This window comes from Rhizobacter sp. (genome assembly GCF_046595475.1).
Taxonomy (GTDB): domain Bacteria; phylum Pseudomonadota; class Gammaproteobacteria; order Burkholderiales; family Burkholderiaceae_C; genus Rhizobacter.
Genome location: NZ_JBKJOQ010000081.1, coordinates 1 through 50,795 on the forward strand (window position 1 = coordinate 1; position 50,795 = coordinate 50,795).

The 50,795-nt window shown below is 65.2% G+C and carries 49 protein-coding genes; 22 read left to right on the top strand and 27 right to left on the bottom strand.

The window, feature by feature from the left end; translation table 11 throughout:
* Positions 1-675, top strand: a 675-nt coding sequence (locus AC30QB_RS13785; protein ID WP_489546800.1) for a type II toxin-antitoxin system HipA family toxin, incomplete at its 5' end; no start/stop codon positions are given.
* Between the two features lie 368 nt (positions 676-1,043).
* Here the strand turns inward: AC30QB_RS13785 and azu are convergent.
* From azu to AC30QB_RS13820, 7 genes are all read right to left on the bottom strand, one after another.
* Entirely contained in the window at positions 1,044-1,484 is a 441-nt protein-coding gene (gene azu / locus AC30QB_RS13790; protein WP_489546801.1) for an azurin, read from the bottom strand.
* A 99-nt stretch (positions 1,485-1,583) separates the two neighbouring features.
* Positions 1,584-2,189, bottom strand: a complete 606-nt coding sequence (locus AC30QB_RS13795; RefSeq protein ID WP_489546802.1) for an SCO family protein — start codon at positions 2,187-2,189, stop codon at positions 1,584-1,586.
* Positions 2,186-3,031 carry a formylglycine-generating enzyme family protein gene (locus AC30QB_RS13800; RefSeq protein WP_489546803.1) on the bottom strand — a complete coding sequence of 282 codons (846 nt, stop codon included), beginning with the start codon at positions 3,029-3,031 and terminating at the stop codon, positions 2,186-2,188. Before AC30QB_RS13800 ends, AC30QB_RS13795 begins: the two co-directional genes overlap by 4 nt.
* The gene (nirK, locus tag AC30QB_RS13805) at positions 2,976-4,520 is read right to left on the bottom strand and encodes a copper-containing nitrite reductase (RefSeq protein ID WP_489546804.1); all 1,545 of its coding nucleotides are present in this window, start codon (positions 4,518-4,520) and stop codon (positions 2,976-2,978) included. The genes AC30QB_RS13800 and nirK overlap by 56 nt, the downstream gene beginning before the upstream one ends.
* A 319-nt stretch (positions 4,521-4,839) precedes the next feature.
* Complete coding sequence (locus AC30QB_RS13810) at positions 4,840-5,328, bottom strand: hypothetical protein (protein WP_489546805.1); 489 nt, start codon at positions 5,326-5,328, stop codon at positions 4,840-4,842.
* A 187-nt stretch (positions 5,329-5,515) separates the two neighbouring features.
* The gene (locus AC30QB_RS13815; protein ID WP_489546806.1) at positions 5,516-8,386 is read right to left on the bottom strand and encodes an adenosylcobalamin-dependent ribonucleoside-diphosphate reductase; all 2,871 of its coding nucleotides are present in this window, start codon (positions 8,384-8,386) and stop codon (positions 5,516-5,518) included.
* A 24-nt stretch (positions 8,387-8,410) separates the two neighbouring features.
* Positions 8,411-9,607 carry an NAD(P)H-dependent flavin oxidoreductase gene (locus AC30QB_RS13820; RefSeq protein WP_489546807.1) on the bottom strand — a complete coding sequence of 399 codons (1,197 nt, stop codon included), beginning with the start codon at positions 9,605-9,607 and terminating at the stop codon, positions 8,411-8,413.
* Between the two features lie 194 nt (positions 9,608-9,801).
* Here AC30QB_RS13820 and AC30QB_RS13825 point away from each other — a divergent pair, with 194 nt between their 5' ends.
* Genes AC30QB_RS13825 through AC30QB_RS13865 form a run of 9 tightly spaced genes read left to right on the top strand, consistent with a single transcriptional unit; the run spans position 9,802 to position 17,363 of the window.
* Positions 9,802-11,949 (top strand): heavy metal translocating P-type ATPase, encoded by a 2,148-nt coding sequence (locus AC30QB_RS13825; protein ID WP_489546808.1) that lies wholly within the window; start codon positions 9,802-9,804, stop codon positions 11,947-11,949.
* A gap of 15 nt (positions 11,950-11,964) precedes the next feature.
* Complete coding sequence (gene ccoS, locus AC30QB_RS13830) at positions 11,965-12,147, top strand: cbb3-type cytochrome oxidase assembly protein CcoS (protein ID WP_489546809.1); 183 nt, start codon at positions 11,965-11,967, stop codon at positions 12,145-12,147.
* A gap of 54 nt (positions 12,148-12,201) precedes the next feature.
* Positions 12,202-13,638: a cytochrome-c oxidase, cbb3-type subunit I gene (gene ccoN / locus AC30QB_RS13835; RefSeq protein WP_489546810.1), complete on the top strand. Its 1,437-nt coding sequence runs from the start codon at positions 12,202-12,204 to the stop codon at positions 13,636-13,638.
* A gap of 17 nt (positions 13,639-13,655) precedes the next feature.
* Positions 13,656-14,285 (top strand): cytochrome-c oxidase, cbb3-type subunit II, encoded by a 630-nt coding sequence (gene ccoO, locus AC30QB_RS13840; protein WP_489546811.1) that lies wholly within the window; start codon positions 13,656-13,658, stop codon positions 14,283-14,285.
* A 17-nt stretch (positions 14,286-14,302) separates the two neighbouring features.
* Positions 14,303-14,476, top strand: a complete 174-nt coding sequence (locus AC30QB_RS13845) for a cbb3-type cytochrome oxidase subunit 3 (protein WP_489546812.1) — start codon at positions 14,303-14,305, stop codon at positions 14,474-14,476.
* Complete coding sequence (gene ccoP / locus AC30QB_RS13850; protein WP_489546813.1) at positions 14,473-15,387, top strand: cytochrome-c oxidase, cbb3-type subunit III; 915 nt, start codon at positions 14,473-14,475, stop codon at positions 15,385-15,387. The genes AC30QB_RS13845 and ccoP overlap by 4 nt, the downstream gene beginning before the upstream one ends.
* Before the next feature lie 9 nt (positions 15,388-15,396).
* Entirely contained in the window at positions 15,397-16,848 is a 1,452-nt protein-coding gene (ccoG, locus tag AC30QB_RS13855) for a cytochrome c oxidase accessory protein CcoG (RefSeq protein ID WP_489546814.1), read from the top strand.
* A gap of 24 nt (positions 16,849-16,872) precedes the next feature.
* Entirely contained in the window at positions 16,873-17,118 is a 246-nt protein-coding gene (locus AC30QB_RS13860) for a nitrogen fixation protein FixH (protein WP_489546815.1), read from the top strand.
* On the top strand, positions 17,115-17,363 hold the full coding sequence (locus tag AC30QB_RS13865; RefSeq protein WP_489546816.1) for a hypothetical protein: 249 nt from the start codon (positions 17,115-17,117) through the stop codon (positions 17,361-17,363). The genes AC30QB_RS13860 and AC30QB_RS13865 overlap by 4 nt, the downstream gene beginning before the upstream one ends.
* A 12-nt stretch (positions 17,364-17,375) precedes the next feature.
* Here the strand turns inward: AC30QB_RS13865 and fnr are convergent, their stop codons facing one another.
* Positions 17,376-18,125, bottom strand: coding sequence for a fumarate/nitrate reduction transcriptional regulator Fnr (gene fnr / locus AC30QB_RS13870; protein ID WP_489546817.1), 750 nt, complete (start codon positions 18,123-18,125; stop codon positions 17,376-17,378).
* Between the two features lie 100 nt (positions 18,126-18,225).
* On the opposite strand from fnr, the gene hemN reads away from it, so the two are divergent.
* Together hemN and AC30QB_RS13880 are read left to right on the top strand one after the other, a co-directional pair.
* Positions 18,226-19,644 (top strand): oxygen-independent coproporphyrinogen III oxidase, encoded by a 1,419-nt coding sequence (hemN, locus tag AC30QB_RS13875; RefSeq protein ID WP_489546818.1) that lies wholly within the window; start codon positions 18,226-18,228, stop codon positions 19,642-19,644.
* Positions 19,644-20,348, top strand: coding sequence for a sulfite exporter TauE/SafE family protein (locus tag AC30QB_RS13880; RefSeq protein WP_489546819.1), 705 nt, complete (start codon positions 19,644-19,646; stop codon positions 20,346-20,348). The genes hemN and AC30QB_RS13880 overlap by 1 nt, the downstream gene beginning before the upstream one ends.
* Before the next feature lie 16 nt (positions 20,349-20,364).
* Here AC30QB_RS13880 and AC30QB_RS13885 read toward each other — a convergent pair whose 3' ends face one another.
* On the bottom strand, positions 20,365-20,757 hold the full coding sequence (locus tag AC30QB_RS13885; RefSeq protein ID WP_489546820.1) for a hypothetical protein: 393 nt from the start codon (positions 20,755-20,757) through the stop codon (positions 20,365-20,367).
* Between the two features lie 234 nt (positions 20,758-20,991).
* On the opposite strand from AC30QB_RS13885, the gene AC30QB_RS13890 reads away from it, so the two are divergent.
* Complete coding sequence (locus AC30QB_RS13890; RefSeq protein WP_489546821.1) at positions 20,992-21,765, top strand: Crp/Fnr family transcriptional regulator; 774 nt, start codon at positions 20,992-20,994, stop codon at positions 21,763-21,765.
* Here AC30QB_RS13890 and AC30QB_RS13895 read toward each other — a convergent pair.
* The 4 genes from AC30QB_RS13895 to AC30QB_RS13910 are packed head-to-tail and all read right to left on the bottom strand — an operon-like array spanning position 21,722 to position 26,018.
* Positions 21,722-23,884, bottom strand: coding sequence for a PAS domain S-box protein (locus AC30QB_RS13895; protein ID WP_489546822.1), 2,163 nt, complete (start codon positions 23,882-23,884; stop codon positions 21,722-21,724). The genes AC30QB_RS13890 and AC30QB_RS13895 overlap by 44 nt on opposite strands.
* Before the next feature lie 10 nt (positions 23,885-23,894).
* On the bottom strand, positions 23,895-24,638 hold the full coding sequence (locus AC30QB_RS13900; protein ID WP_489546846.1) for a winged helix-turn-helix domain-containing protein: 744 nt from the start codon (positions 24,636-24,638) through the stop codon (positions 23,895-23,897).
* Positions 24,639-24,694: 56 nt separating this feature from the next.
* Entirely contained in the window at positions 24,695-25,537 is an 843-nt protein-coding gene (locus AC30QB_RS13905; protein WP_489546823.1) for a universal stress protein, read from the bottom strand.
* Positions 25,538-25,583: 46 nt separating this feature from the next.
* Positions 25,584-26,018, bottom strand: a complete 435-nt coding sequence (locus tag AC30QB_RS13910) for a universal stress protein (protein ID WP_489546824.1) — start codon at positions 26,016-26,018, stop codon at positions 25,584-25,586.
* Between the two features lie 178 nt (positions 26,019-26,196).
* On the opposite strand from AC30QB_RS13910, the gene AC30QB_RS13915 reads away from it, so the two are divergent.
* The 4 genes from AC30QB_RS13915 (at position 26,197) to AC30QB_RS13930 (ending at position 28,097) form a co-directional block, all read left to right on the top strand.
* Entirely contained in the window at positions 26,197-26,646 is a 450-nt protein-coding gene (locus tag AC30QB_RS13915) for a universal stress protein (protein WP_489546825.1), read from the top strand.
* 147 nt (positions 26,647-26,793) lie between these two features.
* The gene (locus AC30QB_RS13920) at positions 26,794-27,126 is read left to right on the top strand and encodes a hypothetical protein (protein ID WP_489546826.1); all 333 of its coding nucleotides are present in this window, start codon (positions 26,794-26,796) and stop codon (positions 27,124-27,126) included.
* Positions 27,127-27,140: 14 nt separating this feature from the next.
* A complete protein-coding gene (locus tag AC30QB_RS13925) occupies positions 27,141-27,359 on the top strand; it encodes a hypothetical protein (protein ID WP_489546827.1) in 219 nt (72 codons plus the stop codon).
* 165 nt (positions 27,360-27,524) lie between these two features.
* A complete protein-coding gene (locus tag AC30QB_RS13930; RefSeq protein WP_489546828.1) occupies positions 27,525-28,097 on the top strand; it encodes a hypothetical protein in 573 nt (190 codons plus the stop codon).
* Positions 28,098-28,429: 332 nt separating this feature from the next.
* Here AC30QB_RS13930 and AC30QB_RS13935 read toward each other — a convergent pair whose 3' ends face one another.
* The 3 genes from AC30QB_RS13935 to AC30QB_RS13945 all read right to left on the bottom strand — a co-directional run bounded on the left by AC30QB_RS13935 (position 28,430) and on the right by AC30QB_RS13945 (position 31,338).
* Positions 28,430-29,224, bottom strand: a complete 795-nt coding sequence (locus tag AC30QB_RS13935; protein WP_489546847.1) for a 1-acyl-sn-glycerol-3-phosphate acyltransferase — start codon at positions 29,222-29,224, stop codon at positions 28,430-28,432.
* Positions 29,225-29,325: 101 nt separating this feature from the next.
* Complete coding sequence (locus AC30QB_RS13940; protein ID WP_489546829.1) at positions 29,326-30,111, bottom strand: sterol desaturase family protein; 786 nt, start codon at positions 30,109-30,111, stop codon at positions 29,326-29,328.
* 99 nt (positions 30,112-30,210) lie between these two features.
* Positions 30,211-31,338 (bottom strand): helix-turn-helix transcriptional regulator, encoded by a 1,128-nt coding sequence (locus tag AC30QB_RS13945; RefSeq protein ID WP_489546830.1) that lies wholly within the window; start codon positions 31,336-31,338, stop codon positions 30,211-30,213.
* A gap of 615 nt (positions 31,339-31,953) precedes the next feature.
* Between AC30QB_RS13945 and AC30QB_RS13950 the strand changes: the two genes are divergently transcribed.
* Positions 31,954-33,249, top strand: a complete 1,296-nt coding sequence (locus AC30QB_RS13950; protein ID WP_489546831.1) for an acetyl-CoA hydrolase/transferase family protein — start codon at positions 31,954-31,956, stop codon at positions 33,247-33,249.
* A gap of 122 nt (positions 33,250-33,371) precedes the next feature.
* On the opposite strand, the gene AC30QB_RS13955 is transcribed toward AC30QB_RS13950, so the two are convergent.
* A complete protein-coding gene (locus tag AC30QB_RS13955; RefSeq protein WP_489546832.1) occupies positions 33,372-34,205 on the bottom strand; it encodes a hypothetical protein in 834 nt (277 codons plus the stop codon).
* A 288-nt stretch (positions 34,206-34,493) separates the two neighbouring features.
* On the opposite strand from AC30QB_RS13955, the gene AC30QB_RS13960 reads away from it, so the two are divergent.
* Positions 34,494-35,306, top strand: a complete 813-nt coding sequence (locus AC30QB_RS13960) for an enoyl-CoA hydratase/isomerase family protein (protein WP_489546833.1) — start codon at positions 34,494-34,496, stop codon at positions 35,304-35,306.
* 26 nt (positions 35,307-35,332) lie between these two features.
* On the opposite strand, the gene AC30QB_RS13965 is transcribed toward AC30QB_RS13960, so the two are convergent.
* The 8 genes from AC30QB_RS13965 to AC30QB_RS14000 form a co-directional block, all read right to left on the bottom strand.
* A complete protein-coding gene (locus AC30QB_RS13965) occupies positions 35,333-36,319 on the bottom strand; it encodes a LysR substrate-binding domain-containing protein (RefSeq protein WP_489546834.1) in 987 nt (328 codons plus the stop codon).
* 20 nt (positions 36,320-36,339) lie between these two features.
* A complete protein-coding gene (locus tag AC30QB_RS13970; RefSeq protein ID WP_489546848.1) occupies positions 36,340-37,176 on the bottom strand; it encodes an isocitrate lyase/PEP mutase family protein in 837 nt (278 codons plus the stop codon).
* 22 nt (positions 37,177-37,198) lie between these two features.
* On the bottom strand, positions 37,199-37,744 hold the full coding sequence (locus AC30QB_RS13975) for a carboxymuconolactone decarboxylase family protein (RefSeq protein ID WP_489546835.1): 546 nt from the start codon (positions 37,742-37,744) through the stop codon (positions 37,199-37,201).
* A 21-nt stretch (positions 37,745-37,765) separates the two neighbouring features.
* Positions 37,766-38,719, bottom strand: coding sequence for a DMT family transporter (locus AC30QB_RS13980; protein ID WP_489546836.1), 954 nt, complete (start codon positions 38,717-38,719; stop codon positions 37,766-37,768).
* Between the two features lie 12 nt (positions 38,720-38,731).
* Positions 38,732-39,568, bottom strand: coding sequence for a 3-methyl-2-oxobutanoate hydroxymethyltransferase (panB, locus tag AC30QB_RS13985; protein WP_489546837.1), 837 nt, complete (start codon positions 39,566-39,568; stop codon positions 38,732-38,734).
* Positions 39,569-39,600: 32 nt separating this feature from the next.
* Entirely contained in the window at positions 39,601-39,912 is a 312-nt protein-coding gene (locus tag AC30QB_RS13990; RefSeq protein WP_489546838.1) for a cupin domain-containing protein, read from the bottom strand.
* Between the two features lie 161 nt (positions 39,913-40,073).
* On the bottom strand, positions 40,074-40,481 hold the full coding sequence (locus AC30QB_RS13995; RefSeq protein WP_489546839.1) for a RidA family protein: 408 nt from the start codon (positions 40,479-40,481) through the stop codon (positions 40,074-40,076).
* Positions 40,478-41,152 (bottom strand): DJ-1/PfpI family protein, encoded by a 675-nt coding sequence (locus AC30QB_RS14000; protein ID WP_489546840.1) that lies wholly within the window; start codon positions 41,150-41,152, stop codon positions 40,478-40,480. The genes AC30QB_RS13995 and AC30QB_RS14000 overlap by 4 nt, the downstream gene beginning before the upstream one ends.
* A gap of 101 nt (positions 41,153-41,253) precedes the next feature.
* Here AC30QB_RS14000 and AC30QB_RS14005 point away from each other — a divergent pair, with 101 nt between their 5' ends.
* The 3 genes from AC30QB_RS14005 to AC30QB_RS14015 all read left to right on the top strand — a co-directional run bounded on the left by AC30QB_RS14005 (position 41,254) and on the right by AC30QB_RS14015 (position 45,151).
* A complete protein-coding gene (locus tag AC30QB_RS14005; protein WP_489546841.1) occupies positions 41,254-42,213 on the top strand; it encodes a GlxA family transcriptional regulator in 960 nt (319 codons plus the stop codon).
* A 236-nt stretch (positions 42,214-42,449) separates the two neighbouring features.
* The gene (locus AC30QB_RS14010; RefSeq protein ID WP_489546842.1) at positions 42,450-42,890 is read left to right on the top strand and encodes a hypothetical protein; all 441 of its coding nucleotides are present in this window, start codon (positions 42,450-42,452) and stop codon (positions 42,888-42,890) included.
* Between the two features lie 149 nt (positions 42,891-43,039).
* Positions 43,040-45,151, top strand: coding sequence for a TonB-dependent receptor (locus tag AC30QB_RS14015; RefSeq protein WP_489546843.1), 2,112 nt, complete (start codon positions 43,040-43,042; stop codon positions 45,149-45,151).
* Positions 45,152-45,191: 40 nt separating this feature from the next.
* Here AC30QB_RS14015 and AC30QB_RS14020 read toward each other — a convergent pair whose 3' ends face one another.
* Both AC30QB_RS14020 and AC30QB_RS14025 read right to left on the bottom strand, forming a co-directional pair.
* The gene (locus AC30QB_RS14020; RefSeq protein WP_489546844.1) at positions 45,192-47,966 is read right to left on the bottom strand and encodes a C1 family peptidase; all 2,775 of its coding nucleotides are present in this window, start codon (positions 47,964-47,966) and stop codon (positions 45,192-45,194) included.
* A gap of 65 nt (positions 47,967-48,031) precedes the next feature.
* On the bottom strand, positions 48,032-50,629 hold the full coding sequence (locus AC30QB_RS14025) for a hypothetical protein (RefSeq protein ID WP_489546845.1): 2,598 nt from the start codon (positions 50,627-50,629) through the stop codon (positions 48,032-48,034).
* Between the last annotated feature and the right edge of the window lie 166 nt (positions 50,630-50,795).

The following is a 50,795-nucleotide window of genomic DNA, read 5'->3' on the forward strand; positions in this document are numbered from 1 at the left end:
CTCAAGTTCGATGGCGTAGGCAAAGACCTTGAGCTCGGCACGGGTGCCAATTACGGACGGATCGAGTTTGCCTATCATCGGATGGCGCAGGCGGCCGGCATCGACATGCATTCTTGCCGACTACTGGAGGAAAACGGCCGCGCGCATTTCATGACCAAGCGTTTCGATCGCGATGGCACCAAGAAGCACCACGTGCAATCGCTGTGCGCAATGCAGCATCTCGACTACAAGCAGCGCGGCACGCACGCCTACGAAACCCTGTTCCTGGTCGCCGAGCGGCTGGGTCTGGACGATCGATCGCGCGCGCAGCTATTCCTGCGAATGGCATTCAATGTCATGGCACGCAATTGCGACGATCACACCAAGAACTTTGCGTTCCTGTTGCGGGAGGGTCATTCCTGGGAGCTGACACCGGCATTCGATGTCACGCATGCGTACAACCCTGACGGCGAGTGGACCTACCAACATCTGATGAGTGTCAACGGCAAGTTCGACGACATCCGTCGTGCCGACCTGACGGCAGTTGGCGACAGATTCAGCGTTCCCCGAATGCCCACGTTGCTTGATCAGGTAATGCAAGCCGTTGCGCGCTGGGCTGAATTTGCCACCGAGGCCGCGCTGCCCGCACCGGAGGCAGACAAAGTGGCCGCCGACCACCGGCTATTGATCGCGTAAGCCGAGCTCTCGTCCCGCACGGACAAAGGCGTGACACGATTGGACGGTTAACAAAAAAGCCCATGAAACAGGGGATTTTTTGAACTCTGGCGGAGTGGTAGGGGCAAGCACAGACGCTTGCGAACCACAGGTTCGCGTCCGTGCGAGCGACCTTGCACCAACGGCGCGAGGGCCGGGAATCCGAGCCAACGCGATCAATCCACAAGGGTGACACCGGACTTACAACTGGCGGAGTGGGAGGCGAATAGGCCGTTTCGCCGGCTTTCGCTGGCACTCGGCGCCGAAGTAGCGGTGCCAATCGGTCGCGATGCGCGGCAGGCGCAATAAAGCACCTGTTGCGCGGCATTGACGGGCGAGTGCCAGTCCGGCTATTCGACGACGAGCTTGCCCTTCATGATGGCCCAGTGGCCGGGGAAGGAGCAGTAGAACGTGTAGTCGCCGCCAGGGGTGAGCGCACTGCCGGCGAAGCTGGCCGTGATGCTGGCGCCGCCGCCGATGAGGCCGGTATGCGCAATCACGCGCTTGTCGCCCAGCGGCAAATAGTCAGACGCCGCGCCGGCCTTCATGCCTTCCTGTGCCACGGCCAGGTAAACGTCGGTCGGCGAGATCGCGACGTTGTGGCCCATGGACGCCACCGGCAGCTTTCCGGTGTGGGTGAGCCTGATCTCGATACTCGGACACGAGGCCGACACGGTGACGTTGGCCTGGTCGAATTTCATCTGGTCGTCGGCTTTGAGGTCGATGACGCAGTTGCCAGCATGGGACAGACTGGAGAACAGGAGCAGAGCGAAGGGAGTGATGATACGCATGATGGCCTCGATGGCAGTTGATGTTGCGGCCATGCTGGGTACTCGAAGCGGACGACGCCTTGACTGGCGTCAAGCCAGGCACGCCATGGCGCCACGCGGCTACTCCTCGTTCAGCCCTTGGACTGTGTTCGCAGGGTCGCTGCTAACGGCAGCTCGCACCGCCGCGAGGAATTCAGGCTCCGGAGTCGCACCCAGGCGCGCGCTGCTCGCCAGCTTGCGACCGTCAGCGTCAAGCAGCACCAGCGCGCTGGTGTGGTTGAACTCGCCGTCGGCGAGCGCGCGGTAGCGTACCCCGAGCAGCGCCGCGAGCTTGCGTACTTGATGCTCATCGGAGCGCGCCAAAGTCCAGCGCGCCGGATCCAGTCGTCGTTTGTCCGCCACCGATTTAAGCGCCGCAGTGTCGTCGCGCGCCGGGTCCAGACTGACCAGCAGGATCGCGAGCCGTCCGCGTTCGGCGGGCGTCAAGGCATGCTCGACGCCCTTGGCGCTGTCGACGATCAGCGGGCAAACGTATTTGCAGGAGGTGTAGAACATCGCCACCAGTTGCGGCCGTCCTCGCCGGTCCGCGAGGCGGAACTCCGTCCCTGTCTGGTCGCTGAAACGTGCCTTCAGCAGAAACACTGAATCCTGCGGCAGCGCCTCCGCGGCGCACGCGACACCGGCACCAAGCGCAAGCAGCAGCGAGGCCGCGGCAGTGCGCATCATGGGGACGGTCTCTGGACGTCGCGGGCACAACGAAAGCCGAGATTGCCGGTGGTGTCCTCGGCCTCCAGCGCGGAGAGCATCGCGATACGCATCAGCACGGCGTAGTTCTCACGGTCATCGGTTGAGATCGCGCCGGCACCGCAGAACTGCAGCAGATCCGGGTCGGACTGCTGGCGGTTGTCGGAGGACACCAGCATCGCGGCGTAGTCCTCGACCCATTCCCACACCAGGCCATGCAAGTCCTGCACGCCGTAGAAGTTCGGTGCGCCTTGTCCGAGGTCGGCTAGCGCCTGGTTCGAGGGCTTGGCGTACCAGGTGAGGAGGCGCTCGCGCCAGGCCGGATCGCTGCGCGCATCGACACGCGTGGCGTCGGCCGCCGCCGCGTATTCCCATTCCGACCACGTCGGCAGTCGCGCGCCCTGAGCTTCGCAGTAGGCTTCGGCCGCAAACCAACTGACCCGCGTCACCGGCTGTTGCGGCTTGGTCGCAACGCCCAGGCTGAGCACACCGCTCCAGTGTTCCAGATAGCGTTTCTCGGCAAATATCGAGGGTGTTGCACCGCGCCGCCAATCGGGATGTGCGGTGACGAAGGCGAGAAACTGCGCGTTGCTCACCGGCCGCGCCATCAGTTCGAACGGCGCGACCCGAACCTTGCCGTCACTGTCCTCGTAGTCGAGAATGGAAGTGAAGGACTCGTTGCCGGGCAGCGTCGCCCACTCACCCGCGGCCGCAAGGCCGAGGGTGGGGGCGAACAGCAGCGCCAGGATCCATGCGTGCTTCACAGTCTCAGTGTGCCGCGCCTTCGCTGCGCGGGGTGGCGGCGCGCACCTTGGCCACGTCATCCTTGGTCACGCGACCGCCCTTGTTGTCCCAACTGTTCTGCGTATAGGTCAGGATGTTCGCGACTTCGTCATCGGTGAGCTGGCTCATCGCCGGCATCACCGAGTTGTAGTCCTGGCCATTGACCTTGATCGGCCCGGTCAGGCCGTTGAGCACGACGCGAATGATTTCCTCGTTGCTCCTGCCGGCGAGATAGTCGGACTTGGCCAAAGGCGGGAACACGCCCGGCAGGCCAGCGCCGTTTTCCTGGTGGCAGACGGAGCAGGTGCCGGTGAACAGCGACTTGCCGGCAGCAATCTGTTCCGCAGGCGAGAGCGTGCCGGCCGCGGCGGACTTGGCAGCAGTCGAGACAGACGCCAGGCTCGCCGCCTTGTCACCCAGGTACACCGAGTCGACTTCCTTGCCGGAATAGATCGCCGGATTCTCCGGCCCGTCGACCTTCAGGATGCCCAGTGCGCCCTTGTTGAACGCTCGGAAGATCGAGTGGTCGACCAGCACGTAGCTGCCCGGCACTTCCAGGTGGAAGTCCGCGATCATGGCGCCACCTGCGGGAACCAAGGTGGTCTGCACATTCTCCTGGTAACGGGTGCCGCCCTCAAACCAGACCTTGTCGAAGATCTCGCCGATCAGGTGGAAGCTCGACACCAGATTCGGTCCTCCGTTGCCGACGAACAGTCGCACGTTCTGGCCGACGCTGGCTTTTAGCGCGTTGTCTCCGGTGAGTGCGGTGTCGGCGCCGTTGAACACGACATACGTCGGGTTCTCGTCGATCGCCTTCTGCATGTCGAAGGACTGAAAGCCTTTCTCGCGATACTTGCCCACGGTGTAGAAGTCGCCCTGCATCACGTAGAACTCTTTGTCCACTGGCGGCAACCCTTCCGGCGGCTCGACCAGGATCAGCCCGTACATGCCGTTGGCCACGTGCATGCCTACCGGCGCGGTGGCGCAGTGATAGACGTACAAGCCCTGGTTGAGCGCCTTGAAGGTGAACTGCGAGCTGTGACCCGGCGCCGTGAAGCTCGACGCCGCGCCACCGCCCGGCCCGGTGACGCCGTGCAGGTCGATGTTGTGCGGCATCTTGGAATCGGGATGGTTGTTGAGATGGAACTCGACCGTGTCGCCCTGGCGCACGCGGATGAAACTGCCGGGTACGGTGCCACCGAAAGTCCAGAAGGTGTACGACACGCCTTCGGAGATGGGCATCTCTTTTTCCACCACTTCCAGCTCGACGAGCACCTTTGCGGGCTTGGTGCGGTTGGTGGGCGGCGGCACCAACGGCGGGCTGGTGAGCACGGCATGTATAGGCGCGCCTTGAGGCGGGCCGAAGTCGCCCGTAGAGCGGGCGGGCGCAGTTGTCTTCTCGGCTGCATGCAGGGCCAGGGGGCTCAGGCTGCAGGCGAGGAAGGCACTCAGCAAGAGAGGGCGCAGGCTCGAGGTCACGAGGTGTTCCTTGGTTGAATGAATCGGTCGGGTATGTGTGGTCTGAACCATAGACACATGGCGCCGCGCCGCATTGATGTGCCTCAAGGAGGCCGACGAAACACCGCTACCGCGCCGCCGCGTTTGCCCAAGCCTTTGCGCAAAGCTTGCGCTGCCTCAAGGTGCCGGCGTGTTACCCGCAGCTGCCGATGCGACCGCAGGCGGTACAGAAGTCGAAGCCGTCTTTGTGGATCAGCGTGTCGTTGCCGCAGCAGAACTCCGTTCGCCCTGAGCCTGTCGAAGGGTGCGCGGTGCACAGCGCCGGCTTCGACAGGCTCAGCCCGAACGGAGCTTGGCTGAGGTCCTTCGCAAATCAGGTTTCCTCGTGCACCTATTGCCGCGGGCCTGAAGCGGGACTCGCAGCCGAAACAGCGGCCCTGTTCGCTTCAAGCGACCTCAAAGTTGGGAGGATGCCGTCGGTCCAGCCCGGCAGGCCACTCTTGCGGTAAATAACTTGCTCACGCCGCACGATTTCAAACATTGGCGTTGCTGGGGCAAGTTGATACCGCTCCCTGCGGGCCTCGTACAGGAACCGCAACGACCGTGGGTAGAGCGACTCGGTCTCGCTGGCATGGATACTCTTGCGCTCAACGATTACCACTTGCAGAAGAGGCCACTTCTGCATAAGTTTTTTGGCGACGGCCAGCCCAGAGTCAGATTCGCGCCAGGTCTTGCAGAACGGGCAATCCTGCGCGGAGTGGACAACGACGATGAGCGGCTCGTCGCTTTCGAGTGCAGGCCAATCACCTTCGGCCATCGCCGGCAGGCTGAGCGAAACGAAGGCTGCGCACAGCAACATGGTGAGGAACGTTCGGATCATCGTTGTCCCAGGTTGCGGGCTAAGGTCGAAGCTCAGCGGCGGGCTTTTCGCGTCGGCTGCAGCGCCCTGTTGGGCTGGCATTTTTGCGGAGAATAGCGGACTCGAGCACTGATCTGTGAACAGCGCGCATGCCGCAAACCACATCCAGGCCGGAGTGGCAGCGCACAAGGCGAATGCGAGCCACGCGTCACCCGCAGCTGCCGATGTGCCCGCAGGCGGTGCAGAAATCGCAGCCGTCTTTGTGGATCAACGTGTCGTTGCCGCACTCGGGGCAACGGGCGCCGGCCATAGGCCCCGGTGCATCGAAGGCCATGCCCTCGGGTTGCTGCAGGATGCCCATCTCGCGCAGCGGGTAGCCTGCTTCATCGAGCAAGCCCAGCATGGCGTAGCGGTGGATGATCAGCCGCGCCAGATAGGCCACGGTCGACGGCCAGGTCTGCTGCCGCTGCTGGCCATGCGCGAGCCCTGGCACGAAGGCCATGAAGTGCCCCAGCGGCTCGGCGTAGCTCAGCAGCTTGCGCAGCTTCATGCCGATCCACGCAGGGTCGAGCACGCGCATGTCCGGCGACAGGATGCGGGCCAGCCCGTCCAGAGCTCTCGGGTAATTGCCTGAGAAGCCGAGCGCGCAGGGGCGCGTGGCGCCACCGCCCAGGCCATCGGGCAGCTGCACCTCTTTCAGGGTGAGCGTGAAGGCTTCGTCACTCGCCGGGTTGTGCACGTCCACCGACCAAGCGAGCGTGCCATTGGGCCCCGTCTGCGGCTCGCTGCGGCTGAACATGGCATCGAGCACCGGGGTGCTGCTGCTACCGGGCGACCACAAGCCCAACTGCTCGCAACGCCAGCGGATCACCGCCGCCGTGGCGGCCACCACGCCGGGGAAGCGCCGCATCTCGCCTGAGGGCGGAAAGGGCATGTCGAAGGCGCGCTCTTCCTGCACGGTGGCGAGCGCGTCGAGCTTCAGGCGCAGCCACGCGGTGTCTTTCGTGCGCATGTCCATCGACAAGGTCTTGGCGAGCGCGCCCAGGCCCCGCGGCTGCTCGGCTCCGTTGACCCACACCTCGAACGGCGCGGGCTTGCCCTCGTCGGGCAGGTCGCCGATGAAGAGGGCGAATTCGCCGAAGGGGTGGCGCAGCATGTAGCTCCAGGCCAGGTTGCCCCCGGGCAGCTCGGGGCGCCCAGGCCAGCGCAACGAGGCCAGCACCGGTTGCGGCGTGCGCTCAAGCGCCAGCCGTGGGTTGAGTTGCATCGGGTCTAGCGCGGGCAGGGCCGCGGGCTCCACGCTCAGCACCGAGCCCAGCACGGCGTTGGGCCGGTACGTTGCCAGCCCCTTGAGCCCCGACTTCCAGGCGCTGAAGTAGAGGTCTTGGAACTCGGCGTACGGGTAGTCGGCCGGCACGTTCACAGTCTTGGAGATGGCGGTGTCTACATAGGGCGCCACGGCCGCCACCATCTCTTCGTGTGCCAGCGCGCTCATCTGCAGGGCGGTGACGAAAGCGCTCGTGAGTGGCGCGTGCTCGCCCTTGAGATGCCGATACAGGCGCCACGCGTGGTCTTCGACGGCGTACGCCTTGAAGGTGCCGGCCGCCTCGCGCTTTTTGCGGGTGTAGCTCCAGCTGAAGGCCGGCTCGATGCCGTTGCTGGCGTTGTCGGCAAAGGCCAGGCTGATGGTGCCGGTGGGCGCAATCGACAGCAGGTGCGAGTTGCGCAGCCCTCGCTCGCGGATGCGCTCTTTCAGTGCTGTGGGCAGGCGCGACGCAAAGGTGCCGCGGCTGAGGTAGAGGTCGGCATTGAAGAGGGGGAACATGCCACGCTCACCGGCCAGATCGACAGACGCGTCGTAGGCCGCGTCGCGCATCAGTTCGGCAATGCGGCGGGCGGCTTCGCGTGCGGGTGCGGTGTCGTAGCGCAGGTTGAGCATCACCAGCGCATCGCCCAGCCCGGTGAAACCGAGGCCGATGCGGCGCTTGTTGCGCGCCTCTTCGGCCTGGCGCGCCAGCGGCCAGAAGGTGATGTCGAGCACGTTGTCGAGCATGCGCACGCTCAGCCGCACCAGCGCTGTGAAGCCGGCCTCGTCGAAGCGTGCGTCGGCCTCGAAGGGCGACTGCACGAAGCGCGTGAGGTCGATAGAGCCGAGGCAGCAGCAGCCATAGGGCGGCAGCGGCTGTTCGCCACAGGGGTTGGTGGCGGCGATCGACTCGCAGTACGACAGGTTGTTGTCGGTGTTGATGCGGTCAAGAAACAGCACGCCGGGCTCGGCGTGGTCGTAGGTCGACCGCATGATCTGGTTCCACAGCTCGCGCGCGGGCGGCGTGCGGTAGACCCACAACCCGTCTTTCCGCTGATGGGCGCCGGCGGCCATCTGTTCCGGGCCGGGCTCGGCACGATGGACAAGATCGACCGGGGTGTCGTCGTGCACGGCCCGCATGAAAGCGTCGGTGAGGCCGACCGAGAGGTTGAAGTTGCGCAGGTCGCCCTTGTCCTTGGCATGGATGAATTCCTCGATGTCGGGGTGGTCGCAGCGCAGCACGCCCATCTGTGCGCCGCGGCGCGAGCCGGCCGACTCCACCGTCTCACACGAGCGGTCGAACACACGCATGTACGACACCGGCCCCGAGGCGCTGGACTGGGTGCTGCCCACCCACGCTCCGCGGGGTCGGATGCGCGAGAAGTCGTAGCCCACGCCGCCGCCGCGGCGCATGGTTTCAGCGGCCTCGGTGAGCGCGGTGTAGATGCCGGGGTGGCCTTCGTCGTCTTGCGCGATCGAGTCACCCACCGGCTGCACGAAGCAGTTGATCAGCGTGGCGGTGAGCGCGGTGCCCGCCGCGGAATGGATGCGCCCTGCCGGGATGAAACCATCGCGCAGCCCCTGCAGGAAACGGGCTTCCCATTCCGCGCGGGTCGGCGGCGACTCGGCTTCGGCGAGCGCGCGGGCGACACGGCGGCGCACGTCGTCGATGCTGGTTTCATCGCCTTTGGCATATTTTTCGATCAGCACCTCTTCGCAGATGGTCTGCGCAGCAAGTGTCTTGTGGCCCGGGGGGGAAGCAATGGTCGTCATGCGCTCAGATCCCTGTGGCTGTGGTCAGTACGCAGGCGCCAGCTCCCCGCCCATCAGCCGGGTCAGCAGCTCACGCACGCTGCGAATCTCTTGGCCGAAGGGCAGGGCGCCGCGGCCGCTGAAGAACAAGCCGTGCTTCACATCACCGCGCAGCGCGGCGGCCAGTTGCTGGTCGATGCAGAACTGGCCCCAGTCGGCCTTGCCATCGCGCAGGCCGCATTGGGCCAGGCAGTCGAAGGCCTTGGTGCAGCGGGCCTTGACGTGTGCCACGGCCTGCAGGCGTGGCTCGGCCTTCAGGTAGGCGAGCAGCCAAGGCGTGGCCACGGCGCGTGCAGGCAGGCCGGCCACGCTGGTGAATTCGACCTTGTCTTCTTCGCGTGCCTCGGCCAGCACGCGCTTGAAATTGATGTGGGCGTCGCACTCATGCGTGACGGCGAACGGCGTGCCGAGCTGCACGCCGGCTGCGCCCAGCGATTGCACGCGCCGGATGTTGGCCAGGCTGCGTATGCCACCCGCCGCGATGATGGGGGTGCTGCTTTCGATGCCTGCGGCGCGCAGGATCGCCAGCGTCTCGGGTATGGCGCGCTCGAAGTCAAAGCGGGGGTCGTTCAGGTCGGCCACCTTGGCCGCCCCGAGGTGGCCGCCTGCGTGCGCCGGGTGTTCGATCACGATGGCATCGGGCATGCGCTTCTTGCGCTCCCATTTGCGGATGACGAGGTTTACGCCACGCGAATCCGACAAGATGGGCACCAGCGCCACCATGGGGTGGTCGGCGGCGAGCTCGGGCAGGTCGAGCGGCAGGCCGGCGCCGACGACGATCGCGTCTATGCCCGCCTCAAGCGAGCGCCTCACGCAGGCCGTGTAGTCGCTCACGGCACGCATCACGTTCATCGCCAGCAAGCCATAGCCACCGGCCAGGTCGCGCGCGGCGAGCACCTCGCGCTCCAGCGCTTCGAGGTTGGCGGCGTTGATGGCTTCCTTGGCGGCAGGGCCCACGCCCAGGCCGTGCGTGCGCTCCATCAGGTCGGGGTGGTGGCGCCGCAGGTCGACCGAGCTGAGCGTGCCCACGCCGCCGGCCAGCGCCACGTTGCCCGCCAGCCGGTGCGCCGAAACGCCGATGCCCATGCCGCCTTGCACGATGGGCAGCAAGGTGCGCCCGGCCAGACGCAAGGGTGCGAGGCCGCTTTGATCGAGCAGCGTCTTGAGATCAGGTTGAATCACTTTTGAATACTCCCGGTCAAACTGTAGGAGTGCTCGCACGCCCTGTCGCTGATCTGGATCAAACGTTGGTGCATGGCTGATCCGCAGCGCAGGCCGCGCATTTGATCTGCGTCATGCCCGCCTGAGCCTAGGCTTCGTAGAGTGCGGGGATGCACGCCCATGCCTTCAGCCCTGCGGCACCGCTCGAGCTGCCCATGCAAGCCCCTGCAGAGGCCGTGTTGGCCTTGCACGGCATGTACTGCGCCGCCTGTGCGGGCGTGATCGAAAGCGCCTTGAGGGCGGTACCGGGGGTGGTGCAGGCCGACGTGAGTGCCGCCAGCCGCCGCGCGCGGGTGCGCTGGCAACCGGCGCTGGCCGATGTCGCGCTGCTCGCTGCCGCCGTCGAGGCCGCGGGCTACCGCGCACTGCCCGTGCAAGACGAAGCCCTGCAGGCCGCCCACCAACGCGAAGCGCGCCAGGCTTTGTGGCGCCTCTTCGTGGCGAGTTTTTGCATGATGCAGGTGATGATGTTCACCACGCCGATCTACCTGGCGGCGCCGGGTGACATGGCGCCCGACCTCAATGCTTTGCTGCGCTGGGGCGCCTGGGTGCTGAGCCTGCCGGTGCTGCTATTTTCGGCTGGCCCCTTCTTCAAGGGCGCGTGGGTGGCCGTGCGCCGCCGCCGCATCGGCATGGACGTGCCTGTGGCCTTGGGGATCGCGATCACCTTTCTCGCCGGCACGGTGTCGTCGTTCAACCCGGGCGGCCCGCTGGGGCACGAGGTTTACCTCGATTCGATGACGATGTTTGTCACCTTCTTGCTGGCGGGCCGCTGGCTGGAAGCGCGCGCTCGCGTGCGCAGCACCGAGGCGCTGGACGAGCTGCTGCAGCGTCTGCCCGAACGTGCGCAGCGCGTGCTTGAAGACGGGAGCAGCGAGACCGTGCCCGTCTCTGCGCTGCGCGTGGGTGACCAGGTGCGCGTGGCGTTAGGGCAAGCCTTTCCCGGCGATGGTGAGCTGGTCGGTGGCAGCGTGACCCAGGTCGACGAAGCCCTGCTGACCGGCGAGTCGCGGCCCGTGGAGCGCAGCCCGGGTGACAGCGTGACCGGTGGCACGGTCAACGTGGGCGCACCGGTGGTGATGCGCCTGCGCTGCGTGGGCGAGGGCACGCGCTACCAGCAGATCGTCGACCTGGTGCAGCGCGCCTTGACCGAACGGCCTGCGATGCTGGGCCTGGCCGATCGCCTGGCCGGCCCCTTTGTGTGGGGCGTGTTGCTGCTGGCCGCGATGGCGGCTGCGGCCTGGAGCGTGATCGACCCGTCGCGCGCGCTCACCGTGGCCGTGGCTGTGCTGATCGTCACCTGCCCGTGCGCCTTGTCGCTGGCCGCGCCAGCGGCCTTGCTCAGCGCCGCCGGTGCCCTGGCGCGGCGGGGCGTGCTGGTGCAGCGACTGGCCGCACTGGAGACGCTGGCCCGCACCGACACCGCCTGCATCGACAAGACCGGCACCTTGACGCAAGACCGCCTGGTGCTGGCGCACATCGCCTTGCACCCGCAGGCCGACCGCGCGCAGATGCTGGCCTGCGCCTCGTCTCTGGCCGCGCTGTCGCAACACCCGCTGGCGCGCGCGCTGGTGCAGGCCTTGCCGGCCGCACCGGGCGGCTGGCGCGAGGTGCGCGAAGTGGCGGGGCAGGGCATGCAAGCACGTGATGCGCAGGGGCGCATGTGGCGCCTCGGCTCCTCCGCGTGGGCGGGCATCGGCACCGCGGCCCAGCGGCCCGTGGTCGCGTGCGCACCTGTCGATGGCTTGCCGCAGGAGCAGGCCCGCTTCGAGTTCGACGAATCCCTGCGACCCGGCGCGATGGCTGCAGTGGCTGCCTTGCAGCGCCAGGGCCTGCAATTGCACCTGCTGTCTGGCGACGCGCCGGCCAGTGTGCAGGTCATAGCAGAGCGGCTACAGCTGTCGCACGCGATGGGTGGCGCCACCCCCGAACGCAAGCTGCAGGCCGTGAGCGAATTGCAAGCCCAGGGGCATCGCGTGCTGATGGTGGGCGATGGCGTGAACGACGGGCCGGTACTGGCGCGGGCCGACGTGTCGTTTGCACTGGCGCATGGCAGCGCGCTTGCGCAATCGCGCGCTGACTTCATCGTGCTCGGCAGCCGGCTCAGCGAGGTGCCTGCCGCTCGCGCGCTGGCGCTGCGCACCGTGCGCGTGATGCGCCAGAACCTGGGCTGGGCGCTGGCCTACAACCTGGCGTGCGTGCCCTTGGCGCTGATCGGCCTGCTGCCTCCGTGGGCTGCGGGCGCTGGCATGGCGCTCAGCTCGCTGGGCGTGGTGCTCAACGCCCTGCGCCTGTCTCGCTGAAGGCTGTACGCCGCCATGGACAGCCTCTACCTCTTGCTGCCGCTGTCGGTCTTGCTGGTGCTGGCACTCATCGGCCTTTTTGGCTGGGCGTTGAACGCTGGCCAGTTCGACGACCTGGAGCGCGAGGGCTGGCGGGTGTTGGAAGACGAGCCGGTCCACCCTCCGCCGAGGCCCGCAGTTGATCAGGATCAAGCCTGATCGGGCCGGCCAAAACAACAATCCCGGCATGGCATCTGAACCCAGGATTTGTCGATGAACCCTTCTTCCGCAGCGCCGGTCTACAGCGACCGCGTGGTTCGAAACTTCGCACTGGCCGCCGTGCTATGGGGCGTGGTGGGCATGCTGGTGGGCGTGGTCATCGCCGCGCAGCTCACCTGGCCCGAGCTCAATTTCGGCATCCCGTGGTTCAGCTACGGCCGCCTGCGCCCGCTGCACACCAACGCCGTGATTTTCGCGTTCGGCGGCTGCGCGCTCTTTGCCAGCAGCTACTACGTGGTGCAGCGTACCTGCCAGGTCAAGCTCTTCGCCGAGAAGCTGGCCATGTTCACCTTCTGGGGCTGGCAGGCGGTGATCGTGGCCGCAGCCATCTCGCTGCCCATGGGCTACACGCAGGGCAAGGAATACGCCGAGCTCGAGTGGCCGATCGACATCTTGATCACCATCGTGTGGGTGGCCTACGCCGTGGTGTTCTTCGGCACCATCGGCATGCGCAAGGTGCGCCACATCTATGTGGCCAACTGGTTTTTCGGCGCCTACATCCTGGCGATCGCCCTGCTGCACATCGTCAACAGCGCGGCGATTCCCGCGAGCTTCACCAAGAGCTACTCGGCCTATGCCGGTGTGCAAGACGCCATGGTGCAGTGGTGGTACGGCCACAACGCGGTGGGCTTTCTGCTCACGGCGGGCTTTCTCGGGATGATGTATTACTTCATCCCGAAGCAGGCCGAGCGCCCTGTGTACAGCTACCGCTTGTCGATCGTGCACTTCTGGGCGTTGATCTTCACCTACATGTGGGCCGGCCCGCACCACCTGCACTACACCGCGCTGCCCGACTGGGCGCAAAGCCTGGGCATGGTGTTTTCGCTGATCCTGCTCGCGCCCAGCTGGGGCGGCATGATCAACGGCGTGATGACCTTGAGCGGCGCCTGGCACAAGCTGCGCGACGACCCCATCCTCAAGTTCCTGATCGTCGCGCTGTCGTTCTACGGCATGGCCACCTTCGAGGGGCCCATGATGTCGATCAAGACCGTCAACGCGCTCAGCCACTACACCGACTGGACCATAGGCCACGTGCACGCCGGCGCGCTGGGGTGGGTGGGCCTCATCTCGATGGGCACTCTTTACTACATCGTGCCGCGCATGTTTGGCCAGACCAAGATGCACAGCGTCAAGGCCATCGAGTTGCATTTCTGGATCGCCACCATCGGCATCGTGCTCTACATCGCCGCGATGTGGATCGCCGGTGTGATGCAGGGCCTGATGTGGCGCGCGGTCAACCCCGATGGCACGCTGGTCTACAGCTTTGTTGAAAGCGTGAAGGCCACCTTCCCGTTCTACGTGGTGCGCCTGTGCGGCGGCCTGTTGTACCTGGGCGGCATGCTGATCATGGCGTGGAACGTGGTGATGACTGCCCTGCAGGGCAAGTCGCTGCCGGTTGTGATTCCCGCTGTCATGCCGGCGCAAGCCTGACCTCGAAAGACCAGACCATGGCCCACAACGACAAACCAATTCCGACCTTCAGCCACGAGAAGATCGAGACCAACAACTTCCTGATGATCGTGCTCATCTTGCTGGTGGTGGCGGTGGGTGGCATCGTGGAGATCGTGCCGCTGTTTTACCAGCGCTCCACGACCGAGCCGGTGCCTGGCCTCAAGCCCTACACCGCGTTGCAGCTGGCCGGGCGCGACATCTACACGCGCGAGGGCTGCTACAACTGCCACTCGCAGATGATCCGCCCCTTCCGCGCCGAGACGCTGCGCTACGGCCACTACTCGACGGCAGGCGAGTTCGTCTACGACCACCCCTTCCAGTGGGGCAGCAAGCGCACCGGGCCCGACCTGCACCGCGTGGGCGGCAAGTACAGCGATGACTGGCACCGCCTGCACCTGAACAACCCGCGCGACCTGGTGCCCGAGTCCAACATGCCGGCCTACCCGTGGCTGGAGCGCGCGGCCGTCGACGCCGCCGAGATGCCATTGCACCTGAGGGCACTGCGACGCGTGGGCGTTCCCTACACCGATGCCGAGATTGCCGGGGCCAGCGAGGCCGTCAAAGACAAGACCGAGCTCGACGCGCTGGTGGCCTACCTGCAGGTCATGGGCACGGCGCTCAAGTGAACCAAGGAGCTTTCATCATGGATGTCAACGACCTGCGCATCGTCGTCACTGTCGCTTCGTTTCTCTGCTTCATCGGCATCGTGATCTGGGCCTGGTCGCGCGGCAACCGCGGCCGCTTCGACGAGGCAGCCATGCTGCCCTTTGCAGACGAACGCACAGCGATCGCCCCTCGTGCCGGAGAACGGTCATGAGCGACTTCTTCAGCAGCGGCTGGTCGACCTTCATCACCGTGGCCAGCATCGTCTCGATGCTGGCCTGCCTGGCCTTGCTGGTCGTGGCCAGCCGCCGCAAAGTGATGGCCGACGACAACAGCACCGGCCATGTGTGGGACGGCGACTTGATCGAGCTGAACAACCCGCTGCCGCGCTGGTGGATGCTGCTTTTCGTGATCACGGTGTTTGCCGGCTTCGGCTACGTGCTGCTCTACCCGGGCCTGGGCAGCAGCGAAGGCAGCCTCGGCTGGACAAGCGAGAAGGAATACCGCACCGAGCAAGCCCAGGCCGAAAAGGCGATGACCGCCGTGTATGCCCAGTACGCCACTCAACCGGCCGAAGCCCTGGCGCGCATACCGGCCGCCATGGGCATAGGCGAGCGCTTGTTCCTCAACAACTGCACTGCATGCCATGGCTCAGATGCACGCGGCAGCAAGGGCTTCCCTAACCTGACCGACAACGACTGGTTGTACGGTGGCTCTCTGGAGACCATCAAGGAAACCATCACCAAGGGCCGCCAAGGCCAGATGCCGCCCATGGCGGCGGCGGTGGGCAGCGCTGAAGACGTGCGCAACCTGGCCAACTATGTGCTGAGCCTGTCGGGCAGCCCGTACAACAGCATTCAAGCGCATTTCGGGCGCGAGAAATTTATTGTCTGTACCGCTTGCCACGGGGTGGGCGGTGTCGGCAACCAGGCACTGGGCGCTCCCAATCTCAGTGACAAAGTGTGGTTGCACGGCTGGGGTGAAGACGCCATTGCGGCGATGATCAACAACGGCAAGACCAATGTGATGCCCGCCCACGGCTCGCGCTTGACGCCCGAGCAGATTCACGTGCTCGCCGCCTACGTGTGGAGTCTTTCGCACAGCAACGTGGCAGCGGCGCAGTAGCCGAGCGGCATGACAGGAACCCCTGAATCGGCGCGACGCGTCATCCCGATACAGCCGGTCGAGGGCGACACGGTCTGGCTCTACGAGAAGCAGGCCAAGATCTACCCGCGCTCGGTGAGCGGCCTGTTCGCGCGCTGGCGCTGGGCGATGGTGTGGGTCACCCAGCTGGTGTTTTACGGCCTGCCTTGGTTGACCTGGAATGACCGGCCGGCGGTGCTGTTTGAGCTGGCCTCACGCAGGTTCTACATCTTCGGCTTGGTGCTGCACCCGCAAGACTTCATCTACCTCACGGTGCTGCTGGTCATCAGCGCTGGCAGCCTGTTTCTCTTCACTGCAGTGGCCGGCAGGCTGTGGTGCGGCTTCGCTTGCCCACAGACGGTCTACACCGAGATCTTCCTGTGGGTGGAGCGCCGCATCGAAGGCGACCGCATTGCGCGCATGCGCCTCGACGCCGCACCCTGGTCGCTGCAGAAGTTCGCACGCAAGGCGGGCAAGCAGGCGGTGTGGCTGGGCATAGGCCTGTGGACAGGCTTCAGCTTCGTCGGCTACTTCACGCCCATCCGCCAGCTGTGGGCCGAAGCCTTCACCTTGGGCTTCGGCCCATGGGAATGGTTTTGGGTGCTGTTCTACGGCTTCGCCACCTACGGCAACGCCGGCTTCCTGCGCGAGCAGGTGTGCCTGTACATGTGCCCCTACGCACGCTTCCAGAGCGCCATGTTCGACCGCGACACCATGATCGTGAGCTACGACGAGCAGCGCGGCGACCCTAAAGGCTCGCGCCCGCGCACCGCCGACCCGCAGGCGTTGGGCCTGGGCGACTGCATAGACTGCAAGCTGTGCGTGCAGGTCTGCCCCACCGGCATCGACATTCGCGACGGGCTGCAGTACCAGTGCATCAGCTGCGCCGCTTGCGTGGATGTGTGCGACGGCGTGATGGACAAGATGAACTACCCGCGCGGGTTGATCCGCTTCGCCACACAGAACGGGCTGGTGAACCGATGGAGCCGCTCGCAAACGCTGCGGCGCGTGCTGCGCCCGCGCGTGCTGATCTACGCCGGCGTGCTGGCGCTCATCTGCATTGCCTTCGTCACCAGCCTGGCCCTGCGCAGCCCCTTCCGGGTCGACGTGGTGCGCGACCGCGGCAGCATGGCGCGCCTGGTGGACGACGGTGCGGTCGAAAACGTCTACCGCCTGCAGCTCATGAATGCCACCGAGTCGGTGCAGCGCTACCGCGTGCAGCTGGAAGACCTGGCGGGCGGGCGCATCAGCTCGCGCGCCGACATCGAGCTCGGGCCGGCGCAGGCGCGCTGGCTGCCCCTCAGCGTGGTCTTGCCCGCGAACGCAGCTCGCACGCTCGGCCCCGGTGCCCACGCCATGCACTTTCGCGTGGAGCGCTTACCCAGCGGCGACGAGGTCGGCGCCGCGGTGCGCGAGAAATCCACTTTTGTCGTCCCCCGCTGAACATCATTCCCACCGGAGACTCACATGAACGAGACCCAGCAAGCCGATGAACCTGAGTCCCTGCCGTGGTGGCGGGTGGGCACGATGTGGCTGGTGGTGGGCGGGCCGGCTTCGGTGGTGGTGGCCGCCACGCTCAGCGGCTGGATCGCCTTGCGCAACATCGACCCGGTGATCGGCCCGCTGGCGCCAGTCGTGGTGAATGAAACCAATGCCTCACTCGCCCCGGCGGTCAAGGCGCGCAACCACGCGGCCACGCCGCAGCGGCCGTGATTCAGCGCGGCCTGCAGATCCTGTGGCCCGCCTTTCTGATGGCGGGTGTGCTGGAGATGCTGATCTTCGCGGTGGTCGACCCCGGCGACCTGCAGTGGTTTGGTGGTGCACCCATCGCCTGGCCCAAGCAGGCGGTCTATACCGTCACCTTCTTGCTGTGCTGGGTGGCCACCGCCACTTCAGGTGCGCTGACGGCCTTGCTGATGCGCAAGACCGACGAGCTCAACCCGCGCGACCCGTTTTGAGTGCAGGCAGGCTCAGCAGCGCGCGTTGTTGACGATGCGCTGCAAGGCCTCGGTGTCGCGGATGCGGATGTCGCGTTGCTTCACCCTCAGCACGCCGTCTTCCTGCATGCGCGAGAAGGCGCGGCTCACGGTTTCGAGCTTCAGGCCGAGGTAGCTGCCGATCTCTTCGCGCGTCATGCGCAGCACCAGCGAGGTGGCCGAGAAGCCGCGGGCATGCAGCCGCTGCGCCAGGTTGAGCAAAAAGGCGGCCAGGCGCTCTTCGGCCCGCATGCTGCCCAGCAGCAGCATCACGCCCTGGTCGCGCACGATCTCGCGGCTCATGATCTTGTGGAACTGGCGCTGCAGCTCGCCGAACTCGCGCGACAAGGTTTCGAGCTGTGTGTACGGGATGACGCACAGCTGCGAGTCTTCCAGCGCAATGGCATTGCAGTTGTGCAGCTCGGTGCCTATGCCGTCCAGCCCCAGCAGCTCGCCCGCCATCTGGAAGCCGGTGACCTGGTCGCGCCCGTCTTCGGCATAGATGCAGGTCTTGAAGAAGCCCGTGCGCACCGCATAGAGCGCGTGAAAACCGTCACCGCTGCGAAACAGCGATTCGCCGCGGGCGACGTTGCGCCGCTGGGTGACCAGGGTGTCCAGGCGATCCATGTCGGCCTTGGACATGCCCACCGGCAGGCACAGCTCGCGCAGCTTGCAACTTGAGCAGGCGACCAGCAGAGGGTCGGCTTCGGCCAGCGGGGCAGGGCAGTGGTCGGCCGGGTTCATGAGGTGCTCCATCGAATGCCGGCATTCTGAGCAGCCTGGCCACGCCGCCGATTGATCCAGGTCAAGCCGCTGACCGCCGGGGCTGGGCAAAGTTCAGGGCATGAGCACACCCAGCCTCACCCCTCAAGCCGCAGCCGACATGGCCATGACCCCCGATCTGCTTCAGCGCTACGACGTGAGCGGCCCGCGCTACACCTCGTATCCGACAGCCGATCGTTTCGTTGAGGCCTTCGGCGCCGATGACCTGCACCGTGCGCTGCGCCAGCGCGCCGAGGGCAGCGTGGGCGCCAGGCCGCCGCTGTCGCTGTATGTGCACATCCCGTTTTGCGAATCGGTGTGCTACTACTGTGCCTGCAACAAGGTGGTGACGCGCAACCATGGCCGCACCGAGCCTTACCTGGCTGCGCTGGAGACCGAAATAGCGCTGTATGCCCAGGTGCTGGGGCCACGCGCCGCGGTGTCGCAAATTCACCTGGGCGGGGGCACGCCGACCTTCCTCAGCGATGAAGAGCTGACGCGCCTGATGAACTCACTGCGTCGCCACTTCAACCCGGTGGCGGGCGCCGAGCTGTCGATCGAGGTCGACCCGCGCACCGTCACCCCCCAGCGCTTGGCCCATCTGCGCACGCTGGGCTTCGACCGCATCAGCTTTGGGGTGCAAGACTTCGACGAGCGGGTGCAACGTGCGGTGCACCGAGTACAGCCTCACGATGAGGTGAAAGCGCTGATGGTCAGCGCCCGCGAGCAGGGCTTCGACTCGATCAACGTCGACCTCATTTACGGCCTGCCACTGCAGACGCCCACCTCGTTTGCGCGCACCGTGGAGCAGGTGACCGCGCTGCGGCCCGACCGCATCGCGCTCTACGCTTATGCCCACCTGCCGCAGCGCTTCAAGCCGCAGCGCCGAATTCACGACAGCGAGTTGCCCGAAGCGTCCAGCCGCGTGCTGATGCTCAGCGGCGCGATCAGCGAGTTTCAGCGCGCGGGCTACACCTACATCGGAATGGACCACTTCGCGCTGGCCGACGACTCGCTCTCGGTGGCCAAGCGCCAGGGCCGCTTGCACCGCAACTTCCAGGGCTACAGCACGCAGCCCGAGTGCGACCTGATCGGCCTGGGTGTTTCGGCCATCGGGCAAATGGGGGCGGTGTACACGCAAAACGCCAAGACCCTTCCCGAGTACCAAGACGCCTTGCACCAGGGCGCGCTGCCTGTGGTGCGCGGCCTCGCACTCACGCGCGACGACCTGCTGCGCCGGGCGGTGATCATGGCGCTGATGTGCCAGGGCCGGGTGGAGTTCGAGCCTTTCGAGCAAGCCCACCTGGTAAAGATGCGCGAGTACTTTGGCGCCGAGTTGGCGCAGCTCGCAGCACTGGCAGCGCAAGGCCTGGTTGAGATGGCGCCGGGCGCCGTGCAGGTCACCCGCCTCGGCTGGTACTTCGTGCGGGCGGTGGCCATGGTGTTCGACAAACACTTGCAGGCCGACCGGGTGCGCGAGCGCTACTCGCGGGTGATCTGATGGTCGATGCGGGCCTGGTGCTGAGCGCTGCCCTGATGGGCGCGGCCGGCATACCGCATTGCGTGGCGATGTGCGGTGCGTCCAGCAGCGCAGCCACTCGCAGCTGCACGCGTGGAGAAGCCGGGGCCGCGGGATTGGGCTTGGGCTTTCAGCTGGGCCGTGTGTTGGGCTACGCCGCCGCAGGGGCCTTGGCCGCTTCCAGCGTGGCGGCCTTGGGCGTGTTGGGTGAAGCCGCCCCGGTGCTGCGCCCGCTGTGGACGATGTTGCATGTGGCGGCGCTGGCGGCGGGCTTGTGGCTGTTGTGGCGCGGCACGCAACCAGCGTGGATGTCTGCATGGCCCATGCGCCAGTCGGCGGTGGCCCCACCACCCGGCTGGCAACGCGTCTCGGGGCCGGTGCGTGCCACGGTGCTGGGCACGACGTGGGTGGCCTGGCCTTGCGGGCTGCTGCAGTCGGCCTTGATCGTGGCCGCACTGGCCAGCACGCCGGCCGCCGGTGCAGCTGTGATGGCGGTCTTTGCACTGGCGTCATCTCCCGGCCTGTGGGCGGCTTCTTCGTTGTGGCTGCGGCTTGGTGGGCCGGCGGGCGTGTGGGGCAGCAGCTTCGCGGTTCGCCTGGCCGGCTTCGGCTTGGCTGCAGCCTCGGCCTGGGCATTGGGGCATGGTCTGTGGGAGCGCGTAGCGGCCTTCTGCGCAGGGCCCTGACGCTAACGCAAAGGCCTCATGTCAGCACCTTGAGCAGCCAGGCCTCCAGCGCAGGCACATCGGTGGCAGACGTTGGGCCATCGTGCTCGCTCCAGACAGGCTTGAGGCTGGCACGGCTCAGCACCGCCACCAGGTGCTCAGGCAAGTGATGGCACTCGATCGCGTCGTAAAGGCGACCCAGCACAGCGGCCATCGACTCCAGCTGGGCCGGGTCTAGCAGTTGCGCGGCAGAAGGGCGGATGCGGGTGACCTGGGCGCCCAGCGCCGTGGCCGCGCTCGTCAGCACCAGCAGACGGGCGCAGCTCGGCAGCTCACACAGCACGGCCAGGTTCTTGCCCCGCAGCAATTGTGCCCGCCGCAGGTCAGGCATGAGCACCGTCACGGCGGTGTCGGGAGAAGTACGAGGCAAGGCTTGATCCATCACCACAGCAGCGTACCGGGCGTCTGGCACGCCACCTTGACCGGCGTCAAAAGTGTGCGCAGCGGCTTTGCGCCTGCGCAGGCTTGATGCAGGGCTGTCACCTTCTGTTTACCCAGCGTTACACAGCGACGCTCGCCATTGGCTGCCCATTGGCACGCCGTTGACGGGTGCTCCTTACGCTGTGCTCATCGATTTAACGCCCCACCCACCGAGGACACCACCATGCTGATGAGCCAAGCCGCCACCGCCGTAGCACCGCCACCCACCCGCTTGCCTTCGGCTGCGCAGCCGGTTTGCGATCAACGCGCGCAGCAACGCATTGCCTGCAGCCTGGAGTTGCTGCAGCAGTCGGTGCCGGTGACGCGACACATGCTTCACGCTGGCGACAAGGTGCATGTGGCGGGCGAGCACTTCGAGCAGCTTCATCTCATCAACACCGGCATGTTCAAGATCGTCAATCAATCGGCCGACGGGCGCGAGCAGGTGGTGGGCCTGCAGTTTCGTGGAGACTGGCTGGGCTTCGACGGCATTGCCACCGGCCGCCACGGCTGCGACGCCGTGGCCATGGACACCGGCGAGGTGTGGAGCGTGCGCTACGACGCGCTGCTCAAGGCCTGTGCGACCGAGCCAGGGTTGATGGCCTTGCTGCATGGCGCGATGAGCCGCGAGCTCACGCGCGATCGCGACGCCATGCTGTCGATGTGCACGCTGCCGGCCGATGCGCGGGTGGCAGACTTTCTGCGCAACTGGGCCGAGTCGCTCTCCGAGCGCGGCTTGCGCCACGACCAGATCATCTTGCGCATGACGCGCGCCGAGATTGGCAACTACTTGGGCATGAAGCTCGAAACCGTGAGCCGGGCGCTGTCGCGCCTGGCGCGCGACAAGATCATCGGCTTCAATGAGACGGGCCGCCGCGAGGTGCACATCCCCGACCTGGCGGTGCTGAGCGCTTTCATTCAGCGCTGCCTGGTGGCGCCGACTCCGACCTTGCAGTAGCCACCGCCGCACTCGCCATTAGCGCGCGAAGCATGGCGGCAAGCAGTTCTTCGCGGCTGTAGGGCTTGGCCAGTAGCTCCCATGACAAGGGCGCGGTCTGGGTCACGTCCAGAAGCTCGGCCGAAAAACCCGACATCAGGAGCACGGCCACATCGGGCCGCCGCGTTTGCACTTCGCGCGCCAACTCTGTGCCCTGCATGCCGGTGCCCAGCGCGATGTCGCTGAGCAGCAGGTCGCAGCCCGTGTCGGGAGACAGATCGGCCAGTGCCTCTTCGGCGCTGGCGAAGGTTTGCACGCGGCAATCCAGTGACAACAAGAAGCGCAGGGCCACGGCCATCACCTCTGAGTCGTCTTCGACCAGCAGCACGCGCAAGCCAGCAGGCAGCTCACCGTAGTCATCGTCGTCGGCAGTGGGCCTGGGCCTGGGCAAGGGGTCGGGGTGGCGCGGGATGTACAAAGTGACCGTGGTGCCAACACCCAGCACGCTTTCGAGTGCGATCGCGCCCCTGGACTGCTTGACGAAGCCGTACACCGTGCTCAGGCCCAAGCCCGTGCCCCGACCGCTTTCCTTGGTGGTGAAGAAGGGCTCGAAGGCACGCTCTTTCACGGCGTCTGACATGCCCAAGCCGGTGTCGCTGATGCTGATGGCCACGAAGCCGTTGGCGTCGTCGGCTCCTTGCCCAAAATCGGCCTGCAACTCAGGTGGCAACTCGTTGCAGGGCTTGCACGAAAACGCCAGTTTCCCCCCGGCAGGCATGGCATCGCGCGCATTGATGGCGATGTTGAGCAGCGCCGATTCGAGCTGGCCGGCGTCGGCCCGGCAAGGAGGGCAGGGGACTGCCGTTTCCACGTCGATGCGGATGCGCTGATCTAGCGTGCGGCGCAGCATGTCGGCCAATGAATGCACCAGTGCCGGCGTGTCGATGCGGCTGGGCATCAGCACCTGGCGGCGCGAGAACGCCAGCAGCTTACTGGTCAGCTCGGCACCTCGGCGGCTGGCGCGCGTGGCGGCGGCAACCAGCGCCAGCGCATTGGCATCGTCGGCAATCGGTGGCAATTCTTGCAGCACCCGCAGGTTGCCTAATATGACGGTGAGCAGGTTGTTGAAGTCGTGCGCGATGCCGCCGGTCAACTGGCCCACGCTCTCTAGCCGCTGCGCGTGCTGCAAGGTTTCTTCCGACTGCAGGCGCAGCAGCGTGGCAGCAAGCAGGTTGGACAGCGATTCGAGGAAACGCACCTCGTCGTCGCCGAAGCGTTGCACCTGCTGCGAGCGCACCGCCAGCACGCCTACGGCTTGGCCCCGGTCGTACAGCGGGACCGACAAACCACTCACCTGGCCTGCAGCCAGGTAGTGGGCTGGCACGGTGAAGCGCGACTCTTGCCGGTAGTCTGCAGTGCTCACGGGCGTGGCTGCGGTGACCACGAAACCGGCGGGTGTGTCGGCGTTGTTCGACATGCTGGTGTCCAGCTCTTCGCCGGGCAGCAAGCCCACACCGGCGGCTACACGGAACTCAAGCCTGTTGGGTTTCAGCAGGAACAGCACCGCCATCGGCACCTGCAGGGCTTCGGCGGCCACCTCGGGCACTTTCTGCAGCAGCACTTGTGGGTCGCGCATGTCGACGGCCAGCCGGCCCATCTTGGCGATGAACTCGCTGTAGCGTGCCCGCTGCAAGGCCTGCTTGACGCGCGGGTACTCGCCGATGCCGCGGATGGCCACCACGACAAAGGGCAGGCCGCTTTGCTGGAGGGGGCTGAGGGCGATCTCGACCATCACTTCACTGCCGTCGCGCCGCTTGGCCACCAGATCCATGTGCGTTCCCATGGGGCGGGGGCGAGGGTTGTGGGCGTAGGCGTGGCGGTAGTTGGCGTGGCGCGGGCGGATGCTGTCGGGCACCAGCGCATCTACATTCACCCCGCTCAGCTGATCGGCGTCGTAGCCAAACAGTTGCTCGGCCGCAGGGTTGGCCAGCACGATGTGGCCTTGCTGGTCGACTAACAAGAGAGCGTCGGGGTAAGCGGTGAAGAGGGCACCGAAGACCGTGCGCTCATCCAGCCCTTGCGGCAACAGTGGGCGGGGCGGGCTTGCGCTCATGCGGCTGTTGCCATGCGGCGTTTTCATGCCGCGGTTGTCATGCAGAGGTCACGGCTGGCACAAACACATAACCCGCACCGCGCACCGACTTGATCAACTGCGGGTCGTCCGGATCGACTTCGAGCTTCTTGCGCAGCCGCCCCACCTGCACGTCGATGGTTCGGTCAAAAGGCGCAGCACCGCGCCCTCTGGTGTGCTCAAGCAAAAAGTCGCGCGACAGCACCCGGCCCGCGTGTCCGATCAATGCGCGCAGCAGATCGAACTCGCCGGTGGTGAGCGCGACCTCTTCACCCATTGGGTTGGTGAGGCGCCGCGCTGCGGTGTCTAGCAGCCAGCCGGTGAAGCAAAACTGCTCGCGGGGCACCGCGCTCGACCCCTCTGCGCCGGCTGCTGGCGCGGGCACCGAGGGCTCGATCCGGCGCAGCACAGCCTTGATGCGCGCCAGCAGCTCACGCAGATCGAAAGGCTTGGTGACGTAGTCGTCGGCGCCCACCTCAAGGCCTACCACCTTGTCGACCGCATCGCCCCGGCCCGTCACGATCACCAAGCCGCAGCGCCAGTGCTCGCGCAACTGGCGGGCAATCACGAAGCCGTCTTCCCCCGGCAGGCCCAGGTCGAGTAGCACGAGTGCCGGTGGATCAGCGGTCATCAGCGGGACGAGCTCACGCCCCGAATGCAGCGCCGTGACCCGGTAGCCGTGGCCGCGCAGGTAGTTGCCGAGCAGGGTGGTGATGTCGACTTCGTCATCGACAACGGCGAGGTGAACGGGCGTCACCGACAGGGAGCAGGGATGAACATGCCTGTAGGTTAACGCCTCTCAAGCCGGCCGAACATTGATCAATGTGCCATCAGCACCGGCAGGGTCATGTTGCGCAGCACGGTGCTGCTGGTGCCGCCGAGGATGATTTCGCGGGCGCGGCTGTGGCCATAGCAGCCCATGACCAGCAGGTCGCTCGACAGGTCGGCCGCCAGCGTCAGCAGCGGGTCACCCAGGTTGCCCGGCGCGGCGCCGTACCAGTGCAAGGTTGCTGCAACGCCATGGGCCTGAAGGTAAGCCACCAACTGGGCGCGTATGTCTTGCGTGCCGCGGCCAACGTCGTCTTGCCACACCGCCACGTCGACCTGTTGGGCGTGTTGCAGCAGCGGCAGGGCGGCCGCCAATGCGCGTGCCGATTCGCGCGTGGCGTTCCAGCCGACAAGCACACGGTCACCCACCGGGCTTGCGTCCCAGGTGTGAGGCACCACGATGGCAGGCTTGCCGCTGTCAATGAGCAACGATTGGACAAACTCGGGGGGCACATCGTGGGCATGCGCTGGGTCGATCTCGTGCTGGCCCAGCACCAGCAGGTCGGCATTCAAGGCCCGTTGCGCGCTTCCCAAGATCACGGGCTCGGCCTGCATGTCTTCCCAGGTCACGGCAGGGCCGGGTGTGCCCAGGGTCTGGTCGAAGTACTGGCGGGCTTGGCTGCGGCGACCCCGGTCCAGATCGGCCAGCATTTGCCCGGCTGCAGCGCTTTCAGCCATTGCAAACGGCAGCGCAACGAAAGCCGATGTCACGGCATACAGGGCCGTGAGGCTGGCGCCGTGTCGCTCGGCCATGCTGCGCGCCAGTGCGAGCCGCTGAGCACTGCGTGGCGATGCGTCCAGGTGGCAAAGAATCGACTTGATCTCGCAAGACATGGTGGGCTTCAGTTGGCAGCGGGTGGGAGGCAGCAACCCGGTGTGTTCAGTCGTTCTGGCGCGGCACGATGAGCAGCGGCACCTTGCACCGCGACAACACCCCCGACGTGACCGACCCGACCGCCCAGGCACCGAGTGCGGAGTGCCCGTGCGAGCCCATCACCAGCAGGTCGAAGCGACCGGTTTCGGCCACACGCACGATGGTCTCGGCCACGTGACCAACCTCTTGGCGCATGGCCGGCCGCCACTTGCGCTGGTCACTGAAGCTCATGATCGGCTTCAAAACCGCATCGGCCTGGTCGCTGTAGTACCGGTCGATGGCGGCATGGTCGATGAAGTGGGTGACCTGGGCTGGCAGGGGTGGCACCACGGTTAATACGGTGAACTCCGCGTTCTGGCCCAGCAACTCGTCGTGGGCGGCAAGGTAGGCCAGCATGTGCTTGGTGTAGGGGCTGCCATCGACGGCCAACAGAATCTTCATGGTCACTCCTTTGGGAAAGAGAGGCACCGGGATGCCGACCACTGCAGACTAGTTCTCTCTGCTGCAAATACCTTGATCTTGCTCAAATAGAGCCGCACTCTGAACTTGAGCTGCCTCAAGCCTCAGGCGAGGGCAGGGGCGGACACTGATTCCTTCTGCAACGCCCTTTCAGCCCACTATGTATGCACGCATCCTCGTTCCCCTGGACGGCAGCTCGACCGCGCAGCGCGGCTTCGATGAGGCGCTTGCGCTGGCACAGGCCCTCAAGTCTTCGCTGCACCTCGTGAACATCGTCGATGCGCGCATGCTCCTCGGCCACGCCGGCAGCTATGCGCCCCAGCAACTGCTCGACGACTGGCATGCGGCCGGCACCCAACTGATTGGTGAAGCGCTGGACAAGGCACGCGCCAAGGGTGTGGGCGCAGAAGGCGCCGTGCGCTGCGATCCCGGCGCGCGCATCTGCGACTTGATCACCCGCGAGGCCCAGGATTGCAAAGCGGAGCTGATCGTAATGGGAACCCACGGCCGACGCGGGCTCAACCGCCTGGCGCTCGGCAGCGACGCAGAGCTCGTCTTGCGCGACAGCGCGGTGCCGGTGATGCTGGTGCGCGACCCTTTGGCTCAATGAACCGGCGGCGAGAGTACGCGTGCCACCCGCTGTCGACGCAAAAAAAGGCGGCCTCTATGGGCGCTAGCGAACAGACGATCCAGCGACTGACCGCGCAGGCTACTGTCACAGGCATGCCATGCCTGCCGGCTTGTGAAGGAGCTTCAAATGGCATCGAGCAGCGCGTCATCGTCCATCAACGCCAATCGCACCCTCGGACGGCGCCCGCGCCGAAGCGGCGACGTGCGACTTTTCGGCGTGACCATCGACTGGTTGGCCTCACTGCCTGCAGGGGTTCGACCGCTTCAGCTTCCCATTGATTTCACACGAATCACCAACGAGCTCAACAGGCTCTGGGACGATCCCGTGGAGCTGGACCGGTACTTCTCTGAAAAGGAGGCCGATCACCGAGGTGGGCGTGTGGGCTTTCCGCCTTTGGTTCGTGAAGAGCTGATCGCGCTGCACATCTATTCAGTTCGACGCCGGCTCGGCGTGCAATAGCCCGCAATTTCTCCATGCAGTCCAATCTTTGCAGCGGTCGCATCGTGGGTCCGGTTGTCTACATCCAAGACGGCGGGAAGCAGGCGAACATTCCGCTCGGTCCTTGTCTGGTCGAGCCGATTGACGACGAGCGTGTCGATGTCATCTGGGGCGCTCGCGGTCAGCGCTCGGCTGTGCTGTCCCTGCATGACCTGCAGGCCGCAACTTCAAGTGGCCATCTCGTGCTGCTCTGAGTCATCCGATCCTGACGTCGTTTGAGGAAATCGCGCCTTGAGTGCGACAACGAACAGAAGGCATATGGTCCCGGAGCGCACACTTTGTGTTGGCCTTGCGCAGACCCCATGGCAAGAACCGTCCGACCGACGGCGGTACTTTGATCTTTGACGAGGACTCAATCCATGACCTACCAGGGTGAACGTGCCCATACGATCGCCAGCGAGAGCAGGCGCAACTTTGCGGTCTCGAAGGTCCGCATCGACGCAGATGGGCAAGTCAGAGACGTGCTCTGGACCGAGGTAAGCGGAAGGTCCGATCAAGATGTCGGCGCGCCCGTCGTGGCGCCTGTGGCCGACGTGGTGGACGCCATCCAGGATGGTGCTCAAGTCGCTGCGTTGTTTTCTTCGTCCAAGGGACGGTTGCCGGAACGTGTGTTCGTGGTGCTCAAGAAAGACGACGGCAGGGAGTACATCGCCTTCGACAATTCGCCGTCACCTGGACGAAATCTGGCCGACATGGCGAAGCTCGACGACGGGGCTGGCCATGCCGTTCCTCCAACGGGTCGCAAGATGAGCACATTCGCGGTGTCGAAGGTGAGGCTGGACGCGGACGGCCGAGTCATCGCCATGCTTTGGGGGAGGGTGGACACCGGCAAGAATGCCTGGGCCACGCCCGAGGTGGAGGCACCCGTCACCCAAGCCGTGGACGCGCTCGACGCTGGCGATCAGGTGTTTGGGCGTACACCCCCAAGCTGAACGGGGCGTGGAGTGCCCCTTGACGCCTCCCGCCGAAAAAAATCGGGTTTGGGCGTACACCCCGAAGCAGCGCGACGTCGACCGCAACGATGGTTCGGATCAAAAAAGGAACCGCAACGGTCGGCGTGAACGTGGATACCCCCCACATCGCCAAAGCGACAGCCAGCGCCACGAGCGGCGGTGGAACCTTCAGTTCATCAAGTGTGTTCATGTTGATACGCTCCAGCGCGGACCAATACCCCGGCACCGTGGCCGCTTTTCGGCAGGGATCAGCGGGTGTCAGTCGGCCATCAAGATCAGAGAGAACAGACAAGGGTCGAAAACAGTTTCGATCAGCCGGCGCGTTCCGCGCGATCACGTACGTTCACGAGATCCTCGACCGTGCTGCGCACGCGATCGTAAGCGGCATCAAGGCTTGCTTGGTCGTCATCGGGAAAGAGCTGCTCGGGTGGGATTGGCATTCCCATGCGAATGCGAACGGTCCAGGGAACCCACGGTAGCTGGGAGGCTGGAAGAACCATCCAAAGCACTGCGAGCGCGCTCGCGGTAGCCCAACCGAGGCTTGGGCCAAATCCGAGGAGGCCGGCTGCTCCAAGCACCCCGAGCAGGGTGACCGGAAAGCGCCTGACGCCCATGAGGCGCGGGAACACGAGGAGCGTCGAGAGGATCTTTGAGCGGAAGAGGACGGGCGCTGTGTAATGAGATCCTCGGATCCCCATTGGCACGACAGGTACGCGCGCTGCGCGGGCGATCTTCAGGAACCCCTTTCGCTGACCGAAGTCGACACTCCGGGCGTGCCACACCGGCCGTGTCGCGTCGATGTCGCCTCCTGGAAAGACAAGGACGGGAACGCCCGCCAACAGCGCGCCAAGCGCAGCCTCGTACGTCGACGGAATGGCTCCGAGGTCGAGCATCCATTTTCCCGCAGGCCATGAGTTGAACGAGAGCGGATGGACCATCGCGGCCGGAAATCGAAGATCCTTGCAACTGAGGAAGGACGCTATCAAGCATGCGATGTCCGGGTTCCCAAGACCGGAGTGGTTCGCCACGAGCAAGTACGCGCCTTCGACGGGGGCATTGGACGAATTCTCGATCGCAGGCCGGAAGGCCAGCCTAACGACGGGCACGACGTAGCGTGACCACGCTCGAAGGGCCGCAGGGCTCGGCTGCCCAGGATTGGGCTGCTGACGGCCCTCCCGACCGAGTCGCTCAAGTCGCGAGGCGCGCTTCAAGTCGGGCTCCGCTGCGGTTCACCGGCGATGAAGTGCTCGTCACCGTAGCGCAAGTAGTCCGCGTCCTCGGTCCCGAGCCAGCGGTCCCACCAGATGAAGTACAGGCCGTAGTTGCCGCGATTGCGAGCGTGATGGAAATGATGATGGGTTATCGGCGTGATCCAGCGCAGTGGCCCGCGCGGAGTCCAGTGCCAGGGCCACAGTTCGTGACTGCAGTGCCCGACGGCGTTGCGCACGATCATGTGAACCAGGAAGATCGCAATCACTATGCCGTGCGTCGGCACCAGGGCCACGAACAAGGGCAGGAACGCCGCCTGGATCGCTGCCTCGATCGGATGGAAGGCATAGGCTGCCCAAGGCGTCGGGTGCACCGACGCATGGTGGCGGCCATGCACCGCACCGAACCAGCGGCGGTCGTGCAGCAGCCGGTGCGTCCAGTAGAAGTAGGCGTCGTGGGCCACCACGATCAGCACCAGGCTCGCCCACCACCAGGCCCATCCATATGCCGCCACATCGTCGTAGATGCGAACGCGGCCGGCCGTGGCGAGCAGGTACAACATGGTCCCGTTGGCGGCGAAGATCAGCACTGTGGACAGCGAGTAGATGAACTCGTGGCGAACTTGACCAGGCCGGGGCGCGGCATCGAGGATTCGGCGCCCCGCGAGCCGCTGCTTGAACAGCACGTTCACCAGCAGCCAGACCAGCCCGGCCACGACGGCATAGCGGAGGAAGTCGACACCGAGAATGGTCAGCGCGAGGGTCACGAAGGATGGGGCTTGCATTGGTAGTCCAATGGGTTGTAGTGCCCCATGGTCGGGAGCCGGCCCGCACGCGGCTCGCCGATTCGTCGCAAACCCTGGCCGATTCGTCGCGAAATCTGCTCAGTTCGTTGCCGGGCGGATCGACAGGCGTGCGGCACCCCGGTATTCCGAGGGCGTCATGCCCATGCGCTGCTTGAAGGCGCGGTTGAACGGCCCGATCGAGCCGTAGCCGCATCCCAGCGCGATCGTCAGGATCGGCAGGTCTTCTCCCACCAGCCGCGCGCTGGCTTCCTGCAGCCGGTAGTGGTGCAGGAAGTCGTTGAAGTTGCGGTAGCCCAGTTCCTGGTTGATCAGCGTGCGCAGTGCAGCTTCTCCGAGACCGAGGGTCTGCGCCAGCGCAGCCAGCGTCAGCCCATCGCGACGATAGAGGCGTTCGTCGGTCATCGCCTGTTGCAGGCGCGCCATCGTCGGTGAAGGTATCGGTGGTTCGGCTGCTGCGGCGGGTGTCGTAACGACTGCGGCGAGCGCGGCATCGACCGGCGCCGATTCCGATTCCGATTCCGGCAAGCCCAACACGTCATTCAGCGACCGGCGCGCCACCAGGACCGCCAAAGCGAGGGTGACGCCCCCGATACCCGCCACGTGCAGGGCCGGCAGCAGCCGGCCGATAGGTTGGCCACGCACGGCCAGTTCGATCACCAGCGCCAAAGCCGCATAGACCCCGATGCCGAGCGCCGCCCAGCGCCGCGCCACGCGGCGCGGTTGCACGAGGTCGTCGCGCCAGCCATTGACGATCTCCCACAGCGCGGCAGCCGTGAACGCCAGCATCGCGATGGCATGCAGCACCACCAGAAGCGACGGACCCGGGTCCGAGATCCCTTGCCGCGCTGTGTCCAGATGGGGCAGGTGCGCTGCCAATCCCAGCGCAGTCATGGCCAGCGGGAGCGCGATCACCGGCAGCGAGATTGCAAAGTGGTCGGTGAACAGCGCACGGGCCGCAAGCCACATCCATGAGGTGGTGGCAGCGCACAGGGCCAACGCGAGCACTGCGAGCGGGCGGGGAAAACCGAGCAGCACGTCGGCTTGCTGGCAGAACAGGTAGGCCAGCAGCGCGAGCGTGAACGCGGCGAGAGCAGCTCGAGCCGAGGCGCGGGCACCCGGCAGTGCCAGATTGACGAGATGGAACATCAGCAGACCGGCCACCGCGCCGCGCAGAAACGTATCCCAGTTGATGTAGGCGGCTTGCATAGGTGTTCCACTCGGGATTCTGACTCACGCACTTGCGAGCGCCCACACAGACAGTCAACCCGGAACCCGCTACGCTACAACGCACTAAGGGGAGTCCGTCATCATGCCGATCGGGAGTTTCGACGCCATCGTCATCGGTGCCGGCCGGGCTGGGCCGCTCTACCCCCCACACCGACGAGACCAAGCAGGCGCACCAGCTCTGGGCTGCGTTCGGGGCGCGCCAGAGCTGAACCGGGCGCCGATCACCCCTTGCCGCCTCCCGCCGGAAAAATCGGGTTTGGGCGTACACCCCCTGTTTACCTTGTTTCCATCGGCTCATGGGCACTTGCTGGACCGGCGGTTCGTGATCGCCGACTACGACGATGGCCGCAAGACCATCGTTCTGGATGGGCCCGCAGCCCACGAACGCGGAATCCATGACATGGACCGCCTCGACGCGGCGACGGGCGGCGGGCCATGAACGCGATGACCACACTCGCACTCGGTCTCTTGTCGCAGACTGTGGGTTCGATCAAGTCGGTGCCACCAACGTAACCTGCCCTGTGCCGGTGTCGGCGCCCTGGTTCTTCGGAACACAATCAACGGCAACACGTCGCTTCTACGCAGGAGAAATGCATGTCTGTCCAGAGCCAATACGCAGAGAAGCTCGTGTCCGCTGCCGATGCGATTCGACATGTACGCAATGGCGACTTCATCATCGTGCCGACGGGGGTCGGCGAGCCGCCTGCGCTGCTGACGGCGTTGTCTGATCAACGGCACAGCTTCCACGACGTGAAGGTGGCGCAGATTCTGGCGATGCGCAAATACGCCTACATCGACCCGGCCACCACGCGGCATGTGCGGCATGTCGCCTTGTTCTTCGGCGGCGCCACGCGCGCCGGCGGGCAAGAGGGGTGGATCGATTTCACACCGAACCATTTCTCGGAAATTCCCGCACTCATCCAGCGCGGCAGCATTCCTGCCAACGTGGTCTTCAGCATGGCGTCACCCATGGACGAGGAGGGAAATTTCACCATCAGCCTTGGTGCCGACTACACCATGGCAGCGATTGCCAAGGCGCGCGTGGTCGTACTCGAAGTGAATCCAAATGTGCCTTTCGCATTCGGCAACTGCCGCGTCAACATTTCCCAGGTCGCCGCCTTGGTCGAAAGCTCGGACCCAGTGCTCGAAGTCGGCCTGCCGAAGATCGGTGCGGTGCAAGAGGCGATCGGCAAGTACGTCGCCGACTTCATAGAAGACGGGTCGACGCTGCAAATCGGCTATGGCGGCATCCCCGACGCCGTGGTCATGCAGCTGACGGACAAACACGACCTCGGCATCCACACCGAGATGATTGGTGACGGCATCCTCAGGCTGGTGGAGTGTGGCGCCGTCAACAACCGCCGCAAGAACTACTTGCCGGGCAAGATCGTTGCGACCTTCGCGCTCGGCTCGGCGAAGCTGTATCGCTTCATGCACCGCAACCCCATGCTTGAGATCCACCCGGTCGATTTCACGAACGACCCCACGCTCGCCGGCATGAACGACAAGCTGATCACCATCAATGCCACGTTGCAGATCGACCTGTTGGGCCAGTGCGGGTCAGAGAGCCTGGGATACGCGCCCTATTCCGGCACAGGCGGGCAGACCGACTTCGTGCGCGCCGCGAATCGGTCGCGCGACGGCAAGTCTTTCATCGTTCTGCCTTCCACCGCCAAGAATGGTGAGCTGTCGCGCATCGTCTCGACCTTGAGCCCCGGCACCCATGTCAGCACCAGCAAGAACGACATCGACTACGTGGTCACGGAATATGGCGTCGCGCAGTTGCGCGGGAAGTCTGCAACGCAGCGCGCACAGGCGCTGATCTCGATCGCGCACCCGGACTTTCGTGCCGAGTTGACATCGCAGGTGAGACAGTGCCGGCAGCTCTGACGTCATGCCCAAGGCTTTGCGCGCCTGCCACAGCCACAGCGGCGAGGAACGACCAATGGCTATTTACCGCGCATTGCTGGCTGGCCCGCAGGCCAGCTGTGCTTCGCGCGCGGCCGTGCCCCCTATGGCCGGGTGCCGACAAACAATGCGACGTCGTAGAAGTCTGATGACGTGGTGACGCCCACCAGGCTCCTCTGCAAACCATCGTATTTGGCATGGCCTGTCAGTGTGTAGCCCGCCGCAGCGCACCGCGCCCCGTAGGTCAGTGTGAGGTCGTACACGTTGCCTATCGCGTGGGGGTAGAGGGTGCCAGCGGCGTTGCATCCACCAGGTGTCGTGACGCTGACGGCGCCCGACGAACTGACCACGGCCACTGCGGCGTCGACGCCTCCACCCAAGCTGGCCAACTGGCCTGTGTACGTGCCGTACACGTTGGTGAGCGCGGGAAAGTATTCATAGGCAGTTGAGTAGTCGGCTGCCCACGCGTCTGTGCCACCACCGGCGTACGCGAGCGTCGCATCGAAGTAGTCGCTGAATCCAAACGTGGCGCCCAAGCCCACGGGGGTGGAGGTCTGTCTGGCGAAGTTGACGTCGTGCAATGTGTTCGACGTGAACGTCGACCCGCTCGCGCTGCCGTCGCCGGTGAGGACGCCTTCGATTGCGGTGCTGCCCGCAGGTGCCACTGGCCCGTACAGGGCGTAGAGACGGCCCGTCTCCAAAACAATCACCGAAACATCGCGCCCTGACGCCATGCGGCCTGAATAGAAACCTGCTGCACGGTCCAGCGCAGTGAAGGGCGGTGGGCTCGGAATGGGGGGCGGGTCGTCGTATGCGACGTCGACGCCGCCGCCACAACCCGCGAGCAGCGCCACTGCCGCGAGGGCCGAGATGCTGAGGGCGCCTTGACGGGACACGGGGCCTGGCAAGGCCCTGGCCCGAGGTGAGGTGTTGTTCATGGTTTACCTTTGCGTCAAAGACGGTTGGACACACCCGCGGGAGCTACTGCGTTAGATGCAGTTCATGCGATCGCTCTGCATTGAACGCGGGCCAGACCACTTCAGTTGACCGAAGCCCTGGCGCCGACGCGGTTCACGCTCGACCGCGGCCTTGCCCACACCGTGTTGCGCTGGCATTCACAGCACGCATGCGAGGCGTCGAGAAACTCGTTTGAGTGGAACGGCGACTGCACGCCCAATGGCAACCGAAGCGCAGGCCAATGCGCCGAAGCCCAACAGGAGCGTCCCATGTCCAAGGTCATCTACCAAGTCGCCGAGCGCATCGCGCTCATCCAGCTGAACCGCCCGGAAGCTAAAAATGCCATCGACCAAGAGTTGCACTCGCAATTGGTGGATGCGTTCCGTTTGTTTGGCGATGACAGCCAAGCCGATGTGGCTGTCGTGACAGGCTGCGGCGACTCTTTTTGCGCCGGCATGGATCTGAAGACCTACGTGCCCCAGGTGGTGGGCTCGTCTGCGCAGTTCGTGAGGCAGATGGCCGACATGGGCTTGGGCGGGCTCACACGAGGCCTGCACCGGCTCAAAAAGCCGGTGATCGGGGCCGTGAATGGCTGGGCGCTGGCGGCCGGTTTTGAGCTGGCACTTGCATGTGACATTCGGGTTGCTTCAGAGCGCGCCAGCTTCGGGTCTTTCGAAGCGCGCCGGGGCTTCCATCATGGCGATGGGGGCATCCCGCGGCTCGTCAACATGTGCGGCACTGCCGTCGCCATGGAGCTGGTTCTCAGTGCAGACCCCGTCGATGCCAAGCGGGCACTGCACCTGAATCTGGTGTCCAGCGTTGTGCCGCACGATGAACTGATGAATGAGGCTTACCGTTGGGCCCGCAAGCTGCTGCGCAACGATCAGCTGGCGCTGCAATCGGCCAAAGAGACCGTGTTGGAGATGGTGGGCCGCAGCCTCGATGATCAGTTGCGACTGGAGGCCATGTATGGCTACTCCATCATGGCCTCAGGTGCCGATGTCACGGCCCGACTCCAAAGCTTCTACGGCAAGACCGATGCTGGCCGGGTGGGCACACATGCCGACCCCGCGGCACTGTGATCCTGGGTGTTGATCAGTGGCGTGCCTCAGCTCCGCCTCTTTTTTGTCAACGCTGGGCCTGACTTCGATTTCTGAAGGAGGTGGGCGGCGCCCGCGGCCGCCAGGAGATCAGAGGTTTGTTGAATCTCTTCTACCAGCCATTGGGCCAACAGATCAACTTCTGCACGCGTTGCGCCATCAGCCCTGACCAGCCAATAGGCGTAGTCGCTGACGCCCAGGCTGGCCTGTGGTTGAGCCACGAGCCGCCCGTCTTCCAGCATCGGCAATACCAGCGCCAAACGACCCAGGGCAACACCGTGCCCCTGTATGGCGGCTTGCACGACCTGGTCGTACTGGTTGAAGCGCATGTAGGCACGTGGCGCCGCATGGGGGCTCCCTATGGAAGTGAGCCAGTCTGACCAACGCAGCCAGGGGCGCGCCTTTTCATCCAGCTCCAAAAAAACTTCATCAAACAAGGCCTCCGGGCGCGAAAAGGCTCGTGCCGCCACGCTCTTGCTTGCCACCGGTATGACCTCTTCGCCAAACAAGCGTATGGCGTTGGCTGGTGCGCTTTCTGCTCGGCAGTAGCGCACCGCCAGATCTACGCCTTCTTGTTCGAGATTCAAAACTCGGTTGTCTGCGGCCACGCGTATGTTGAGCTGAGGGTGCAACGCCTGAAATGCACCGATCTTCGGAAGAATCCACAGCGAAGTGAACGCCATGTTGGCGGTGATCGTGATGGGCCGGGCTTTTCCTTTGCTTCGGGTTTCTTCGGCGAACTCAAGCAAGCGCGAGAGCCATGGCGATGCAAGGTCGAAGAGTTGCTGCCCCGCTTCGGTGAAGGCGATGGCTCGATACCCTCTGACGAACAATGGAACGCCCAGGTACTCTTCCAGGGTCTGAATCTGTCGACTGACGGCCGACTGGGTGAGAAACAGGTCTTGCGCCGCGAGCGTGATGCTCATGCGTCTACCCACTGCCACAAAACCCTTAATCGCCTCGAGCGGTGGCATCTTGTAGGAGAAGTTGTCCATTGGGTCGTGGGCGCTCGGTGTCAGCCGCCATCGCCGTTCGCGTGCTGCAGCAGTTTGGTGATGTCTTGCGAGCTTATGGCTTGTGTCGCGTAAGAGAACGAACCGTGATCGTGCAACTCGTTCGCCGCCGCCAGAAACGCCCCCAGTGCGGTGCGACAGAGCGACGCCCCCACGCTGACCCGCTTGACCCCAAGAGCGCTCAGACCCGCCAGCGTCAGGCGGCTCGTCGCGAGCCCCGACATGACGTTGACGGGCCGGTCGACCGACCTCACCAGCGCTGCAATGTCATCGGCATTGACCAGCCCGGGGGCGAACAGCACGTCGGCTCCGGCGTCTTGATAGGCCTGCAGGCGCGCGATGGTGTCAGGCAGGTTGGGTCGCCCGTGCGAATAGTTTTCGGCGCGTGCTGTCAGCATGAAAGGGAAGGGCAGCCCGCGTGCGGTTTCAGCGGCTGCGCGTATGCGTTCGACGGCCAGCTCCTTTGAATAGATCGGGTCAGCGTGAAGCCCTGTGTAGTCTTCAATCGAACCCCCGACCACCCCCGCGGCCGCCGCCAGATGGATTGTTTCTGAAACGGTGTCAGGCGCATCACCAAAACCATTGACCAAGTCGGCGCTGACAGGCAGTTGGGTTGACGAGGTGATCTCCAGCAGATGCGCCATTGTCTCTTCGCGGGAGACCGTGTTGTCGATCTTCCCCCGAGAGAACGCGTAGCCTGCGCTGGTCGTGGCCAGCGATGAGAAGCCCAACGATTGCAACAGCCGTGCGCTGCCCACATCCCACGGGTTCGGAATGATGAAGGCCGCCTGACCATGCAGGTCTCGAAAGGTGATGGCTTTTTCGTACTGGCTCGGCATGATGGGGTTCATGGCTTGCTGGCTAGCGTGCGGTGGCAGCGCTGACGAAAGGGAAATCGATGGGGGTCTGCGCCACATGACTGAAGTAGTTCGTGAAGATGTTCATGCCCACGTGCGCAATGATCTCCACGATTTCGGCTTGCCCAAAGCCTGCGTCTTTCAGGGCCGTGAGCGAGCTCTCGACGACATGGCCCCTGGTCTCCAAGATGTGCCGTGTGAAGTCCAACGCGACTTGCGTTTTCGCGTCAAGAGAAACTCCCCTCAGATTGGCAGCCAGCTCGCTGCCCGAAACGCCGCGCCCCTTGCCAGCGAGTGTGTGGACGGAAGCGCAGTAGTCGCACCCATTCACGCCGGCTGCGGCCAGGGCGATCTGCTCGCGAAGCTTGGCATCGAGCACACCGGCTGAAAGCGCTTCGGTTTGGCCCAGGTAGAACTTGAGCGCCGCGGGCGAGTGCGCCAGCGCCTGAACAAGGTTGGGCACTCGACCAAGCTTCTTCAGCACTGCGCTGAGCAGGGGTGCTGACCCTTGTGGTGTGTTGTCGGGGTGTACCGGGTCGAGTCGGGGCATGCTTGCTTTCTTTCAAGGGTTTCAGTTGGATGAGGCGCTCTGCTCGTGTGCAGAGTTGAGGGGTGCGGACCGCATGGCGACAAGCATCCCCGCGGTGACGATGCCCACTCCGCAAAGAGCAAGTACGGTCGGCTGTTCGGCCAGCAGCAGTGCGGCTGCAATGGTCGTGACGCAAGGCACCGCTGCCGTGAACAGCGCTGTTTGCGCCGCCCCCAGAGAAGCCACGGCACGCGTGTAGACAAAGATGGAGACCGCGCCAATGAAGACGCCTTGAAACACCGCCTGGAAGGCGATGAGGCCCCAGCTCAGCGTCACGGGCGATGTGGCCGGTAGAAGCGGGTAGAGCGGCAGATAGCAAAGCATGGACACCGCGGCAACGATCGAGGCGGCATGAGCCGGCTTGAGTCCCAAGCGACCTGCCAGAACGCCGTACCCCGACCAGCAGGCCGACGCCAGCAGCAGGCAAAGATCCCCCAGCAGTGGGTGCACGGATGGGCTCATCGAGCTGTCCCACGCCATCGCCAAGACCCCCACGAAAATCAAGGTCAAGCCCATGACCTGGCGTTTACGCACGGGGGCTCGCGACGTGAGCCAGATGATCGCAAAGGTGAAGAGTGGCAGCGTGCCGTGCAGAAGCACAGCACCGTGACTGGCCGGTGCCCACGCGAAACCTGAGTACGCGAACAATGCAAAACCCAAGCCGCCAAGAAATGCGAGCTGCAGCATTTCGAGCCCACGAAGCGCTGTCGCCCCGCGCTGAAACAACAGGGGCGACAACAAGATGCCCCCAATGGTGAAGCGCAGCAGAGCGATGTCTCGCAGGGCCAGCGACGACGCCAGCCCGAATCTGGAGGCCAGCGTGAACCCGGAAAACAAGATGACGGTCACGACCCCGCAGCCGAGACCGATCTTGCGATCTCTGCGGTTAGCAGATGCCTGTGCGACGCAGGGGGCCGGGCTTTGATGGCTGTGCATGTTGCCTAGGGGCTATTCGGCGGCCGGGCTGCTGTTGAAGTAGGTTTCACCCTCTGCCGGACACCGTCGGGCGCGCACGTCGTCTGCATACTGGCCCACGGCTTTTACGATCTCTTCACGCTGCTTGCCATAGCGCCGCACGAACTTTGGCGTCCAGTCAAAGAGACCCAGCATGTCGTCGGTCACGAGAATCTGACCGTCACAAGCTGCAGAGGCGCCAATGCCGATCGTGGGCGCGCTGATGCGGCGGGTGATCTCGCGCGCGAGCGGCTCGGCCACGCCTTCCACAACGACAGCAAAGGCGCCGGCTGCATCGACCTCACTCGCCTCTTGCAACACCATTTCGCGCTCTTCCATGCTCTTGCCTTTTGCCCGAAACCCCCCGTCCACCAACACAGACTGGGGCCTCAAGCCCACATGGCCCATCACTGGAATGCCTCGGCGCACCAGGTAGGCAATGGCCGAGGGCACCGTGGGGCCACCCTCTACCTTGACGGCAGCAGCCCCCGTCTCCTTCAAGATGCGCACGGCATTGGTGTACGCAAGCTCAAGGGGCCCCTCGTACGAGCCAAAGGGAAGATCGACAACGACCATGGCCCGCTTGGCCCCGCGCATGACGGCCTGGGCGTGCAAGATCATCATGTCCATCGTCACCCCGACCGTGTTGGGCAGGCCATTCAGGACCATGCCCACGCTGTCGCCCACCAGCAGCACGTCACACAGCTCATCGAGTATTTCGGCCATGGGTGTCGTGTAGGCCGTCAAGCACACAAGAGGGCTCTGGCCTTTTCGCGCGTAGACCTCGGGGGCTGTCATGCGCTTGAGCTGGCTGTCACGCTGAGCTGACATGGTGTTCTCTCCCTTTGTTCAAAATGGCCGCGTCATGGGCTGCCTTCTTTCTCGACGATGAGCACCCGTGCTGCACCGCGCGGCCGAGCGACGTGCTCACACCCTTCTTCTGCAAAAAACACATCACCGGCCTCAAGAACAATCGTTTGCTCCACGCCGTCTTCGCGACAAGACATCTCCACAACGCCATCGAGCACGGCAAAGACTTCATCACCGTCATTGACGTGCCATGTGTAAGGCTGATCGGTCCAGTGCAAGCGGGTGGTGACGCCGCCCATGTTGGCAACGGCGATGGCACCCCAGGCGCGGGACGCCGTGAAATCGCGGCTTCTTATCGTTTTCATGGTGGTCCTTAGACGACTCCGGTCGGGTGCGCCTGTCTCGTCATTTGTTCAGCCGAGCGAGCGCGAGTGTGGGCATGCGGTCAGATCTCATCAAACGTTTTCTGGGCATGCCGACCCCAGCGCCACGCATGCGAGACCGCTGGGGGGTGTTGCGCGTCAGGTCACGCAAGCACAGCGATGGCCTCCACCTCAATGAGCCACTGAGGGTGAATCAAGCCACTCACAAAGACCAGGGTGCTCGCCGGCGCAGGCCCTGCACCGCAATGCCGCTTGATCGCAGCGAGCAGTGGCGCGAGCTCGGTTCGCGCCACGCTGTCGACGATGTAGATGTTGAGCTTTGCAATGTCTGAAAAGCTACCGCCCGCGGCGCGGGTCGCCGTCAGCAGATTGGCGAAGACCCGGTCCGTCTGCTCGGCAAAGCCGCCCGCAGGGTCGTTTGGTTTGGCCGGGTCGCTGCCCACCTGGCCTGATATGAAGACGAAGCTTCCGCCCGTCACCCGAGCCAGGTGCGAGTACCCCATCACGGGGCCCAGGCCGGCAGGGCTCTCGAATGTCAGATGTGCGCTCATGCCGCCACCGCGCTGAGCTCGGAGACCTTTCGCACCGCCTCTGCCAGGATGAGGCGCGCTTCGGTCGCCATCACGGGGCCCGCTTTTTCAGGCACGCCCATGTCGAAAGGCGGCGCTGGCGCATATTCGAAGAGCAACTGCAAGCGCTGCGCTTCATGAGCGCCACGAACCTGCTGGGCCACGATCAATGCGAAGTCTATGCCTGCGGTCACGCCACCGCCGCTGATGCGGTTGCGGTCGACCACCACGCGCTCGTTCACCGGCACGGCGCCGAAATTGCTGAGCAACTCGCGGAAGGCCCAATGGCAGCCGGCGCGATAGCCCTTCATCAGGCCCGCGGCGCCCAGAAGCAAAGAGCCCGAGCACACACTGGTGACGTATGCAGCTTGCTTGCCCTGGCGCTGCAACCAGCCGATCACTTGGGGGTCGCTCATCATGGGCCCTTGGCCTGGGCCGCCCGGCACGCAGATCATGTCCAGGTCGGGGCATGTCTCGAATGTGTGGGTCGGAACGATGGTGAAGTTGCAGTCTGTCGGAACCGGGTCGAGTGTTTTCCAGACGATGTGAATTTCTGCGCCGCTCATCATCGACAGAATTTGAGCGGGGCCGGTGAAGTCGAGTTGCGTGACGTGGGGAAAGAGCAGGAAGCCGATCTTGAACGGTTGAGTCATGAGGTCCCTTGGTAGGTGTTGGGGTGTTAGAAGTCGAAGCCGACTGAAATCAGTATGGCATAAAATAGATAAAATCATCAAATGATGACAAAGGAGCTTGAATGAAGCGCATCGCCGTGCTGGTTTTCGCGGACGCACAGCTGCTAGATGTGGCGGGCCCGGCCAGCGTGTTTGGCCAGGCCTCGTTGCAAGTGGCGCCGGCCCACTACGAAGTGCTGCTCGTCTCTAGCGCCGGGGGAGAGGTGCGAACAGACTGCGGCGTGGCCGTGATGACGCGCCCGAGCGCCGAGGTGGCGCCAAGCTCGATCGACACGCTGATCGTCGTCGGTGGGGAAGGGCCTGCCATTTCGGCCGCCCTGCGTGACCGTGTGGCCTGCGCCTGGACACAAGAGGCGGCCAAGCACGTGCGTCGCCTCTCTTCTGTGTGCAGCGGCGCCTTCCTGTTGACGGACTGGGGGCTGGTGGATGGCCGGCGGGTCGCGACTCACTGGCGCGCAGCGCGCGAGCTGAGCACGCGGGAGCCCCGGATCACGGTCGACGCAGAGGCCTTGTTCATTGAAGACGGCCCGGTGTGGACCTCAGCCGGTGTCACCACGGGCATAGACATGAGCCTGGCCATGGTGGAACGCGACATGGGGTTCGACGTCGCGCAGCGCGTGGCCCGCGAGCTCGTTCTGTATGCCCGGCGGCCGGGGCGGCAGTCTCAGTTTTCGAGCGCCTTGGCGCCGCGCGAAGGCGCCTACCGAGAGCTCATCGTGTGGATGGGCAAGAACCTCAAGAAGCCGCTCGACATGGAGCAGCTCGCAGAGCGAGCCGGCGAGTCGCCTCGCAACTTTCACCGCAAGTTTTCTGCGGAGATGGGGCGCTCGCCTGCCGCCTATGTGGAGCGCATGCGCCTGGACCGCGCCCGCGAGCTGCTCGACGCCGGCGCAACCTTGGGAGAGGTTGCAACGGCGTGTGGCTTCGGGTCTCTGGACAGGATGGGGCGGGCGTTCAAGGCCGGCTTTGGGCTCCTTCCGTCGACCTATCGCGCCCTGCATGGGGAGGGGTCGGAAGGTTGAGGTGGAGGGGCCCGGCCATCGGGCAGCGGCAAGTCGATCGTGCGGCCGCAAGGCCCTGTTCGAGGCCTAAGCCCGCGGGGGGCCGCCGCACCCTTGACGCATGTCTGTCATCTTGGCGTTTCGCTTTGCATCTAGGATCGTCGCTCCTGCGTACCTTCCCAATGCGTGGCGACCTCGCGGTTAGATGGTCGCCCAAAGCGCAACACAACCCGCCGCTGCGGCGATACGAGTTCTTGATGACTTTTTTGGGCGTGCGTGTGCTGGTCTGGCTGCTCGTGGTGTGCGTTCCGGCGCAGGCCGGCGCGGCTGTGTCGCTGCGCGCAAAAGGCCCGGCCCATGCTCACGTCGAAGTGCCGAGCACGGCTCGCTCGGCGGTAAAGGCCATCAAGGAACGGGATGCCGAGCATGAAGCCTGGCACGCCCACGAGCACGAGCACGGTGCAGCGCACCATCACCATGACGAAGACGACGACAGCGTAGTTCTCATTGCCAGCCCCGACGATGACGAGCACGGCGCAGGCGGGGGCGCAGGCAAAACCTCGGTCATTGAGATGCCCGGAGTGCTGCCGCCTGCGCTCGGCAATCCGACAGCACCGGTAGGACGCGAGCTGGGCGACACCGCAGCAGTTGCGTTCGAGTCGCGCACTGGGTTGCCGCTTTACCGCCCACCCCGCTAGATGAGGTGGGCGCGCGCCGACGCGCTTCGCTGCAAACCGCAAGCGATGAACCTCTGGCAAAAACTCTTAGCCCGGTGACGCATGGCGCCACCGGCTTATCCCATTGCGCCCGCGGAACCGCGAGATGCGGGCTCCGCTCAGGAAAACTCATGCACAGCAAACACCACCGGGCCACAGGCCTGGTCCAACACGCCCTGGCCCGCCGCTACGGCTACGCCCCCCGTCCTTGGCATCTGCTCGCAGCAGCAGCTTCGGCGCTCGCAGCGCCCGCCTGGGCCGGCGGCGAGCAGATCCTCGAACCGGTGGTTATCACCGGCACGGCAAACAGACAAGTCGGCATGGCCGACTCGGCCAACGTCGGCACGGTGAGCCAGAAGCAGATTGAAGCTCGTACGGTCTACCGGCCCGGCGAACTGCTCGAGTCCACCCCGGGGCTCATCGTCAGCCAGCACAGCGGCGAAGGCAAAGCCAACCAGTTCTACCTTCGCGGTTTCAATCTCGACCACGGTACCGACCTGCGCACCACGGTTGACGGCATGCTCGTCAACCAGCGCAGCCACGGCCACGGCCAGGGTTGGACGGATCTGAACTTCCTGATCCCGGAACTGGCGACTGGCCTGCGCTACAAGAAGGGGCCGTACTACGCCGGCGAAGGCGACTTCTCTTCGGCCGGCGCTGTCGAGATCACCTACGCGAACGAATTGCCGCAAGGCATTGCCAATCTCAGCTTTGGCCAGAACGGCTACCGCCGTGTGCTGCTGGCCGATTCACCGGCCCTGGGATCGGGCAAGCTGCTCTACGCATTGGAGGCGCTGCACAACGACGGACCATTCAAGCGCCCCGACGACTACCGCAAGCTCAACGGCGTGCTGCGCTATGCCGAAGGCGACAAGGCCAACGGCTGGAACGCGACAGCGATGGCCTACAAAGCGAAGTGGAACGCTACCGATCAGATTCCGCTGCGTGCCGTGCAAAGCGGGCAACTCGATCGCTTCGACCTGATCGACCCCACCGATGGCGGCGAAGCCAGCCGCTACAGCCTGTCTGGTGCTTGGCACCGCAGCACGGGCGGCGGCTCGACCGAGGTGAGCGCCTATGTGGCGCGCTGGGGGCTGGACCTGTACTCCAACTTCACCTACTTCCTTGACAACCCAGTCGATGGTGACCAGTTCAACCAGCCCGACAGCCGCACCATGACCGCAGTCAATGCACGTCATGTGTGGGCGACCAACTGGTTTGGCCGCGACGGCGAGAACGAGGTCGGCACGCAACTGCAAAACGACCGCATCAGCAACGGTTTGTTGAACACCAAGGCGCGCCAGACCCTGTCCACGACACGGCGCGACCGCATCACCGAAAGCAGCGTTGGCGTCTGGTTCCAGAACGCTACCCCGTGGACCAAAACCTTTCGCACCGTGCTCGGCTTGCGGGCCGACACTTTCAGGTTCAAGGTCAGCAGTGACCTGGACGCCAACTCCGGCTCGGCCAGCGACAACATCCTGAGCCCGAAGCTGAACTTCATCTTCGGGCCTTTCGACACCACGGAGCTGTACGTGAACCTGGGCAGCGGCTTTCACAGCAACGATGCGCGCGGCACCGTCATCACCACCGACCCGAAGACTGGTGACCCGGTTGACAAGGTGACACCGCTGGTGCGCTCGAAGGGGCTTGAGTTCGGTGTGCGCACTTCGTTCATTCCTGGGCTGCAGACCTCGTTGTCGCTGTATCGGCTGGACTTTGCCTCGGAGCTGTTGTTTGTCGGCGATGCAGGCACGACCGAGGCAGGGCGCCCGAGTCGCCGAACGGGCTTCGAGCTGGCCAACTTCTACAAGCTCAGCGACTGGTTGACCATCGACGCGGACATCGCCTTCGCGAAAGCACGCTTTCGAGAAACGGCGCCGGAAGGCGACCGCATACCGGGTGCGGTGGAAGGCGTGGCGTCCGCGGCGGTGGCGGTCGACAACTTGGGGCCGTGGTTCGGAGCCGTGCAGTTGCGCTATTTCGGCCCGCGGCCGCTGCTGGAGGACAACTCGGTGCGCTCCAACAGCAGCGCCACCGTGAATGCCCGCGCCGGCTACAAGATCACCCCGAAAGTCACCGTCGAACTCGATGTCTTCAACCTCTTCAACAGGCAGGTTTCGGCCATCGACTACTACTACACCTCTCGCCTTCCAGGCGAGCCGGCCGAGGGTGTCGCCGACAAACACTTTCACCCGATCGAATCGAGGTCGCTGCGAGTCGCGTTGAACATGGCGTTCTGACGGAAACCTGCCCTGGGGCCCCTGAGTGCACCGCGCTGCGTCAGCGTGGCCCCAGCTCCACGTTGATGCACTGGCCGCTCCACACACGCAGCGACTTGCTGCGTGACGCCTCGGGCGCATTGACGCGAACGTCAACGGTGCAGCGGAAGGAGGAGGCTTGCGCGCCGTCTAAGCCCACATGCAAAAACCGGTTCAGCTCGACGCTGGGCGTGGCCGTTCTGACGGTCCCGCTGCGCGGTGACGCCGTGCCGTTGGGGTAGTAGTCGGTGTAGGTCCAGTCGTAGCTGAGTGCCTCGGCTGTCGGGTTCTCGATGGTCACCTGGCCGTAGTAGCGCGACGGGTCGGCCCCAAGGATCGACAGCTTGCAACCGAACTGCCGGAAGTCGATCAACGCGCTGTCGGCCACCGCGTTCGCGACACAGCCGAAGCCCAGGTTGCCGATGTTCACCCTGTCGCGCGACAACACGCCGAAGCTTGAGATGCGCGGGTAAGGGTTCACGGGAGGCGGCGACACCTCGAAGCTGCCCAACGCAGAAGCGGGCAGGCCCTCGGAGTCTCGGGTGGCAACGCTGACTTGCCGGATGCCTGTGGCGCCAAACCGGATGACACGGCTGCAGGCGGTGCCCGAGACGATGGCATCGGGCGCAGTCACCTGCCATGTCATGGCGGCGCAGAGCGAAGCCGAGTCGGCTTCATTGAGGTCGCTCACCACCGTGCTCACCACAAAGTTCTCGTTCTGCTGCGGCTTGCCGCTGTCTTCGAAGCGGATGATCGGCGCCGAGTTGAGTACCACCAGCGCACGGGTCGTCGTGACCTGTTGTGACCCGTAGCGCGCAACCACCGTCACCTGCCGCGACCCCTCGGTCTGCAAGGTCACGGGCAGCGAGTTGGCAAACAGGCTGCCGCCCAGCGGCGCGTTGACCAGCCATTGCCCGTCGTACAGCAGGCCGTCACGATCGGAGGTGACCGTCAGCCGCGCGTAGTTGGCCACCGGGTGGTTCACCACGATCTCGCTGGCCAGGTCGGCGCGAACACGCAGCCCCACCGCGGCATTTGCGCGCAGGTTGACGCTCAGGCCGGCTGTGCCGCCGGGCACCACTTGGTCGGCGTTCCAGCGTGCGCTGCGGTTGGGCAAGATGTCCAGGACCTCGAGCGAATAGAAGTTGTCGCGCACGTAGCTGGCCGGCACGTAGTAGTAGCCGGCGTCGCCTGCGGTACAGCCCCATGAATTGCGCACGATGAAATAGCCGCCACTGCCCACCGTGCTCGGCGGCCCGCCCGGCAACGAGAGCTGTTCATTGCTGACGAAGCCGACGATCTGCGCCAGGTGGTCGCCGTAGCTGCCATTCACCAGATCGCCCTGCTTGTTTTTCATCTGGCGAAGGTAGGTGGACACAACGCCGGCGGGCGCGGCCATCAAGCCTTCGTAGATCGGAAAGGTGCCGATCAGCGACCGGCCAGCGGCCAGGTGCGCGCGCAGGATTCTGTCGTCGAAGGGCTGGCCGTTAGACCACACCGGCAGCACCCGACTGCCACGCACGCCGGTCCCCGGCGCGTCGGGAAAGGCGTGAACCTCATAGCTGCAGAAGGTGTCACCCTGCTGCATCGTGCAGACGATGTCGCTTTGGTGCGCTACCGGCCAGCAGCTGCCGGAATAGTTGGTGCAGGCGCCGAAGTACGAGGCGGCCGTGCCGGCCACGCCGCTGTCGAACGCGTTGTCGGCCCGACCTAACGAAGGGTTGTATGTCCAGGCGGGTTCGAACGGCAAGCGCTGGAAGCGGTCTTCCGCGGTGTTGAGCGCGAAGGCCGCCGAGCCGCCGTCGACCCAATCATTCGGGGCCCACAAGAGCTTGACCCGGTTGGCCAGGAACTGCTCCGACAGGTCGGGCGTGGTTCCCAATTGCACCTGGTCGCGGCTTTCCACCGCTCCGATGGCCGCAAAGGCCCAGCACAGGCCCCGCCGGCCCTGGTTCTTCACGGGCGAGACGAAGCTGCGCAAGGGAAAGTAGTAGCGACTGGCATACCCGGTTGGCGTGCAGGGGCCGTCGTTGTCGCGGCCAGTACCGGGGTTGAAAGCCAGCGCCCGGCGTTGGGTGTTCTGCGTGCCGGTAGGTGCAGGGGGTGCGCTCGGGTCGAGCCGCGTGTTGTCGATGTCGGGCAGCGTGCCGAGCGCCGTTTCCATCTGCTGCGCCGCCTGCCTGATCTGCTCCAGCGTGGCACCGGCCAACGAGGCGGGCACCGGCATCTGTGCCTGCAGCGCGTCGGCTAGCGAGGCATACGACAGGGCGTAAGCCGCCAGCGCCAGCGCCGGGTCACGCGCGCGCCGGTAATCGGCCGCCGCGTTTTCTATGGCCGTGCCCAGGCTGTTCAGCGCCACCCGCTGCCCGTCAGGCAGCGTGGCCGTTGCGTCGGCATCGAGGTCGGTGGTGGTGGCCGCCTGCGCCAGCAAGGCTTTCACGGCATCGCCCAAGTCGGCCTGGCTTTCCAGAAAGGCTCGCTCGGCCGCCACATGGGCCTGACGCGCGGCACGCTGGGTTTGCCGCGTGCCGTCGGTCACGAGCACAAGTTCGCCTGCGGCCTGGCGGCGGCGGAATTCATCAGCACCCACCTGCTGCGCGCCCGGGGGCGTGGCACCGATCCAGGCGTTGGCTGGCACGAACAGCGTTTCTGCGGGCGCAGAGGCCGGTGGCGCGACAGGCGGTGCAGCCGGCGAATCGCCACCTCCGCCACCGCAGGCTGCCAAGGTGAGTGCGGCGGCTGCCGCGATCGCTGCGCGGCGCAGGCGCCGCAAGGTTGGGTAAGGGGTGGTCTGCATGGTCTCTCCCATTGGCAGTGCTGTGTTGAAAGACAGAGTGAACAAGGCTCGCGCGCTCGCTGCGGTCATGGCAGCGTCACGATGAGCATCTGGCCCATGCTGAGCACCACCAGTTGCCCGGGGGCGAGCACCGCGATGCTGTCGATGTCTGACACCGTGGGGTTGGAGCCGAGCAAGATGACGCCGCTGCGATAGACAAGCACGCTGGGCGCGCCGCCAGGTGGCAGCTTCATCAGGCCGGGGTAGCCGGCGTAGTAGAGGGTGCCGTCTGCGCCGACCGCGATGGCCGTGACCTGGCTGTTGGGCGGGATGGGTACCGTGCTCACGCTCGCGCCATCGCTTGCGATCCTGCGAACCACGCCGTCGAGGCCGGTGTTGTCGACCACGTACAAGGAACCATCCGGCGCAAAGGCCATGGGGCCCGGCGTGGTGAAGCGTGCCGCGGCCACCGGCCCGTCGATGCTGCTGCTTTGCCCCATCACACCGGCATACGTGCTGACGCTGCCGGCCGCATCCACCCGCCGAATCGCATTGCCGCTGTCGGCCACGAACACGTCACCACCCGGTTTCACGGCCAGGCCGCGGATCAAGCGGAACCGTGCTGCGCTGGCACTGCCGTCGACCGCGCCGGCATCGGTTCGGGAGCCTGCGAGCAGGGTCGTGGTGCCATCGAGCGCGATCCGCCGCACGCCGAAATCGTCTCCGAGGTAGAGCACACCGGCGCTGTCGCTGGCCAATGCCGCGAACCTGCTGTTGAAATGCGCCGCGCTGCCCAGGCCGTCGATCACGCCGTTGGCCAGCGCGCCGGTCGGCAGCCCCGCCGCGAGTGTCACGGCGCCGGTCGGGCTGATGCGCCGCACCAAGCGCGTCTGCACCTCGAACACCACGACATTGCCCGCCGGGTCGACGGCCACCGATTGCAGGCCCCCACTGCTGGCCAGGCTTGCAAAAGGCATCTGCGTGAGCGTGCCCACGCCTGTCGCCGTGATGTTCTGCGCGAACCCCGAGGCTACGGTGTGCAGCAAACCGGTGGCGCTGGCCTGCCTGAGCTCTCGGTTCTCGGCGAGCATGAAGCCGCCGTTGGGCGCAAGCGCGATGCCGCCTTCGCCCTGCAACTGCGCCGTGGGCGCAATGCCGTCGACGAAGCCGACGCCGAGTGCGCGCGAGCCGGCCAGTGTGGTGACCGCCAGGCTCGTCAGGTCGAGCTGGCGCAGCAGGCCGGCGGCGTCGCGAAAGGTGAGGGTGTTGCCGCGCACCACCATGGCGGTAGGCCCGACGCCGGCGGCAGTGCCGATGCCGTCTGGCACGGAGCGGTCGTTGATCGAGTTGCCGGCCACCGTTTCTATCGAAGCGGCCGAGTTGCCGCTGCGCACGATGCGGCGGATGCGCCCCGCGTCAGCCACCAGCACGTCACCGTTTGCAGCCACTGCCAACGCGCTCGGGCCCAGGAGGTAAGCAGTTCCGATGGGCCCGTCTTGGAACGCGGGGGTGATGCCAGCGTAGGTGCTCACGACACCGGCTGTCGTGACACGGCGAACGCGCCCGTTGTCGTAATCGGCGACGTAAAGATCGCCGTCGGGCCCCATGGCAATGGCATAGAGCCGCGTGAAGCGCGCGGCGGCCCCAGTGCCGTCGGCATTCCCCGCGAGGCCGGCCGAACCCGCCAGCGTGCTGACCGAGCCATCGGGGGCGATACGCCGGATGGTGTAGTTGTCCGAGTCGGCCACGTACAGGTTGCCAGCTGCATCATGGGTGAGCCCCAGCGGGCGGTTGAACAGCGCCACATCGCCGGCACCATCGGTGGAGCCAACGCCACTCCCACCCGCCACGGGCGTGATGGTGGACAGGTCTGCACTCAGCCGCTTGATGCGGGTAGAGCTGATGAAGGCAAAGCTGCCAGAGGGCTCTTGGTCGATGTCTGACAACGAGTACAGCTGGGCCTGTGGCCGCAAACCCACGAGCGGCAATGCGCTCGTGGTCACCACCGGCGGTAGCGTGACGCTGAGCAGCGCAGCCTGGCTGGTGGTGATGCTCAAGCCGCCGCAGTCGAGCCGCGCGCGGAGCTGCAGCGCGTTGTCACTGATGATGGGGGAAAAGCTGTAGGCGGCGGCCGTGGCCGAAGTGATGTCGCTCCAGCTGAGCATGCCGCCCGGGGTCTGGCCGCGTTGCCACTGGATGCCGAGCGCACCCGCGCTGCAGGTTGCAGCCACGCTGAAGCTGGCCGGCGTGCCGGTCACCACCGTGGTGGCGACGGGCTGCAACGTGACCGTCAGCACCGGCACCCTCATCAAGACCGTGAGCGTGGCGGCATTGCTCGTGACCGTGCCCGCCGCATTGCTGACGACTGCACGAAAAGCCGCACCGCTGTCGGCCAGCACTGTGGCCGCCAAGGTCAGCGTGGTCGCCGTGGCGCCTGCGATGTCGACCCCATTTCGTTGCCATTGGTAGGCGAGGGGGGCCGTGCCTGCCGCCGCGACGGTGAAGCTCGCACTCTGGCCTTCGGTCACGCTCACAGAGACAGGCTGCAGCGTGAGGGTGGGCGGCACCGCGGGGCCACCGCCACCGCCACCATCGCCCCCACCACCGCAGGCGGTGACCAGCAGACAAAGCGCGGCCAGTGCCGCGCGCCAGCCACCGAAGCGGTGCTGCCGTGTTTTGTTCATCGTGTACTCCCATGTAGGTGGGGCACGGTCGCGCACTGCCCCTGTTCAGCATCACGGGCCCGGAGCGGCAAGGCGGACATCGAAGCGCAAATAAATCCACCGAGCGCTGCGGGTTAGCATGGCCATCACCACCGACGACGGAGACGAGCTGGACCGATGGGCGACA

Coding starts and splice junctions, on each gene's coding strand:
- fnr (WP_489546817.1), bottom strand. CDS start 18,125: ATGAACCCGGCCGACCACTGCCCTGCCCCGCTGGCCGAAGCCGACCCT.
- AC30QB_RS13800 (WP_489546803.1), bottom strand. CDS start 3,031: ATGACGTGGCCAAGGTGCGCGCCGCCACCCCGCGCAGCGAAGGCGCGG.
- AC30QB_RS13930 (WP_489546828.1), top strand. CDS start 27,525: ATGACCTACCAGGGTGAACGTGCCCATACGATCGCCAGCGAGAGCAGG.
- AC30QB_RS13960 (WP_489546833.1), top strand. CDS start 34,494: ATGTCCAAGGTCATCTACCAAGTCGCCGAGCGCATCGCGCTCATCCAG.
- AC30QB_RS14025 (WP_489546845.1), bottom strand. CDS start 50,629: ATGAACAAAACACGGCAGCACCGCTTCGGTGGCTGGCGCGCGGCACTG.
- AC30QB_RS14015 (WP_489546843.1), top strand. CDS start 43,040: ATGCACAGCAAACACCACCGGGCCACAGGCCTGGTCCAACACGCCCTG.
- azu (WP_489546801.1), bottom strand. CDS start 1,484: ATGCGTATCATCACTCCCTTCGCTCTGCTCCTGTTCTCCAGTCTGTCC.
- AC30QB_RS13810 (WP_489546805.1), bottom strand. CDS start 5,328: ATGATCCGAACGTTCCTCACCATGTTGCTGTGCGCAGCCTTCGTTTCG.
- AC30QB_RS13995 (WP_489546839.1), bottom strand. CDS start 40,481: ATGAGCGCACATCTGACATTCGAGAGCCCTGCCGGCCTGGGCCCCGTG.
- AC30QB_RS13825 (WP_489546808.1), top strand. CDS start 9,802: ATGCAAGCCCCTGCAGAGGCCGTGTTGGCCTTGCACGGCATGTACTGC.
- AC30QB_RS13950 (WP_489546831.1), top strand. CDS start 31,954: ATGTCTGTCCAGAGCCAATACGCAGAGAAGCTCGTGTCCGCTGCCGAT.
- AC30QB_RS13980 (WP_489546836.1), bottom strand. CDS start 38,719: ATGCACAGCCATCAAAGCCCGGCCCCCTGCGTCGCACAGGCATCTGCT.
- AC30QB_RS13795 (WP_489546802.1), bottom strand. CDS start 2,189: ATGATGCGCACTGCCGCGGCCTCGCTGCTGCTTGCGCTTGGTGCCGGT.
- AC30QB_RS13955 (WP_489546832.1), bottom strand. CDS start 34,205: ATGAACAACACCTCACCTCGGGCCAGGGCCTTGCCAGGCCCCGTGTCC.
- ccoS (WP_489546809.1), top strand. CDS start 11,965: ATGGACAGCCTCTACCTCTTGCTGCCGCTGTCGGTCTTGCTGGTGCTG.
- ccoO (WP_489546811.1), top strand. CDS start 13,656: ATGGCCCACAACGACAAACCAATTCCGACCTTCAGCCACGAGAAGATC.
- AC30QB_RS13915 (WP_489546825.1), top strand. CDS start 26,197: ATGTATGCACGCATCCTCGTTCCCCTGGACGGCAGCTCGACCGCGCAG.
- hemN (WP_489546818.1), top strand. CDS start 18,226: ATGAGCACACCCAGCCTCACCCCTCAAGCCGCAGCCGACATGGCCATG.
- ccoP (WP_489546813.1), top strand. CDS start 14,473: ATGAGCGACTTCTTCAGCAGCGGCTGGTCGACCTTCATCACCGTGGCC.
- AC30QB_RS13940 (WP_489546829.1), bottom strand. CDS start 30,111: ATGCAAGCCCCATCCTTCGTGACCCTCGCGCTGACCATTCTCGGTGTC.
- AC30QB_RS13945 (WP_489546830.1), bottom strand. CDS start 31,338: ATGCAAGCCGCCTACATCAACTGGGATACGTTTCTGCGCGGCGCGGTG.
- AC30QB_RS13910 (WP_489546824.1), bottom strand. CDS start 26,018: ATGAAGATTCTGTTGGCCGTCGATGGCAGCCCCTACACCAAGCACATG.
- AC30QB_RS13845 (WP_489546812.1), top strand. CDS start 14,303: ATGGATGTCAACGACCTGCGCATCGTCGTCACTGTCGCTTCGTTTCTC.
- AC30QB_RS14020 (WP_489546844.1), bottom strand. CDS start 47,966: ATGCAGACCACCCCTTACCCAACCTTGCGGCGCCTGCGCCGCGCAGCG.
- AC30QB_RS14010 (WP_489546842.1), top strand. CDS start 42,450: ATGACTTTTTTGGGCGTGCGTGTGCTGGTCTGGCTGCTCGTGGTGTGC.
- AC30QB_RS14005 (WP_489546841.1), top strand. CDS start 41,254: ATGAAGCGCATCGCCGTGCTGGTTTTCGCGGACGCACAGCTGCTAGAT.
- panB (WP_489546837.1), bottom strand. CDS start 39,568: ATGTCAGCTCAGCGTGACAGCCAGCTCAAGCGCATGACAGCCCCCGAG.
- AC30QB_RS13815 (WP_489546806.1), bottom strand. CDS start 8,386: ATGACGACCATTGCTTCCCCCCCGGGCCACAAGACACTTGCTGCGCAG.
- ccoG (WP_489546814.1), top strand. CDS start 15,397: ATGACAGGAACCCCTGAATCGGCGCGACGCGTCATCCCGATACAGCCG.
- AC30QB_RS13990 (WP_489546838.1), bottom strand. CDS start 39,912: ATGAAAACGATAAGAAGCCGCGATTTCACGGCGTCCCGCGCCTGGGGT.
- AC30QB_RS13860 (WP_489546815.1), top strand. CDS start 16,873: ATGAACGAGACCCAGCAAGCCGATGAACCTGAGTCCCTGCCGTGGTGG.
- AC30QB_RS13880 (WP_489546819.1), top strand. CDS start 19,644: ATGGTCGATGCGGGCCTGGTGCTGAGCGCTGCCCTGATGGGCGCGGCC.
- AC30QB_RS13925 (WP_489546827.1), top strand. CDS start 27,141: ATGCAGTCCAATCTTTGCAGCGGTCGCATCGTGGGTCCGGTTGTCTAC.
- AC30QB_RS13895 (WP_489546822.1), bottom strand. CDS start 23,884: ATGAAAACGCCGCATGGCAACAGCCGCATGAGCGCAAGCCCGCCCCGC.
- AC30QB_RS13975 (WP_489546835.1), bottom strand. CDS start 37,744: ATGCCCCGACTCGACCCGGTACACCCCGACAACACACCACAAGGGTCA.
- AC30QB_RS14000 (WP_489546840.1), bottom strand. CDS start 41,152: ATGACTCAACCGTTCAAGATCGGCTTCCTGCTCTTTCCCCACGTCACG.
- AC30QB_RS13965 (WP_489546834.1), bottom strand. CDS start 36,319: ATGGACAACTTCTCCTACAAGATGCCACCGCTCGAGGCGATTAAGGGT.
- AC30QB_RS13920 (WP_489546826.1), top strand. CDS start 26,794: ATGGCATCGAGCAGCGCGTCATCGTCCATCAACGCCAATCGCACCCTC.
- AC30QB_RS13890 (WP_489546821.1), top strand. CDS start 20,992: ATGCTGATGAGCCAAGCCGCCACCGCCGTAGCACCGCCACCCACCCGC.
- AC30QB_RS13905 (WP_489546823.1), bottom strand. CDS start 25,537: ATGTCTTGCGAGATCAAGTCGATTCTTTGCCACCTGGACGCATCGCCA.
- nirK (WP_489546804.1), bottom strand. CDS start 4,520: ATGGTTCAGACCACACATACCCGACCGATTCATTCAACCAAGGAACAC.
- ccoN (WP_489546810.1), top strand. CDS start 12,202: ATGAACCCTTCTTCCGCAGCGCCGGTCTACAGCGACCGCGTGGTTCGA.
- AC30QB_RS13970 (WP_489546848.1), bottom strand. CDS start 37,176: ATGCCGAGCCAGTACGAAAAAGCCATCACCTTTCGAGACCTGCATGGT.